Raw genomic sequence first — 55,158 nt, forward strand, 5'->3', positions numbered from 1 at the left:
ATCTGCCCGACGACGGGATCTACGCGGCGTGGGTGCGGATCGACGACGACCCGCTGTCGTGGGCGGCGAGTGTCAGTGTCGGGATGAACCCGACCTTCGACGGCGATCGCGAGCGACGCGTCGAGGTGCACCTGCATGATGCCGACATCGACCTCTACGGTCGGCGCCTGTGCGTGACCCTCGTCGCGCGCCTTCGCCCGACGCTGCGGTTCGACGGCGTCGAGGCGTTGATCGCCCAGACTGCCGATGACGTCACGCGGTGCCGGGCGGTGCTGGCTGCGGGAGCGCGCATCCACTCCTGACCCGCTCTTGGCCCGATGTTGGCCCGCTGCTCCGGTTGCAGTTCCTGCCGCTCAGACGTCGCGGGGGCGGCGCGAAGTGCGACCGGCGCGTTCTCGCCGCGCGGGGTGCGAGCAGGAAGCACGTGGATGATCGGGAGCGTGCAGCCGCCCCGGCTCAGTCGCGGGCGGTCTGCAGGATCGTCCAGAGCTCGGCGCGGGCGGGGAAGGTCGACAGGTCGACGTCGAGCAGCGCTCCCGCGTGGGCGATGCGGGAGCGCAGGGTGTGCCGATGCACTCCGAGCGCGACCGCGGCGGATTCCGCTTTCGCGTCATGCTCCAGCCAGGTGCGCAGCGAGCGTTCGAGCTCGGCGCCGGTACGGGCGTCGTGCTCGCGCACCGGGGCCAGGCGCGATTCGGCGACGAGGCGCGCCTCGTCGGTCGCGAGGGCCGTGAGGATGCTCGACCCGACGGTGTCGGAGTAGCGGGCGACCCCGTGGGTGCCCTGCTGACGCAGCGCCGTGAGCGCCTGCGCGTGTGCCCGGGCGAACGAGTCGTACCCTTCGGGATCGGAGACGCCGATGCGGATGCCGAAGCGGGCGGCGACCTCGTCGAGCAGGGCCTCGTCTCCGGCTGAGACGCACATCGTCACCCCGTCCTCGGATTCGGCGAGGAAGATCGAGGTCCCGTGCTCGGCGCGGTGCCGCTCCCACCAGTCGGCGAGCGGCCCTGCCGGCGCGTCGGCGGCGACGGCCACGAGCACGGGTGCGGTGGGCAGGCTGCCCAGCACCCTCCTGGCCAAGGTGGGGTCGTCGGCGAGGAGCGATCTGAGGAGCTGCGCGTGCAGGCGACGACGACTGCGGGCGAGCTGCTCGCTCTGCTCCATCGCGAGTCCTGCCATGGCGATCACCGAGGTCACGACCGACCGGGCTTCGGGATCGAGCGTATCGACGGCGAGGGCGATGACGCCCCGCAGATGCCCGCCGCGGCCGACCGTGAACAGCATGAACGAATGGTCTTCGATGCTGAGCGACTGCCCCGCCTCGAGTCCACGGGTCAGGATCTCCACCGCGCGATTCCCGAGCTCGTCGAGCACACGGGCCTCCACCGTTTCGCGAGGGTGGGAGAGGGTGAGCGCTCCGGCGGCGTCGAACATCCCGGCCCAGACGCCGATTCGCCGCCCGAGTTCGGCGATCGTCGCATCGAGGCCGTGCGGTCGGAGGGCGGCGAGAGCGAGGGCACGCTGCGTGTCGAGGGCCCAGGACCGTCGGGCATACGCCTGAGCCGCGATCGCCTCGGAGTGCGCGCGGGCGACGGCGATGAACGGGGTGCGGTACGGGACGGCGAACAGCGGCATCCCGTGCGCGGCGCACGCGTCGACGAGCTCTTCCGGGATGCCGGACCGGTGCACCTCGGTGCCGAATCCCAGACCGATCACCCCGCGGTCCGCGAGCCGCCCGACGTACGTGTCGATGCTGACGGCTTCGTCGAACTGGGTTCCGGTGGTCAGCAGCGCCAGGTCTTCGGACAGGAACGGGGTGGGGTCGGCGAGATCGGAGCTGTGCACCCAACGCAGCGGGCGGTCGAGTGCCCCATCGGGGATGTCGCCTTCGCGGGGGATCAGAGAGAGCCCGAGATCGCGACGCTGCAACAGGGCGCGCAGGGTCGGCTGGGCGGTGACGACCACGGTGACCTCCGGCGAGTTGTACGAGCGGGCGATTTGCTTCTCCAGATTGTACAGACCGGTGAGTGCAGCCGGCTCGGTGGCCGCCGTACGCTCGCGAACATGGCACTCCTCGACACCGCAGCCCCCGCAGTCCCTCTCGGCGGACCCGACCTCCCCCAGGAGCGTCGTCTGGTCACGGATCTTCCCGGCCCCCGTTCCGCCGAGATCCTCGCGCGCAAGGCGGATGCCGTGGCAGCGGGCGTCGGACACACCGTTCCGGTCGCCGCTGTCGCCGCCGGTGGTGGCGTCGTCGTGGACGCCGACGGGAACTCGCTCATCGACCTCGGCTCCGGCATCGCCGTGACCACCGTCGGCAACGCGCACCCCAAGGTCGCCGCGGCCGTCGCCGCTCAGGCCGCGCAGTTCACCCACACCTGTTTCATGATCTCGCCCTACGAGTCGTACGTCGGCGTCGCAGAGGCGCTCAACCGCGTGACCCCCGGTGACTTCGCCAAGAAGAGCGCCCTGTTCAACTCGGGCGCCGAGGCGGTCGAGAATGCGATCAAGATCGCCCGCAAGCACACCGGTCGCCAGGCGGTCGTCGCCTTCGACCACGGCTACCATGGCCGCACCAACCTGACCATGGCGCTCACCGCCAAGTCGATGCCCTACAAGAGCGGTTTCGGCCCCTTCGCGCCCGAGGTCTACCGGGCGCCGATGTCGTACCCGTTCCGCGACGGACTCGATGGACGTGAGGCCGCGGCCCGCGTCATCCTCCAGCTCGAGAAGCAGATCGGCGCCGACAACCTGGCCGCGGTCATCATCGAGCCCATCCAGGGCGAGGGCGGCTTCATCGTCCCCGCCGACGGGTTCCTCCCCGCGATCGTCGAGTGGTGCCGCGCGAACGGCGTCGTGTTCATCGCCGACGAGGTGCAGACCGGCTTCGCCCGCACCGGGCACATGTTCGCGAGCGAGATCTTCGGCATCGAGCCCGATCTGATCACCACGGCCAAGGGCATCGCCGGCGGCCTCCCGCTCGCTGCGGTCACCGGTCGCTCCGAGATCATGGACGCCTCGCACTCGGGCGGCCTCGGTGGCACCTACGGGGGCAACCCCATCGCCTGCGCCGCAGCCCTCGCCTCGATCGACGTGTTCGAGAACGACGGCGTGATCGAGCGGGCGCGCGAGATCGGCACGATCCTCATCGACCGCCTCACCGCGATCCAGCAGAACGACCCGCGCGTCGGCGACGTCCGCGGCCACGGTGCGATGATCGCCGCCGAGTTCGTCGACCCCGAGACCAAGGCGCCGAACGCCGCTCTCACGGCCGCCGTCGCCAAGGCGTGCATCGCGCAGGGCGTCATCGTCCTCACCTGCGGAACCTACGGCAACGTCATCCGCTTCCTCCCTCCGCTCTCGATCGGCGACGACCTGCTGAACGAGGGACTCGACATCGTCGCCGCCGCCCTGGCCGCCGCCGAATAGCATCCGGGCCGCACTCCCGTGCGGCCCGACCCCCTGTCCGGTCGCGACCCCAATCGGGGGATTTCGGGTCGCGACCGGCACTACTTCCCCCAACGAAGGAGTTGCAGATGTCTGAGATCACCCGCGACGTACTCATCATCGGCGCCGGAGCCGCAGGGCTCACCGCCGCGAACGACCTGCGCAAGGCCGGCCTGTCGGTCGCCGTGCTGGAGGCCCGCGACCGCGTGGGCGGACGCCTGTGGACCGACGTCATCGACGGCGCCATGCTCGAGATCGGCGGTCAGTGGGTCTCGCCCGATCAGGATGCGCTCAAGGACGCCATCGAAGAGCTGGGCCTCGAGACCTACAGCCGCTACCGCGAAGGCGACAGCGTCTACGTCGGCCCCGACGGGAAGACGCACCGTTTCACGGGGGAGATGTTCCCCGTGTCGCCGGAGACCGAGGCCGTGATCGCCCGGATCACGGGCATCCTCGACGCCCTGGTCGCCGAGATCGACCCCGATCAGCCGTGGGCGCACCCGAACGCCGAGGAGTGGGATTCGATCACCTGGGACGCCTGGCTGCGCTCGCAGACCGATGACGACGAGGCCGTGCGCAACCTGGCCTTCGCCACGGGATCGGCGATGCTCACCAAGCCCACGCACTCGTTCTCGCTGCTGCAGTCGCTGCTGATGGCCGCATCCGCCGGTTCGTACTCGAACCTCGTCGACGCCGACTTCATCCTCGACAAGCGCGTGGTCGGCGGTCTGCAGCAGGTGCCGCTGCGTCTCGCCGAGCGCCTGGGCGACGACGTGCTGCTGAACCAGCCGGTCCGCAGCCTCGAGTGGTCGGACGCGGGGGTCGTCGCCACCACCGACGAGCTCACGGTCCGCGCCCGCCACGCGATCCTCGCGCACGCGCCGGTGCTGTACAGCCGTATCTCCTTCGATCCGCCGCTGCCGCGTCGTCAGCACCAGCTGCACCAGCACCTCTCCATGGGCTTCGTCATCAAGGTGCACGCGGTCTACGATCGTCCGTTCTGGCGCGAGCAGGGTCTCAGCGGCACCGCGTTCAGCCCGTACGAGCTGTCGCACGAGGCGTACGACAACACGAACCACGGCGACGAGCGCGGCACCCTGGTGGGCTTCGTCTCCGACGCCAACGCCGACGGCGTGTTCGAGCTCTCTGCCGAGGAGCGCAAGGAGCGCATCCTCGAGTCGCTCTCGCACTATTACGGCCCAGAGGCCAAGAACCCGGTCGTCTACTACGAGAGCGACTGGGGCAGCGAGGAGTGGACGCGTGGTGCCTATGCCGCGAGCTTCGACATGGGCGGCCTGCACCGTTACGGCGCGGACCTGCGCACGGCGGTCGGCCCGATCCACTTCGCCTGCAGCGACATGGCCGGCGCCGGGTACCAGCACGTCGACGGTGCGATCCGGATGGGACACCTCGTCGCATCCAACATCGTCGATGCGAGCCGCGAGTCCGGCGCTGTCGAGAGCAGCAGCTGATGACCGGCTCGGTCGTCGTGGGGTACACGGCGACGGATGCGGGAGCGGATGCCGCGGCGCTGGGCGCGCGCATCGCCCGCAGCCTGGGCGCGACCCTGCACCTGGTGATCGTGCTGCCGAACGAAGGAACACGCAACGCCGCGGTGCCGCCGGAGCGCGCCTATGAGGAGCACATCCGGTCGCAGGCCAGGAAGTGGCTCGCCGACGCCGTCGTCCGGCTGCCGCAGGAGCTGACCCGCAGCGGTCACGTCCGCTTCTCCGAATCGTTCGCCGAGGGGCTCATCGCCGCCGGCGAGGAGTTCGGCGCCCGCGTGATCGTGATCGGTGCGGCGGGCGGGGGCATCTTCGGACGCCACCGGCTCGGGAGCGTCGCCTCCGAGCTGCTCCATTCGTCGACCATCCCGGTCGCACTGGCTCCGGTGGGCACCGCCCAGCAGGACGACCACGTCATCCCGCGCGTGACCGTCGCCGTCGGGTCTCGGCCGGGCGCCGATGCGCTGCTCGACGAGGCTGTCGCCCTCGCCGGCGACAGCGGCGTCGACCTGCGCCTCGTGTCCCTCGTACCGTTCGACGTGCCCCCGGGGCTCGATACGGGCGCGATCCGCACGGTCGGTGACGACCACGGGCAGGAGGTCCTCGCGATGGCGACAGAGCTGCTCCCCGACGGGCGCACCGCCGCCGTCGAGAAGGCTCCGGGCGACACCGTCGAAGATGCGGTCGCGAACCTCTCCTGGCTTCCCGGCGAGGTGGTCCTGGTCGGCTCCAGCAGGCTGGCGCAGCCCCGTCGTCTCTTCCTGGGCTCCACGGCGGCGAAGATGCTGCACGAGCTGCCCGTCCCCATGATCGTCGTCCCGCGCACCCGCAACGAAGCAGGAGAACGCTGATGAGCAGCACCAACCGGGCGACGGAGCCCGAATCCGGTGTCACGACCGGGATCTCCACCAAGGGCCTGAGCGCCGGAACGGTCGGCCTGATCGGCGCGGTCGTGATCGGCATCTCGTGCATCGCACCCGCCTACACCTTCACCGCCGCCGTCGGCCCTGTGGCCTCCACGGTGGGGTCGCAGATCCCCGCGATCATCCTGGTCGGTTTCATCCCGATGCTCCTGGTCGCCTTCGGGTACCGCGAGCTCAACAACCGGATGCCCGACTCCGGCACCTCGTTCACATGGGCGGCCCGCGCCTTCGGTCCGTGGGTGGGCTGGATGGCGGGCTGGGGTCTGGTCGTCGCCACGATCCTCGTGCTGTCCAACCTCGCGGGCATCGCCGTCGACTTCCTCTTCCTGCTGATCTCGCAGATCACGGGCAACCCCGACATCGCCTCCCTCGCGAGCGTCACCTGGATCAACATCGGCGTGTGCCTGCTGTTCATGCTCGGGGCGACCTGGATCTCGTACCGCGACATGCAGACGACGCAGAAGCTGCAGTACTGGCTCGTCAGCTTCCAGATCCTCGTCCTGCTCTTCTTCGCCGGTGCGGCGATCGTGCAGGCCGTCAACGGCAACGGGTTCGACTACCAGCCCTTCGACCTGAACTGGTTCAACCCGTTCGCGATCTCGTCGTTCAGCGCCGTCGCCGCCGGACTCTCGCTGTCGATCTTCATCTTCTGGGGCTGGGACGTCACCCTCACCATGAACGAGGAGACCAAGGACCCGGAGAAGACCCCGGGTCGCGCGGCCACCGTCACGGTGCTGATGATCGTCTCGCTCTACCTGCTGCTCGCGGTGGCGATGATCATGTTCGCCGGTGTCGGCACCGGTGCGCTGGGTCTCGGCAACGAGGACATCCAGGAGAACGTGTTCTTCCACCTTTCCGGCCCGATCCTCGGCCCGCTCGCCTTCCTGGTGTCGCTCGCGGTGCTGACCAGCTCGGCGTCGTCGCTGCAGTCCACGTTCGTGGGACCGGCGCGCACGCTGCTGGCGATGGGGCACTACGGCGCCCTGCCCAAGTCGTTCGCGAAGGTCAGCCCGCGCTTCTTCACCCCGGGGTACGCGACCATCATCTCCGCCATCGTCGCGTCGGCCTTCTACGCCGTGATGCGCGTCGTGAGCGAGGACACGCTGTGGGACACCATCCTCACGCTCGGCATGATGATCTGCTTCTACTACGGGATCACCGCCTTCGCGTGCGTCTGGTACTTCCGCAAGCAGTGGTTCGACTCGACGAGGAACTTCTTCTTCACGTTCCTCTTCCCGCTCGTGGGCGGTGCGATCCTCGCGGTGCTGTTCTTCACGACGCTGATCGACTCGATGGACCCGGCCTACGGCTCGGGTTCTCAGATCGGCGGCGTCGGCATCGTCTTCATCCTCGGAATGCTGATCATCGGCGTCGGCATCGTCGTCATGGTCTGGAACGCCATCAGACGGCCGGCGTTCTTCCGCGGTCAGACGCTGAGCATCGACGCACCTCCCAGCCGACGCACGCGCTCCTAGCCCTCCTCACAGAAAGAGAATCATGAGCACTCAGACCGAACAGGCGCTCCTGGACAGCATCCCCACCGGCCTCTTCATCGGCGGTGAGTGGATCGACGGCGAGACCGGCGGCACGTTCGACGTGCAGGATCCCGCGACCGGTGCCGTGATCCGCACCATCGCCGACGCGACGCCCGCAGACGGCATCCGCGCCCTCGATGCGGCCGTCGCCGCGCAGGACGCGTGGGCCGCGACGGCTCCGCGCGTGCGCAGTGAGATCCTCCGTCGGGCATTCGACCTCGTGCAGGAGCACAAGGAGGACCTGGCGCTGCTCATGACGCTCGAGATGGGCAAGCCGCTCGCCGAGGCGCGTGGCGAGGTCGGCTACGGCGGCGAGTTCCTGCGCTGGTTCAGCGAGGAGGCCGTGCGCATCAGCGGCCGCTACGGCATCAACCCCGAGGGCACCGGTCACATGGTCGTGTCGCAGCGCCCGGTCGGACCGTCGTTCTTCGTGACGCCGTGGAACTTCCCGTTCGCGATGGCGACGCGCAAGATCGCTCCCGCACTCGCGGCCGGCTGCACCGTGGTGATCAAGCCCCCGGCACTCACGCCGCTGACGACGATGTACTTCACGAAGCTGCTCGAAGAGGCCGGCCTTCCCGCCGGTGTCGTCAACGTCGTGCAGACCTCGAAGTCGAGCGCGCTGTCGGCGCCGATCATCGCCGACCCGCGTCTGCGCAAGCTCTCCTTCACGGGCTCGACCGAGGTCGGACGCAAGCTCATCGCCCAGGCGGCGGAGGGCGTGCTGCGCGTGTCGATGGAGCTCGGCGGCAACGCCCCGTTCGTGGTGTTCGACGACGCCGACCTCGACAAGGCCGTGGACGGTGCGCTGGCCGCGAAGTTCCGCAACATCGGACAGGCCTGCACGGCGGCGAACCGTTTCATCGTGCACAAGGACGTCGCGGGCGAATTCGCCAAGCGTGTCACCGAGCGCGTCAACGGCATGAAGATCGGCCGTGGCACCGAAGAGGGCGTGGCGATCGGACCGCTCATCGACGCGGATGCCGTCGCGAAGGCCGGCGAACTCGTCGACGATGCGGTCGGTCGCGGTGCGACGCTGCTCGCAGGTGGCAAGGCCGTGGAGGGCACGGGCACGTTCTACGAGCCGACCGTGCTGACCGATGTCGTCGCGGGAAGCGCGATCCTGCGCGAGGAGATCTTCGGACCGGTGCTCGCGATCGCGACCTTCGAGACCGAGGAAGAGGCCGTGCGCCTGGCGAACGACACCGAGTACGGACTCGTGTCGTACGTCTTCACCGAGAACCTGCAGCGCGGTCAGCGGATGATCGACGGGCTCGAGACCGGCATGATGGGTCTCAACGTGGGCGTTGTCTCGAACGCGGCCGCACCCTTCGGCGGCGTCAAGCAGTCCGGCGTCGGCCGCGAGGGCGGCTTCGAGGGCATCCACGAGTACCTGTCCACCAAGTACACGCTGATCCCGGTCTCCTGATTTCCGATGCGGGGCCCGCGCGTCGGGCCCCGCACCACCACACGAGAGGACATGTCATGACCGACTACGCCGTCACCAACCCCGCCACCGGAGAGACGCTGGCGTCCTTCGACACGTTCACGGATGCCCAGATCGATGAGGCGGTCGCCGCCGCCGACGAGGCCCACCGCGAGTGGTCGCGCTCGTCGACGGTCGCCGAGCGCGCGGCCCTCGTCCGGCGTGCCGCCGAGCTGCACCGCGAACGCCGCGAAGAGCTCGCCGACATCTTCGTGCGTGAGATGGGCAAGCCCCGCGAGGCCGCCCTGGGCGAGGTCGACTTCGCCGCCGACATCGCCGAGTACTACGCCGACCAGGCGGAGTCGATCATGGCCGACCAGCCGATCGCGATCCTGGGGGAGGGGTCGGCCATCATCCGCCGTTCCTCGCTCGGCCCGCTCGTCGGCATCATGCCGTGGAACTTCCCGGCGTACCAGATCGTGCGCTTCGCCGCTCCCAACCTGATCGTGGGCAACACGATCCTGCTCAAGCCCGCCCCGCAGTGCCCGGAGTCGTCGACCGCGATCGAGAAGATCTATCACGATGCCGGATTCCCGAAGGGCGCCTACCAGAACGTCCTCGCGACGAACGAGCAGATCGCGACGATGATCGCCGACCCGCGCGTGCAGGGCGTCTCGCTCACCGGATCCGAGCGCGCCGGTGCCGCGGTCGCCGAGATCGCCGGACGCAACCTCAAGAAGGTCGCACTCGAGCTCGGCGGCTCCGACCCGTTCATCGTGCTCTCCACCGACGACCTCGACGCCACGGTGCAGGCCGGCGTCGATGCGCGCCTCGACAACAACGGGCAGGCCTGCAACGGCGCGAAGCGCTTCATCATCGTCGACAGCCTGTACGACGCCTTCGTCGAGAAGTTCACGGCGGCGATGGCGGCCGTCGAGGCGACCGATCCCATGCTCGACGACACGGTCCTCGGTCCGGTGTCGTCCGAGACGGCTGCGGTCAACCTGCAGAAGCAGATCGACCAGGCGGTCGAGCAGGGAGCGACGCTCCTCACCGGCGGCACCCGTGACGGCGCGTTCTTCGCTCCGACCGTGCTGGCTGACGTGACGCCCGAGATGAACGTCTACCGCGAGGAGCTCTTCGGCCCCGCCGCCGTCGTCTACCGCGTGGCGGATGAGGACGCGGCGGTCGAGCTCGCGAACGACACCACCTTCGGTCTCGGCTCCTACGTCTTCACGACGGATGCCGCGCAGGCCGAGCGCGTCGCCGACAAGATCGAGGCGGGCATGGTCTACGTCAACCTCGTGCTCGCCGACAGCCCCGAGCTGCCGTTCGGCGGCGTCAAGCGCAGCGGCACGGCCCGCGAACTGGGTCACCTGGCCGCGGACGAGTTCGTCAACAAGAAGCTCATCCGCATCGGCTGAGCGCACGATGAACGGCCCCTCGCAGAACGCGGGGGGCCGTTGTCACATCCACCACCGAATGCGGGACGGATGCCCTGTCGGTGGGGACATCGAGTGGGAGACAATGGCGGCATGAGCGCGCACACCGACCCCATCGAGATGCTGACCACCGACCGGAGCCGGGAGCTGCTCGGCACGCAGGAACTGGGAAGACTCGTCACCCACGTCGGGGACACGATCGACATCTTCCCGGTGAACTACGTGGTCGACGGCGACGGCATCCTGTTCCGCACGGCGCCAGGCAGCAAGCTGTTCGAGCTGACGGTGAACACCGACGTGCTGTTCGAGGTCGACGATCATACCGACACGGACGCCTGGAGCGTCATCGTCCGCGGGCACGCGACCGCTCTGGAGGCGGATGCGGACGTGCACCGCGCGGATGCCGCGGGCCTTCGCCCCTGGATCCCCACCCTCAAGCGCGTCTACGTGCGCATCGACCCGACGTCGGTCTCCGGGCGGGCGTTCCGTCGCAGTGCAGAGCCGGACAGGGATGGTGCTCAGGCGTACTGAGCGCCACTCGTCGCCCTCAGGCGGAGAAGAGCTTCAACTCCTCGGGAGTGAAGTAGTTCTGGGTCACGTCCGTGATGCGCACGAGGTACTTTCCCCGCTTTCCGTCGATCGAGACGACGGTTCCGACATTGCCGGTCATCGTCGGTCCGGTGATCTGCACGGTGTCTCCGATGGCGAAGTCGCTCATTCTGCATCCTCTCGTCGTGCCGTGACCCCGGATGCGCCGGCGAGCGTCTCGGCTTCTTCTGATGCTTCGAGGCTAGATCGCGCGTCGAAGCGGCGACAGTGTCGGATGTCGGCAGTTCGAGTGACATCTGTCACGGTCGTCCGACGAGCCTCAGCCCCGTGCCTCGGGCGTAGGGTCGAAGCATGGCAAACGTCGCTGAGAACATCGTCAAGACTCTGCACGCCAACGGGATCGACCGTGTCTACGGCATTCCCGGGGACTCGCTGAACGGCTTCACGGATGCGCTGCGCAAAGACGGCACGATCCGATGGGTGCATGTGCGGCACGAGGAATCCGCCGCGTTCGCCGCCGCCGCCGATGCCGCAACCACCGGCGAGCTCGCCGTCGTCGCCGGATCCTGCGGGCCCGGGAACCTGCATCTGATCAACGGCCTCTACGACGCCAACCGCTCACGTGTTCCCGTGCTCGCGATCGCCGCCCACATCCCCACCACCGAGATCGGAACCGGATACTTCCAGGAGACGCATCCGCAGGAGCTCTTCCGCGAGTGCAGCGTCTACGTCGAGTACGTCGCCGATCCGAAGCAGATGCCGCGCCTGATGGAGATCGCCATGCGTGCTGCCATCGAAGAGCGCGGGGTCGCGGTGCTCGTGATCCCCGGTGACGTCGCCCTGGCAGACATCGCCGACGACCGTGCCGTCGTGATCGAGCGCACCCGCCCGGTGGTCGTGCCCAATCCGGCGGAGCTCGAGAAGGCGGCGACGCTGTTGAACGCCGCGAAGAAGGTCACGATCCTCGCGGGAGCCGGCGTCGAGGGCGCGCACGACGAGGTCATCGCGCTCGCCGACACACTGGGTGCTCCCATCGTGCATGCGCTCCGCGGCAAGGAGTTCATCGAGTACGACAACCCCTTCGACGTGGGGATGACGGGGCTTCTCGGCTTCGCTTCGGGCTTCCGGGCCATGGAGGCCGCCGACGCGCTGCTGGTGCTGGGCAGCGACTTCCCGTACGAGCAGTTCTACCCCGACAACGCGACGACGATCCAGGTCGACATCCGTGGTGCCCAGCTCGGCAAGCGGCATCCGCTCGATCTGGGGCTGGTCGGCGATGTGCGTGCCACGGCGGACGCACTGCTGCCTCGACTGGCGCGCAAGGACGACCGCACGCACCTCGACGATGCCACCGCGCACTACCGCAAGACTCGCAAGAAGCTCGACGAGCTGGCGGTGCCGGCCAAGGGCAAGCGTCCCATCCACCCGCAGTACCTCGCTCGCCTCCTGGACGAATACGCGGCCGACGATGCGATCTTCACGGCCGACGTGGGGTCGCCGACCGTGTGGGCGGCCCGATACCTCTCGATGACCGAGAACCGGCGACTGATCGGCTCGTTCACGCACGGCTCCATGGCCAATGCGCTGATGCACGGCATCGGGGCCCAGGTCGCACACCCCGACCGTCAGGTCGTGGCGCTCGCGGGTGACGGCGGCCTCTCGATGATGCTCGGCGAGCTGCTGACCCTGACGCAGAACAAGCTGCCCGTGAAGACCGTCGTGGTCAACAACTCGTCGCTGAACTTCGTCGAGCTCGAGATGAAGGCCGCCGGTTTCGTGACGTACGGGACGGGGCTGGACAACCCCAGCTTCGCTGCGATCGCCGAGGCGATGGGGATCTTCGCACGCCGGGTGGAGCGGAGCGAGGACCTCCCCGACGCCGTCCGCGAAGTGCTGGCCCATGACGGTCCCGCTCTGCTCGACGTGGTCACCGAACGGCAGGAGCTCTCCATGCCGCCCGCGATCGAGGCGGCGCAGGTCAAGGGCTTCGCGCTCTACGCGATCCGCACGGTCATGTCCGGGCGCGGCGACGAACTCCTCGATCTCGCGAAGGCCAACTGGCGCCAGCTCTTCTGAGACGGCGCCCCCAGCGACGGCGCCGTCTCGCCGGCCCTGCGCTCAGCTCTCCAGGTGCGCGCGGATCTCGGCGGCTTCGCCGTGACGGCCGAGTGCCTCGAGCACGTTGCCGAGTTCGAGGGCCGACACCTGCAACAGCGGCGGGTGTCCGGCCGCGTGCTCGATGGCGCTGCGGTAGACCGGGACCGCGTCGGCTGAGCGCTCGTTGCCGGCGAGCACCCGCGCCGCGAACAGCTCCGAGCCTCCGGCCGAGCCCAGGTCTCCGAGCGCTGCGAAGCCGTCGGCCGCGGTGAGAGCAGCCGAGACAGCCTCGTCGACACGGCCGAGTTCGGCCAGCGCCCGTGCGCGCGAGTCGGTCACATCCGCGAGCAGCCACTCGGCCTCGTGCTGCTGCGCGAGGGCGGCGACCTCGTCGAAGAGCCCGAACGCCCGCTCATCGCCGCGTCCGCCGTAGGCCTGGCCGAGACTGTGCAGAACCTCGGTGAGCGCGCCGACGGCTTCGGGCGCGCGCCGTACGATCTCGGCGGCGGACTCGAGCAGGGCGATCGCCTCGTCGTGCTCGTCGAAGCGCGCGAGGATCTTGGCCTGCTCCGTCATCGACATCGCCTGGTCCGCGTGCTCCTCGGCCTGCCCGAACAGTTCGGAGGCATAGCCGTGCGCACCGACCGACTGACCGAACTCGCCCGCGGCGCTCAGGGCGCGCGCGAGCATCGACACGGTCATGGCGCGCGACCCGGCGGGGACGTCGGCCTCCTCCTCGCGCTGCAGCACGTCGCCGAACAGCTCTGCGGCTTCTTCTGCATCGCCGACACGCAGCATCGCGCGCGCGAGACGGAAGTCGAGTCCGGTCGTGTCCGCTCCGGCTTCGCCTCCCAGGCGCGCGGCGAGGCGGTAGCGCGAGACGGCTTTCTCCGGCTCGTCCGCGTCCTCCCAGAGGGCTCCGGCGAGCAGGTGCGCGTCGCCGAGTGCGCGGGTCGCGCCCAGCTCGGCGAGCAGACGGCAGGCCTCGTCGGCGTCGGCCGCGCCCTCCAGGTAGGTGTTCCCGCCCCCGCGCACGCGTGCGCGGGTCTGCAGCGCCTGGGCCCGGTGGCCTGTGCTGAGGTCGTCCTGAGCGAGGAAGCGGTCGAGCAGTGCGCTCCCGGCCTCGAGGTCGCCCTTGCTCAGCACGGCCGAGATGGCCAGCAGCGTCGTGGTGTTCGTCAGACGGGTGTCCTCGGCCTCGGCGAACGACCGCGCCGCCACCTCGGCGTGATCGAGCGCGGCGTCGGGTTCGCCGGACTGCAGGTGCAGGGCGGCGCGGCTGATCGCGAGGTCGCCGCGCGTCCAGGCGGGGAGATGCTCGGAGGCGCCGATCTCCTCCTCGAGGGCGGCGGTCGTCTCCGGGGTGTTCAGCCCGAACGTCGCGAGGCCGATACGTTCTTCGAGATCGGCCTGCACATCGCGACCGGCCGCGCGCAGTGCGGCGACACGCTCCGGGAGGAGCTGCAGAGCCTCGTCGGCGCGATCGAGGGCGATCAGGATGCCCAGGCGCATCGAGAGCAACTGGGCGCGCTTCGCGGGGTCCTCGACCTCGAGAGCCCGGGGCAGGGCCTCGAGCGTCTCGTGCTCGGCGCCGAACTGGGCGAGCTGCATCGCCCGCTCGAACCATCCGTCCGCGTCGACCGGTGTGGTGGTGGGTGCCGCGGCGACGAACGCGTCGGAGCGGATCGGAACGTCGTACCGCTCGTCCGCCAGCGCCCGCATCCGTTCCAGGCTGCGGGCGTGCCCGTCCGTCCCGTCACGCTCGTCGAAGCCCGCTCCGATCCGCTCCGCAGCGGTCCACGCGGCTGCCGCGAGCTCGGCGGCGCTCCAGGTGCCGTCGTGCTCGCCGAAGAACGGGACGAGGGCGGCCGACTCCGCGCCGCGCACGGGAGTGTCGCCGTGCCCGACGGCCGTCACCCGGTCCAGCGCCACGGCGAGGGCCGCGAGAGCCGCGAAGTGGGCGTCGACGTTCAGGCCGTCGTGCGCGAGCCAGGAGATGTGCTTCTCGACCAGTGCGAGCGCGCGCGCCTCGTTGCCGGTGAGGGCTGCGAACACGATGTTGTTGGCGACGATGCGAAGGTTGTCGGGGTTGTCCTTGGCCAGTCGGTAGCTGCGCAGATGCGCGGTCTTCGCCTCGTCGAGGCGTCCGGCACGCAGGTACGGCAGGAGCACGCGCGAGAGGGCGTGCTCGGGCTCCTCTCCACAGGAGAATCCGCCCTCGATCATCTCCTCGACGAGCACGATCGCCTCGGCGTCGCGGTCGGTGTCGGCGAAGAAGCCCGCGATCTGACTGCGTCCGCAGGCGTCGCAGTGGCTGTGGTCGTCGCGCGGCGTCGCCTCCAGCTGCACGCGCAGCGCCTCGGCCTCGTCCATGCGACCGGCGTCCCAGGCGTCCTCGAAGCGCGCGGTGAGCACGCCGCTGACGCCGAGCCCCGCGGCGCGGTAGTGCGACTCCATGTCGTCGAGCACGGCGGCGATCTGCTCCTGCGAGAACGCGGGGGAGGACCGCAGCGACGAGGCCATCCACTTGAACTGCCACATCAGATCGGCGCCGCCGTTGTCGAGATCGGCCGGGAAGCGCTGCGGGTCGGCATCGTGATGGGCGAGGCACCACGCGAACGAGTTGAGCATCACGTCGGTGGCGCCGTTCATGTTCGCCGACGCGGTCTGACGCATCCGAGCCTCGTACTCGAGCCGCTCGTCGCCGATCTCGATCGCCAGGGCGACGGCCTCGGAGACCAGCGCCTGCTCTGCGGGCCCCCAGGGGGTGCGATCGATCTCCTCGATCAGCTGCTGGAAGCGCTTCTTCGGACGTGCCATGGAGGGGACCTTTCGGTGGAGAGTCAGCGGGCGTCGCCGAAGGGGATGGTGTCGCCCTCCAGACCGGCCGAGAGCGAGACGAGGTCGGCGAGGGCGCTGGTCATCAGCGTCCGGTCGGCGTCCGCGAGCGGATGGTGCCCGGCGAGAAGCGCCTGGATGTAGAGGAGCTGCACGGTGCGCGCGAAGACGGCGTCGTCCTGCACGCGCACCAGGGCGCGCACGACCCGATTGGACCAGTTCAGGCACAGGCGCGCGCGCAGATCGTCGTCGCGGGCGGATGACAGGGTCTGGTCGATGCGATCCAGCACACCGCCCCAGAGGGCCCCGGTGACGCCCTTGGTGCGTCCGCGGTCGATCGCCCGCAGCACCTCGGGGTCGGCCACGTAGAGCCCGGCGAGATCTGGGCGGTCGATCGACCGGACGACCACGGAGCAGTCGGATGCGGCGAGTACGGCACCGGCGCGCGCTTCGAGGGAGACGGCCGCATCGCGGTCGTCGAGGGGTGGCGGATCGAGACGATCGAGTTCGCCCGTGACATCCACTTTTTCGACGGAGACGTGCGGGTAGAGGTCGGGCAGCATCCGGATCAGATCGGCGTCGTAGAGGTAGCCGCCGTTGACGAGCACCTCATCGGAGGGGGAGATGCCGGCCACCTGGCGGAATTCGTCCACGCTCTGCGCGTAGCGGATGTGCGGGTATCTCTCGACGAGGTCGCCGATCCGCACCGTGCCGTGCGTCGTCTCGACCGTCAACCAGCGGGAGATGAAGTGGGCGAGCTCCTCGTCGTGGCGCACCAGGGATTTGAGGCCGACCTCGTGCACGGCGACGAACTGCGCGAGACGATGGGGTTCGCGCAGCCCCAGCTCGAGCACCCAGCGGCGGATGCCGGCGCCCAGCTGCTCGCGCACGCGTTCGAGCGCCGCGTCCTCGACGAGCGATTCCCTGCTCGCGGTGGGAGCGAGGCCGGTGGAATCGATCACGGCGCGCACGAAGAAGGCCCAGTCGGGGAGCACGTCGTCGACGCGCTCGGAGAGCAGCATCCGTCCCAGGTACATGCGCGTGGCCTGGCGTGCACCGGGAGGAGGGGCGAACGGCAGTACGTACGCGAGGCCGCGCGTGCCCGTCGCGGGCTCGCTCAGCTCGATGACGTCGAGCGGACTCGCGCCGAGGAGATCCCGACCGTACCCGACCGCCGCTTCGGGGTCCTGCGTGGCGTCGAGGAACGGAGCGTCTCGGGTGATGTCGATGTCGCCGGCGGCGGCGTCGATCGTGACGCGCACCGGCAGGAACTCCCCGAACGTCGTCGCCAGCTCGTGCACGGCGGCGGGGCGCAGCAGCTCGTCGGCGTCGAAGCGCGGGACGAGGTGCACACTGGTGCCGATCGGCAGCTCCTCGTCGATCTCGGCCACCTGGAACGTGCCGTCGGCACTGCCGGTCCACTCGACCGAGGCGCCGCCGCGGGCGCTGCGCGAGCGGATGACGATCGTGTCGGCGACCATGAAGCAGCTGAGCAGACCGATGCCGAACTGCCCGAGGTAGTCGCTGCGGGGGAGGTCGAAGATGTCCCGCTTGGAGCTGCGGCCGACCGTCGCCAGCAGATCGGCGACCTCCGTGGCGGTCAGCCCCACGCCGTCGTCGCGCAGCACGAACTCGCCGGTCTCGGCGGTCAGCGGAGTGATCCGGATGCGGCCGCCGCCACCGTCGACCTCGCGGCGGGCGGTGATCGCGTCGCGGGCGTTCTGCAAGAGCTCTCGCAGGTACACACGAGGACTGGAGTAGATGTGCCGGCTGAGCAGATCGACGACTCCGCGCAGATCCACCTGGAACTGCTGCACTTCAGCGCTCACCGGCGCTCCCTCCTCCTGCATACGCTCGCTGAGCCTAACAAGAACACGCCATCGCGATCCCGGTTCGGCGCGACCGGATCGATGCCGTATGCTTGTGGGGCAGTTGTTGTCTGCATTCTTTCGCCATGCCTGGGGTCTTTTGATCGCGGCTACGGTGGCAGAGTGGGGAGAACACCCCGAGACCTCCCGGTCTCTAGGGCGGTAGCTCAATTGGCAGAGCAGCGGTCTCCAAAACCGCAGGTTGCAGGTTCGATTCCTGTCCGCCCTGCGCGTCAGCGCAACGCTGACACACGAAAGGTACATTCAGGATGGATCAGGACGAACCGCGCGGCGAGGTCGTCGCGGCCGGCGCCACCCGCGAGAAGAAGGGCAACCCCTTCTCCCGGTTCTTCGGGAGCATCGCCCTGTTCATCCGCCAGGTCATCGCCGAGCTCCGCAAGGTCGTCACCCCGACTCGCAAGGAGCTGTTCAAGTTCACCGGGGTGGTGCTCGTCTTCGTGATCATCGTCATGGGCATCGTCTACGGCTTGGACTTCGCCTTCGGGCTCTTGGCGCACTGGGTGTTCGGAATCCCTGGCTGATGACCCCCGCGGCTCGCGCCGCAGCTATGGAGAAAACAACGTGTCTGAACGATATTCCGACGACGCCGACTGGGCGACCGCCGCAGAGCAGTCCAGCGAGGAAGACGAGGCCCAGGAGGGCAACGTCCTCGCTGAGGAAGAGCTCTCGGTCACCTCGGCCGAACACGTCGCGGTCCACGTCGAAGATGAGGACGGCGAAGAGGATGACACGGCTGACATCGACATCGACATCGACGACCCGGAGGCGGACGCGATCGTGAACGACGCTCTCAACCTGGACGAAGCGGCTGAGTCTGAGGCTGCCGCTGAGGTCCTCAACGAATCAGTGGCCGAAGAGGTCGCCGAGCAGGAGGCGGAGGCGGCCGACGAGGTCACTCCCTACGACGGTCCCGAGCTCGGCGCCGACGACGCGCAGGCCGACGAGGACTCCTCGACGGACGAAGACGACGAGGACGCCGAGGAAGACCCGTACGAGGCCTTCCGCATGGACCTCCGCATGCTCCCGGGCAAGTGGTACGTCATCCACTCCTACGCCGGTTTCGAGCGCAAGGTGAAGGCCAACATCGAGCAGCGCAAGTCGACGCTCGAGGTCGAGGACGAGATCTACCAGGTCGAGGTCCCGATGGAAGACGTGGTCGAGATCAAGAACGGCCAGCGCAAGATGGTCACCCGCGTGCGCATCCCCGGCTATGTGCTGGTGCGCATGGAGCTCACGGAAGACACCTGGTCGGTCGTGCGGCACACCCCGGGTGTCACCGGCTTCGTGGGCAACGCCCATAACCCGACGCCGCTGCGCTTCGAAGAGGCCTTCAACATGCTGAAGTCGCTCGTCGAGGTCAAGGACGTCCCCACGGCCAAGAACATCGCGTCGAAGGGCGGCGTCGCCGTCGCTCGTCCCCTGCCGGCCGAGGTCGACTTCGAGGTCGGCGAGACCATCACGATCAAGGAGGGCTCGTTCGCGGGTCTTCCCGGTTCGATCAGCGAGATCAAGCCCGAGAGCGGCAAGCTCACGGTCCTCGTCTCCCTCTTCGAGCGCGAGACCCCGGTGGAGCTGTCGTTCGACCAGGTCACCAAGATGGTCTGACACACATTCACACGAGAACGGCCGTCCCTCTCGGGGCGGCCGTTCTTGCGTCGGGCAGGCGCCTCTTGCGTCGGGCAGGCGCCTCTTGCGTCGGGCAGGCGTCCGTTGCGCCGCTGAGCGGCCGTGGCCGGCAGGACTCCTTCTGATCGGGTAGACTTGTGTGGTTTGTGCGACGCTTCGGCGTGCGCGGAGACGACCACGTTCCGGAACCGCCGGATCTGTGGGAGAAGCGGATGCTCCGGCATCCGATTCGATGAAAGGAAAGAGAATGGCACCGAAGAAGAAGGTGACCGGCCTGATCAAGCTTCAGATCAACGCCGGTGCAGCCAACCCGGCGCCGCCGATCGGCCCCGCGCTCGGTCAGCATGGCGTCAACATCATGGAGTTCTGCAAGGCGTACAACGCCGCGACCGAGTCGCAGCGCGGCAACGTCATCCCCGTCGAGATCACCGTCTACGAGGACCGCAGCTTCACCTTCGTCCTGAAGACCCCGCCTGCTGCGGAGCTCATCAAGAAGGCCGCCGGCGTCCCCAAGGGCTCCGCGACCCCGCACACCGTCAAGGTCGCGAAGATCACCAAGGACCAGGTCCGTCAGATCGCCGAGACCAAGCAGGCCGACCTGAACGCGAACGACATCGAGGCCGCGATCTCGATCATCGCCGGCACCGCCCGTTCCATGGGCATCACGGTCGAGGGCTGAGGAGAATAATCATGGCTACCAAGTCCAAGGCTTACAAGGCTGCCGCCGAGAAGATCGAGGCAGACCGTTTCTACACCCCCACCGAGGCCGTCGCCCTCGCGAAGGAGACCGGCTCGACGAAGTTCGACTCGACCGTCGAGGTCGCGCTGAAGCTCGCCGTCGACCCCCGCAAGGCGGACCAGATGGTGCGCGGCACCGTCATCCTGCCCCACGGCACCGGTAAGACCGCCCGCGTCATCGTCTTCGCCACCGGCCCCGCGGCCGAGGCTGCGATCGCCGCAGGCGCAGATGAGGTCGGCGGCGCCGAGCTCATCCAGAAGGTCGCCGATGGCTGGACCAACTTCGACGCCGCTGTCTCCACCCCGGAGCTCATGGGCCAGGTCGGTCGTCTCGGAAAGGTGCTCGGACCGCGTGGTCTGATGCCGAACCCGAAGACCGGTACCGTGACTCCGAACCCGGCCAAGGCCGTCGAGGAGATCAAGGGCGGAAAGATCGAGTTCCGCGTCGACAAGCACGCCAACGTGCACTTCGTCGTCGGCAAGGCATCCTTCACCGCAGAGCAGCTGAACGAGAACATCGGCGCAGCGCTCGAGGAGATCGTCCGCCTCAAGCCGTCGAGCTCGAAGGGCCGTTACATTCAGAAGGGTGCGGTGTCGACCACGTTCGGCCCCGGCATCCCGCTGGACGTCAACTCCATCTGAGTCTGACTCTCTGAAACGCCCCCGGGTTCGCCCGGGGGCGTTTCTGCGTCCTGCGCAGACCTCGTTCCGGTCGCACTTCCTGCCGCATCATCGACTCCTGAGCGGCAGTAAGTGCGACCGGAACAGGGCTGGCGCGAGAGCGGGGTGGGGCCGCGAGAGGGCAGGCCAGCCCCGCGAAACGCAACGTCATCGGATGCGGCGAACCGCCGAGCGCCACGTACTGTGGGGGAGTTCGCGCGTCGGTCGCGTAAACTCGCACCGCGCTTCACACCCCAGGAGGGTCCATGTCCCGTCGTCTCATCGCCGTCACCGCACTCGTCGTCGCCGCCGCAGCCCTGACCGCCTGCAGCGGGTCGAGCACGCCCGCGAGCACCTCGGGCAGTGGCGAGAGCTCCGCGAGTTCGGAGTACGGTCTCGCGAAGGACGGCACGCTCACTGTCGGAACCGAGGGCACGTATCGCCCGTTCAGCTTCCACGGCGACAACGGCGCCGGTGACCTGACCGGATACGACGTGGAGATCATCGAAGCCGTCGCCGACAAGCTCGGCCTCGAGGTGAAGTTCGAAGAGACCCAGTGGGATGCGATCTTCGCGGGCCTCGACGCCGGACGCTTCGACGTGATCGCCAACCAGGTCACGATCAATGACGAGCGTGAGGCGAAGTACCTCTTCAGCACGCCCTACACGGTCTCGCCTGGCGTCATCGTCGTGAACGAGGATGACGACTCGATCTCGTCGTTCGCCGACCTCGAGGGCAAGACCACCGCACAGTCGCTCACGAGCAACTGGAACGACCTCGCCACCGAATCGGGTGCCAAGGTCGAGGGCGTCGAGGGCTGGGCGCAGGCCGTCGAGCTCCTGCGTCAGGGCCGCGTCGATGCGACCATCAACGACAAGCTGACGTTCCTCGACTACGAGACGACCAACAGCCCGACCGGTCTGAAGATCGCCGCCGAGACCGACGATGCCGGCGAGCAGGCCTTCGCGTTCACCAAGGACAAGGAAGCGCTCGTCACGGCGGTCGACGGGGCGCTCGACGAGCTGCGTGCGGACGGAACTCTGGCCGAGATCAGCAAGAAGTACTTCGGCGAAGACGTCTCGCAGTAATCGATGGAGAACCCCTGGCAGCTGTTCCTCGACTCGCTCGGGCCGATCGCCTGGGCGGGGCTGACGGCGACGGTGCCGCTCGCACTGGCATCGTTCGCGCTGGGACTCGTCATCGCCATCGGCATCGCGCTGATGCGGATCTCCGTGAACCCGCTCCTCTCTGGCGTCGCGCGGTTCTACATCTCGGTGATCCGGGGGACGCCGCTGCTGGTGCAGCTGTTCGTGATCTTCTACGGCATGCCGTCGATCGGGATCACGATCGATCCATGGCCGAGCGCGATCATCGCGCTTTCGCTCAACGTCGGCGGCTACGGCGCCGAGGTGGTGCGTGCGGCCATCCTCTCCGTCCCGCAGGGGCAGTGGGAGGCCGCGTACACCGTGGGGATGAACCGCACGCGCACGCTCACGCGCATCATCCTGCCGCAGGCGGCGCGGGTGTCGGTGCCGCCGCTGTCGAACACGTTCATCTCCCTCGTGAAGGACACCTCGCTCGCGTCGCTGATCCTCGTGACCGAGCTGTTCAAGGTGGCCCAGCAGATCGCGTCGACGACCTACGAGTTCATGGTGCTCTACCTCGCCGCGGCGCTGGTCTACTGGGTGTTCTGCCTGGTGCTGTCGTTCGGACAGAGCGCCCTCGAGAGGAGGCTCGACAGTCGTGTCGCGCACTGACAACACTTCAGAGGCTCTGCTCACCGCCCGTGGCCTGCACAAGAGCTTCGGTGACAACGAGGTGCTCCGCGGCATCGATCTGACTCTGCACCGTGGCGAGGTCGTCGTGCTCATCGGCCCCAGCGGCTCGGGCAAGACGACGGTGCTCCGTGCGCTCAACGGGCTGGAGACGCCCGACGCCGGCACGATCGTCGTCGCGGGCGGCCCGGAGATCGACTTCTCGCCCGCCGTGCAGCCGAAGCCCCGCGTGCAGAAGCAGAAGCGACTCGCGCTGCGCGACCGCTCGGCGATGGTGTTCCAGCACCACAATCTCTTCCCGCACCTGACGGTGCTCGAGAATGTCATCGAGGGGCCGTGGCGGGTGCAGGGGCGGCCGAAGACCGAAGCGGTCGCCGACGCACTCGCGCTGCTCGACCGGGTCGGCCTGGCCGACAAGGCGGATGCCCGCCCGCACCAACTCTCCGGTGGGCAGCAGCAGCGCGTGGGAATCGTGCGCGCGCTCGCGCTCAAGCCCGACCTGCTGCTGTTCGACGAGCCGACCAGTGCGCTCGATCCGGAGCTCGTCGGCGAAGTGCTGCTCGTGATCAAGGAGCTCGCGGACGAGAACTGGACCATGGCGGTCGTCACCCACGAGCTGAGCTTCGCGCGCGAGGCCGCCGATCACGTGCTGTTCATGGACGGCGGCGTCGTCGTGGAGCAGGGGCCGCCGGCCGAGATCTTTAGCGCGCCGAAGCACGAGCGCACGCAGCGATTCCTCACCCGCATCATGCGGCCGCTCGACGGGGCCTGATCCGGCGATCTCCTCGCCCTGTGCGCCGATCGGTGGCAGGATGCCCTCGTGGGAACCATCGACGACTACCTCGCAGATCTCGCCGTTGCCGATCGTGATGCGATCGACCGCGTCTATGCGGTCGCCCGTCGGGAGGCTCCGGATGCGGAGCAGGGCACGGGCTACGGCATGCCCGCGCTCGTGCACGGCGGCAAGCCGCTGCTCTCGGTGATGCGCGCCAAGAAGCACATCGGCATCTACCCGTTCAGCCCGGATGCCGTCGCCGCCGTCGCCGACATGCTCGACGGGCATCCGGGAGTCAGCGTCGACAAGGGCACCATCCGGTTCCAGCCCGAGCATCCGATCCCGGGCGAGGTGCTCGAGACGCTCGTCCGCGCCCGGCTCGCGCAGATCGACAGCGTCTGACTCCGCTCAGATTCCTAGCACCGGCAGCACGAGGCTGATCGCGATCGCGATCATGACCACCGCGATCACGGCGTCGAGGATGCGCCACGACCGCGGGGTGCGCAACCAGCGCCCCAGATAGCGGGCGCCGAACCCCAGCGCCGTGAACCACAGGATGCTGGCGGCGATCGCCCCGCCCGCGAACAGCCAGCGCTCGTCGCCGTGGGTGGCCGCGATCGATCCGAGCATCAGCACGGTGTCGAGATAGACGTGAGGGTTGAGCCACGTCAGCGCGAGCGTCGTCAGGATCACGGGTGTCAACCGCGTGCGAGTGAGCGTCGCCGTCACGCCGCTCGATGCGAGCGATGCGGAGGGCGAGGAGTCGGAGGTCTCGACGACCAGCTCCTCACCTCCACGCCAGGCCCGGCGTGCGGCCAGGATGCCATAGGTCAGCAGGAACAGCGCCCCCGCCCATCGTGCGACGACCACCAGCCATGGCGCGGCAGAGATCACGAAGCCGAGCCCGGCGACGCCCGCCGCGATCAGCGCTGCGTCGGAGAGCGCGCAGATGGCCACGACGGCGAGGACGTGCTCGCGGCGGATCCCCTGACGCAGCACGAAGACGTTCTGCGCGCCGATGGCGACGATGAGGGAGAGACCGAGGCCGAGGCCGGCGAGAACCGTGAGCATGGATACAGCCTAGGAACGGCCGGACATCAAGAGAAGCGAAGATTTCTACCGAACCATTAGCATTGCTGATGTGCGAATCGATCCCGAACTCGCGGCCACCCTCGCCGCCATCGTCGACGAGGGGACACTGGATGCCGCCTCGAGGCGACTGCAGATCACTCCTTCCGCGGTGAGTCAGCGGTTGAAGACTCTCGAGCAGCAGCTGGGGCGCATCCTGGTCGTGCGCACCAAGCCCGCACGGCTGACGCAGGCGGGGGAGGCGGTCGTCCGTCTGGCGCGGCAGGTCGCTCTGCTGGAGCATGATGCGCTGGCCGGGGTGGGTATCGACGAGGCCGGCGCGGCGCGCAGGATCAGCATCCCCCTCGCGGTCAACGCCGACTCGATGGCGACCTGGTTCCTCGCTCCGCTCGCGCGCCTGTCCGCAGCGCACGACATCGACTTCGACCTGCATCGAGATGACCAGAACTTCACCGCCCGTCTGCTGGAGTCGGGGACGGTGATGGCGGCCGTCACGAGTGAGGAGACTCCGGTCTCCGGCTGCTCCGTGTCGCCGCTCGGAGTGCTCGAGTATCGGGCGATGGCAGAGCCGGGGTTCGCCGCCCGATGGTTCCCCAAGGGAGTGACATCGACCGCGTTGACGGCCGCGCCGTTCGTCGACTTCGACCGGAGGGACACCCTGCAGCACGAATGGCTCAGGGCGATGTCGGTCGCGCAGGAGGGCGTGCCGCGGCACTACGTCCCGGCATCCCACGATTACGCCCTCGCGGTCACCCTCGGACTCGGCTGGGGCATGGTGCCGCTGCTGCAGGAGTCGGCTGGGCTCGTGCCGTTGGGGGGACCGACCCTGCGCGTGCAGCTCTATTGGCAGCAGTGGAACCTGCGCTCGGAATTGCTCGACACGATCGCCGCGGAGGTCGCCACCGAGGCCCGGCGCGTCCTCGGCAGCGTCCCGGTCAATCGGCCGCGGTCGACCCCGGTGTCACTCCGGAAGCCAGGGCGTGCAGCAGCCGGGTGAGGTTGCCGATGTCGGTGAGGCTCCACTGCTCGAGCGTGCGCAGCAGCAGGCCCTCCTGCGGCAGTCGAGCCGCTGACAACCGCTCCGTGCCGAGGGGCGTGAGCTCCAGGAGGGACGAACGGCCGTCGGCGGGGTCGGCGGTGCGTTCGATCAGACCGAGTTCCTCCAGCTCGCGCACCGTGCGGCTGACCTGTCCCTTGTCCATGAGCATCCGCTCGGACAGCGTCGACACGGTCACCCGTTCGCATCGGGCGATCGTCGTGAAGATCTTGTAGCCGCCGGGCAGCAGACCGGGGCTCACCCGATGGGCGTTCTCAGTGATGACGCGGCGGAAGTGCGTGATCAGCTCACTGAACTCCGCCTCGAGGGCGCGGACCGCTTCGGCCCGCGCCTCCGGGGTGTCGATGTCTTTCTCAGCGTCGGACATCGGAGGCGCCGTCCCCACGGTCACCTGCGCGGTCGACGACCGTCACGGTACCGGTCGTCGGGGCACCGGAGAGCGCAGTCGCGTCGGCGATCGCCACGTCGACCGCGCCGTCGACGCTGCCGTCGACGGGCTTCTTCTTCGCGGCGTCCGCCTGGGCGCGCTCCGTCGTGGTCATCGTCGTCAGCGGTCGGTTCGGCAGGAACAGGATCGCGATGAGGCTGATCACCGCGAGCGGGATGCCGATCAGGAACGCGTGCGAGATGGCCTGGGCGTAGAAGTCCTCGATGATCGAGCGCACCGGTTCGGGGAGGAGGCGGACCTCCGGCAGCGTTCCGCTGGAGAGCTGTGCGGCGACTTCGGCGCCCTTGTCGCCGAGCTGGGCGATCGCTGCCCCGATGCGCTCCTTGCCGTCGCTGAACAGACCGGTGAGGCTGTTCGCGAGCACGGCGCCCATGACGGAGACGCCGATCGTGCCGCCGAGGCTGCGGAAGAAGGTCACGCCCGAGCTCGCGACGCCCATCTCGCTGGGCTTCGCGACGTTCTGCACGATGAGCACGAGATTCTGCATGGTCATGCCGACGCCCGCGCCCATCACGAACATGTAGATCGAGACGAGGACGAAGTTCGTGTCGTAGTGCAACGTGGACAGCATCACGGAGCCCGCGATCAGCAGCACGGACCCGAGGATCAGGTAGCCCTTCCACTTGCCGAAACGGGTGACGAGCTGGCCGATGACCATCGACGAGATCAGGAGGCCGGCCATCATCGGCAGGGTCATGAGCCCGGCCTCGGTCGGCGTCGCACCGCGGGAGAGCTGCATGTACTGCGCGAGGTACACCGAGGTGCCGAACATCGCGACGCCGATCGAGATCGACGCGAGCACCGAGAGGGTGAAGGTGCGGCCGCGGAACAGCGTGAGCGGGATGAGCGGCTCGCGCACCTTGAGCTCGACGATGATGAAGGCGATGGCCGAGACGATCGCGCCGCCGACCATGAGCACGGTCTCTGTGCTCCACCAGTCGAACGTCGAGCCGGCGTTGGTGATCCAGATGAGGATCAGCGAGACGGCGGCCGACAGCAGCACGATGCCGACGTAGTCGATCGACACCTTGCGGGTGCGCTCGGTGCTGATGTGCAGAGTCTTCTGCAGGATGATCAGTGCGGCCACGGCGAAGGGGAGGGCGACGAAGAAGTTCCAGCGCCAGTTGGCGACGTCGGTGATCCATCCGCCGAGCAGCGGGCCGCCCACGGTGGCGACAGCCATCACGGCACCGAACAGACCCATGTAGCGGCCGCGCTCGCGCGGGCTGATGATGTCGGCCATGATGACCTGGCTGAGGGCGGCGAGCCCACCGCCGCCGATGCCCTGGATGGCGCGGAAGGCGATGAGGGTGTTGGTGTCCTGCGCGAATCCGGCCGCAGCGGTCGCTCCGACGAAGACGATGATCGCGATCTGGATCAACAGCTTGCGATTGAACAGGTCGGCGAGCTTGCCCCAGATCGGGGTCGAGATCGCGGTGGTGAGGAGCGTCGCCGTGATGACCCAGGTGTAGGCGGCCTGGTCGCCGCCGAGGTCGTGCACGATGACCGGCATCGAGGTGGAGACCACCGTGGTCGCGATCATCGAGACGAACATGCCGAGGAGGAGGCCGGTGAGGGCTTCGAGCACCTGGCGATGCGTCATCTTGACGGGGGAATCCGTGGTCATGCGTGACCTTTCGCAGAAGGGTGGTGGAGATGCTGCGACAGCTCTGGCGCGCACGAGATGGTTGAACTGCGTCAACTATACGCCGATCGTTGATATACGTCAACGATCTTCGAGAGGGATTCGGATCTGCGCGGGATGAGCGAATGTCGTGCGCGAAATCGCCTTGTTCTGCGGATGAGGCGGGGAGAGGATGGCGCAAACGCGCGGATGCGGGGTCGTTGAGGGGCGACCGGACGACAGGCATTCGCGTGGTTCACGAATTCCTGAGGGGGAAGCGATGGCAACCAAGGCAACCCAGCGCAAGGTCCTGGCGGTACTGGCCGGTGGACTCGTGCTCGGCATCGGCACCGCAGTGACGCTCGCGGTCTGGAACGACTCCGAGTTCGCGAACGGCACGTTCACCGCGGGCGCATTCAATCTGCAGGGGTCCACCGACGGCACCGCGTACGCCGACCACAACTCCGCTGGCACCGCGGCGACTCTCGCCTTCACCCTGCCGGCGGGGCTCGTGGGCAACATGTCGCCGACGAGTTCGGTCTACGCCGGATTCTGGGTGCGCCTCGCAGCCGGCACCACGAGCGGAGCGAACCTCGTCGCCGACGGCACGACGGCCGACCCCGCCGCGAGTTCGAACACCGGTCATCTGTCGTACTCGATCTACCAGCTCGCACCGGGCGCCACGTGCAACGCGGCGAGTGCCACGGGCACGCCCATCGCGACCGGAGCGACGCTCGATGTGCAGACCGGCGCGACGCAGGTTCCGCTCACGGCCGGCGGCACATCGGCCGTGCCCGGCACAGCGGTGCAGCTGTGTTTCAAGGTGACGGCGGATGCGTCGCTCACGCCGAGCCTGGTGACCAACGCCACCTGGAAGTTCACGGCCACGTCGACGAACTGAGCATGTGATGGTCACCCGCAGAGATGTGCGGGAGAGGCGGCGGCTGCGCTCCCGTCGGCTGAGAGCCGTCCTCGCGGGCGGGCTCGTACTCGGCATCGGCGTCGCCGCCACCCTCGCCGCCTGGAATGACTCCGAGTACGGATCCGCCAGCTTCACGGCCGGGAGATTCGACATCGTCGGAGCGGTCGACGGTTCCACGTTCTCGAGTCACGCCACCACGGGCGCGGCGGCGACCCTGAACTTCCAGCTCGCGCCCACCGCGATGGCGCCGGGGAACGCGACGTATGCGCTGTTCAGCGTGAAGACGGCGAACCCCTCGGTGGCGGGAACCCTCCAGCTGACTGCGGGAACACCCGGCGGCACGGGGCTCGCGACGTATCTCACCTACGGTGTGCGCACCATCGCGGGCACCACCTGCAACGCGACCACGTACGCGGCGGGGACGGCCGTCGTCGCGGACGGGTCGGCGCTCACCGCCGGGGGGTCGGGGACGCAGGTGGTGACGGCGAACGGTGCGGCTCAGGTCAACTACTGCTTCGCGGTCACCCTCCCGACGACGGCCCCGAACGCCGCGCAGGGACTCACGATGACGCAGACCTGGCAGTTCCTCGGAACGTCGTCGTAGGCGCGGATGGCAGGGAGGAGGACGAGATGACGACCCCCATGACGCGAAGGAGCCTGCGCGAGAAAGAGACGTCCCTCGCCGCGGTCGAACCCCACGCGACCGCGGCGAGGGTACATACCGGCATGCGGCCGGGGCGTGTGATCGGCGACGCGCTGCTCTGGATGGCCGCGGTCGCCGGGGCGATCTGCATCCTGCTCGTCGTGCTCGCCTTCACGGCGCAGATCACGCTCATCATGTTCCGCACCGGGTCGATGTCCCCGACGATCCCCGCGGGCTCCGTCGCGGTGGTGCAGCGCGTCCCGGCGACCGAGATCGAGGTCGGCGACGTCGTGACCGTCGACCGCGAAGGGGAGCTGCCGGTGACCCACCGCGTCACCACGATCGTCCGGGGTGCGAGCGCGGATGAACAGGTGATCACGATGCGTGGCGACGCGAACGCCGCAGACGATCCCTTCCCCTACTCGGTGACATCGGTGCGGAAGGTGTTGTTCTCCGTTCCCGGTATCGCGCTCGTCGTCGCGGGTATGGGGAACCCGATCGTGCTGGGAGCTCTGACCGTGGCGGCGACGTCGTTGGTCGTCTGGGCGTTCTGGCCGCGCGGGCAGCGCCGGTCCGGGCGCGATCCCGACGGGAACGGGCCATGAGGCGCGCGCTCGCCGTCGTCCTGCTCTCCGTCCTCGCGGTCACGATGCCGGTGGTCACGATGCCGACGGCCGCATGGGGTGCGCCGACGACGCAGATCATCCAGGGGTCGGTCCTGCGCCTCGTCTCCGTCGCGGACTGGGCGGCAGCCGGCAGTCTGCTGCCGGGACAGCCGGTGGAATGGGACATCGCGGTGAGTGCCGATGCCCCGGATCCGGGGGTCGTGCGGATCGCGGTCAGCGCGACGGGTGATGCACAGCTGCTCCTCGACGTCGCCCTGTGCCTGCAGGAATGGACCGACGCCGGGTGTCCCCATGGCGCCGCCACGCTTCGCACGGCGTGGAGCATCCCGCGCGACGGGGTCGAGATCCCGCTCGCACAGGTCGCCGACACCGAGACGGCGCATCTTCGCCTCGCGATCTTCCTGGATCCCTCCGGGGGTGCGGGTGCGGGCAGTACCGATGTGCGCGTGCACGCGCAGGGGGCGGGCGAGACGGTGATCGTGGGGTCGGACGGCGGCCTCGCGACGACGGGGCTGCCACCGGGCATGCCGTGGGCGGTCATGGCCGGCTCGGCGCTGGTGGCGTCGGGCATCGCACTCGCGGGTCGGCGTCGACGCGCGACGTCAGAGACGCGGAGTCGACGATGAGGCGGCCGACGCGCGCACGCATCCTGGCAGGAGCCCTCGGCCTCGTCGTGCTCGTCGGCGTCGCCTCGACGCCCGCTGTGCAGGTCACCGACGCCGCATTCACCGACAGCGAGTATGCGACGCGCACGTTCACCGCGGCGACCCTGGCCACCCCCGTGGTCACCTCGTGCACGGTGACGAGCTTCCTCGGCACGTTCACCGGCTTCACGATCACGTGGACATCGCCCTACCTGACCGTGCAGCAGCGGCTGTCGATCAACAACGTCGTCGTCGACAACAGCAACGTCACGCAGAGCGGATCCGGCCCCTACACCTACTCGTCCACGATCAGCTCCGGATTGCTGAACACGCTGCTGGGGAGTCTTCTCGGATCGTCCAACGCGGTGAAGGTCGAGACGATCTACGCGGGAACGTCGTGGGTCTCACCGGCCGCGACACGCACGCTCTCGGTCGGTGGTCTGCTCGGTCTCGGTGGCAACAACACCTGCACGTGAGGCCCGGCTCGGCCCCGGCGGGGGGCGGATCAGTCGGCGAGGGCCAGCGCGCGGAACGCGTCGCGTTCACGGAGCTGTTCGCGCCGGCTCGCGGCGGCATCCATCACCCGGCTCGGAACCTGCTGGCCGGTGGTGCGTCGGTAGAGCTCATCGATGAGATCCGTGGCGAGGCCGACGAGCTTCGCGATCTCGCGGTCGTCGCGGTCGATCCACACGCAGCGCGGCTCATCGTGGATCGGGGCGAAGTCGACGTGCTCTTCCCAGACGAACAGGGTCCGCTCGGCGCCGAGCACGTGCTGCTGCCACCACACCTGACGGAGGTAGGTGCGCGGGATACCCCGGAACGCCTTGTTCGTGGTCTTGATCTCGGCGAGCTTCACGCGTCCGTCGGCGTCGACCGCGATGCCGTCGGGGGTGGCCAGGTGCCGGTGCTCGACCTCGGCGCGGAACAGTGCGGAGGAGGGAAGGATGCCATGGGTGGCCGCGACCCATGCCGCGATCTCGGGCTCGCGTCGTCGACCATGATCGGTGTAGGCGTTGCCGCCGAAGCGGGGTCCGCCGCCGAGCTTGGAGTCGGCCGCGCGGGCGATCGACTTCTCCGAGGTGAGACCTGCCACGTCGGTGGCCGTGATGCCCCGCGAGCGCGCACGCAACCATGCCACGCGGTCGCGGGAGTCCGCGACGATGCGTGCAGAGAGTTCCGGGGTCACCCTTCGACCCTAACCCCGCGCGCCGACCCTCCCTCCCGTACACGCCGCCCTCCCGCCCCCTGCCCCGCCCTCCCGCCCCTCCCGCTCCCGCCCGCTCCCGCCCCTCCCCGTCGCCGAGACCCATTGGCGTCGCCGACACCCACGTGTGCAGTTGCTTCGGCGCGTGGGTTTCGACGACAAGCGTGGGTTTCGCTGGGAGGAAGGCGCGAGGTCTCGCCGGGATGCGGGAGGGAGAGGCAGGGAAGCGAACTGCACGGCGATGGTTCTGAGCGAGTTGCTATCGGTTCCCGGTGAAATGCGCGGATCCTGGGTCGCGGGCCGGCTGCAAGCATGAAGATCGAGCGCATGCGGAAGGCTGTCACGATCGAGGAAGCGCGTCAGCTCCTCCTCTCCAGACGGGATGTTCTCGCCCGAGGAATCACCGAGCGGGAACTCAAGGGCATGGTCGACGGTGGCGTGCTCATCCGGGTGCGTCGGGGCTGGTACGCGGAGGGGGAGGCGTGGGCACAGCTCTGGGCGGAAGGCCGGCATCTCCTGAAGGTGCTCGCCGTGCACCGGGAGTCCTCGGGCGGAGGCGCCGCATTCTGCTTCGACTCGGCAGCTGTGCTCCACGGTCTGCCGCTCTATCGGACGTTCCCGGCGCACGTGCACGTGTTGCTCGGCCGGACGAGTCACAGCAGGGTGAAGGGCTGCGTGGCACGGCACGACATACAGGTCGGTGAGGGGGACCTCGAAGAGATCGAGGGCATAAGATGCACGTCGCTCGAGAGAACCGTGCTCGACCTGACCAGCCGGCTCGGGCCGGAAGCGGCTATCTCCGTGGCCGATGCTGCTCTCCGGCGAGTTGCCATGCGCGGGAATGAGCAGGATTCCGAGGTGGCCGCCACGTGGCGAGGAGAACTTGCTCGGCGTGCCCGGGCTATGTCGGGCCGTGGGATCCGTCAGGCCCGCGCGATGATCGCGCTGTCGGACGGTCGTGCCCAGCTTCCCGGGGAGAGCGTCAGTCGTCTGCACCTCCACAGGCTCGGCTTCACGGGCATCGAGCTGCAGTCGCACGTCACCGGGCCAGGCGGTGAGGACTATTGGCTCGATTTCGCCTTCCGCGGTTTGCAGGCCTTCGGCGAGTTCGACGGCAGAGGCAAGTATCTCGATCCGGATCTGCGCGGTGAGAGGTCGGCGGAGGACATCGTGATCGCTGAGAAGTGCCGTGAGGACGCTGTCCGTGGCGTCACGGGATGGCGCGTCGTCCGATGGGGATACGAGCACATCGTGACGCCTGAGGCTCTCGGCGCACGCCTGGGTGCCTTCGGCCTCCGCCCCTAACATCGTGCCTCGCTTTTCTGCCAGCTATTGCCGCCGACACCCATGCCCCTCGTCCAGACCCATGCCAGGAGACGAGTCCCGCCATGGGTCTGGGTGCGGAGCGTGGGTCTCGGCGAGGGGGTGGGTGGACGGAGGGCGGAGGGGCGGAGGAGAGGCGGGATTTGGGGGAGCGGGGCGGGTGGGGTACAGTTATCTCGAACCGAAGACCGCTGGTCATCGTCGTGTGCGCAAGCATGCAGCGATCGAAGCTCTGCATAGCAGGGGCCCGCGCAGGCCACGAACTCTCAAAGCTCCGTGCGCTTGCGCCGGAGCTTTTTCTCTTGCAGGTGGTCCAGGTCGGCGCCTCACCACCGTGCGGCGCCTCGTACACACCAAGGAGTGACCATGGCGCAGAAGGATGCATCGGTCGCCGAGCTCACGAAGTCATTCGAGAACTCGACTGCCGTTCTGCTGACCGAGTACCGCGGTCTGACGGTTGCCCAGCTCAAGGAGCTGCGCAACAGCATCCGTCAGGACGCTGAGTACGCCGTGGTGAAGAACACGCTGACCAAGATCGCCGCCAACAAGGCTGGCATCTCCGCGCTGGACGACGACCTCAAGGGTCCGTCGGCTGTCGCGTTCGTGCACGGTGACTTCGTCGCCACCGCCAAGGCTCTGCGTGACTTCGCCAAGGCCAACCCGCTTCTCGTGATCAAGTCCGGCATCTTCGAGGGCAACGCCCTCACCGCGGACGAGGTCAACAAGTACGCCGCGCTCGAGAGCCGTGAGGTTCTGCTGGCGAAGGCTGCGGGCATGATGAAGGCGACGATGGGCAAGGCTGCCGCCACCATCGATGCTCTTCGCGAAAAGCTGGAGACCGCAGAGGCCGCGTAAGCGACCTGCGATCTCGTCTACAAACCCCATCTATCTAGGAGATACATCATGGCGAAGCTTTCCACCGAGGAACTGCTCGAGCAGTTCGCCGGCCTGACCCTCATCGAGCTCAACGAGTTCGTGAAGGCGTTCGAGGAGAAGTTCGAGGTCACCGCTGCTGCTCCCGTCGCCGTCGCCGGTGCCGCGGGTGGCGCAGGCGCTGCTGAGGCTGAGGAAGAGAAGGACTCCTTCGACGTCATCCTCGAGGCTGCTGGCGACAAGAAGATCCAGGTCATCAAGACCGTCCGCGAGCTCACCTCGCTGGGTCTCGGCGAGGCCAAGGCTGTCGTCGACGGTGCCCCGAAGGCCGTCCTTGAGGGCGCCAACAAGGAGACCGCCGAGAAGGCCAAGGCTGCTCTCGAAGAGGCAGGCGCCACGGTTACCCTCAAGTAATCGCGACGCTCACGCGTTTCTCGTCGAAGGCCCCGGGTTCGCCCCGGGGCCTTCGTGCGTTCCGGGTGGTTTCCGCCGTTGCCGACGCTTCCCCTGCTGTCCTCCCGGCGCACCAGGAGCCCGGGCCGCGGTCGCGTGGCACCACGAGCCCGGCCTGCATCCCGGCATGCTGCGAAGTCAGCGCGGAGGAGCCGTCGAGCTGCGCACGACGAGGGCCGACGCCGCGTAGATGCGCTCCAGCGGTGCGTCGGGGTGCTCCATCCGCTGCGTCAGAAGGCGCACCGCCTCATGGCCCTGGTCGCGCGGTGACTGTCCGATCGTGGTCAGCGCGAACATGTCGGCGTGTTCGTGATCGTCGATGCCGACGACGCTGAGCTCGGTCGGCACGGCGATGCCGAGTCGCCGCGCGGCGATGATCGCCCCGATCGCGGCTTCATCGCACACTCCCACGATCGCCGTCGGCCTCCGCCGTCGGTCTCCCAGCAGTCCCGCTGCCGCGGTGTACCCGCCGGGCATCGTCGGAGCCCCGCCGGCGACGCGCGCATGAGCCGCGATTCCGGCCGCCTGCAATGCGCCGCGATAACCCTCCAGCCGCTGCGCGTCACCGTAGCTCAGCGTGGCCGCGTCCGTCGATCCGCCGACGAAGGCGATGTCGGTGTGCCCGAGCTCGATGAGGTGCTCGGTCGCGATGCGCGCGGCGGCCGTGTCGTCGATCGACACCGCGCTGGAACCCTCGCTGTACGGGCCGACGCTCACGAGCGGCCGCCCGGTCTGCTGCAGGCGCTCGAGCTCCCGGGCGCTCGGCTGGATGCCGACCGCGATGATCCCGTCGAACCGCCGGCCGGGAAGCACGCTCTCGAACAACCGCTCCCTGGTCTGCGACCCTTCCGGCACGCCGTAGAGCGACAGGTCGTAGTCGAGGGCGAAGAGCGATTCCTGCACGCCGGCGAGCAGCTCGGCGAAGAACCATCGGTCCACGGGCGGCATCACGACGCCCACTGTCTGCGTGCGCCCGGTGGCCAGGCTCGTCGCGGAGGAGTGGGCGACATAGGAGAGATCGCGAGCGGCGTCCTCGACGCGCTGCCGGGTGGTCTCCGACACGTACCCACGGCCGCTCAGGGCGCGACTGGCGGTGGCCTTCGATACGCCGGCACGCGACGCGACGTCCGCGATCGTGCTCATCGGTCCTCCTCGACCTGATCACGCAGCTGCGTGGCCCCGACGCGGGGGTGCGCGCCGCGTCAAATCGTAGTCGCCGGCATCCGAAAAAGGAACCGGTTCCAGAGCGGAAGCGAGGGAGCGCTCCCACGTCGGGGGTGCGAGCACGTCGAATGGTTGCGAGCTTGTGACCCTAGCGTGTTGTGCGGGGGTGCGCATGGCCAGTAGGTTGGCCTGGAATCGGTTCCCTAACGATGCCCCGGGGTGGCGTCGCACCAGCCGGGAACCTGTACTCGAAGAGGAGAATTCACATGGCTCTGTCACAGCGTTCCCGGCGTTACGCGCCGCTCGCCCTGCTGGGGGTCGCGGGCATCGCGCTCGCCGGATGCGGGGCTCCCGGAGGGGCACCGGGCACCGACGGCGGCGATGGGGGCGATGCCACCGTCACCATCTACGGAACGATCGTCGATGACGAGGCGAAGCTCCTCCAGGAGTCCTGGAAGGACTGGGCCGACGAGAACGGCATCACGATCAAGTACGAGGGCAGCCAGGACTTCGAGACCCAGCTCGGCACGCGCGCCCAGGGCGGCAACCCGCCGGACATCGCGATCTTCCCGCAGCCGGGACTGTTCAAGGACTTCGCGGACCGCGACTACCTGAAGCCCGCACCCGAAGAGGTCGAGAAGAACGCCAACGAGTACTGGACCGAAGACTGGGTGAACTACGGCACCGTCGACGGCACCTTCTACGGCGCCCCGCTGATGGCGAACGTCAAGGGCTGGATCTGGTACTCGCCGGCGAAGTTCAAGGAGTGGGGCGTCGAGGTTCCCAAGACGCTCGACGAGATGACCGCCCTCACCGAGAAGATCCAGGCGACCACCGGAACCCCCGCATGGTGCGCCGGCTTCGAATCGGGCACCGCGACCGGCTGGCCGGGAACGGACTGGATCGAGGACTACGTGCTGCGTCAGTCCGGACCGGACGTCTACGACCAGTGGGTCACGAACGAGGTCAAGTTCACCGACCCGCAGATCAAGCAGGCGTTCGACTCGGTCGGCGGCATCCTGCTCAACCCGGCCAACGTCAACGCCGGCTTCGGTGACGTGCGCTCCATCAACTCCACCGCGTTCGGAGATGTCGCTCCGAAGCTCGCCGGCGGCGAGTGCGCGCTGACCCACCAGGCCTCGTTCCTGTCGGGCTTCTTCCCCGACGGCACGAAGGTCGCGGAGGACGGCGACGTCTGGGCATTCATGCTGCCGGGCGAGACCGAGGGCGACACGGCCGTGACGGGTGCCGGTGAGATCGTCGGCGGGTTCAGCGACTCCGAGGCGACGCAGAAGGTGCTCGCGTACCTGTCCAGCCCTGAGTGGGCGAACAGCCGCGTCAGCCTCGGCGGCGTGACCTCCGCGAACAACGGCCTCGACCCCGCGAACGCGAAGGACCCGATCCTCCAGGAGACCATCAAGATCCTGCAGGACCCGGACACCACCTTCCGATTCGACGCGTCCGACCTGATGCCCGGTGCCGTCGGTGCCGGAACGTTCTGGAAGGGCATGGTCGCATGGGTCAACGGCACCTCGACCGATGAGGTGCTCACGCAGATCGAGACCGGCTGGCCGAGCAGCTGATCCAGCAGAGGGGCCGCCCCGCACCGGGGCGGCCCCTCTGACCCCACGGCGCGCACTCCGACGTGTGCGTCGATGATCCGGTCCGCGTGATGAAGGGGAATCCGTGAACGCGACTAATTTCTTCAAATGGATCGGCTCGCTCCCGCCGGTCCTGCAGGCCGTCGCCGTGGTCATCGCCTTCGCGGTGGTCGTGGCGATCATCCTGCTCCTGGTGGACATCGCTCCCCGTAGGGGGAAGGTCTACACGTTCGTCCGATTGGCGATGTGCCTGCTCATCCCGCTCGCGGTGATGTTCTTCTTCAACTCCTATTACTGGGCGATGGGAGTCGCCGTCGCCGTCGGCGCCTTGTTCTTCTGGCTCGACTACCGTTCCCGCGATGGCGCGGGATATCTGATCCAGCTCGTGGCCTTCATGGCTCCGGCGCTGCTGTTGCTGATCGTCGGTCTCGTCCTGCCGTCGATCCAGACGATGTTCTCGTCGTTCATGAACTCCTCGGGGAAGGAGTTCGTCGGCCTGTCGAACTACCTCTGGATCTTCACGCAATCCGACGGCATCACCGCCGTCATCAACACGATCATCTGGGTGCTCCTGGTTCCGACGGTCTCCACGATCGTCGGCCTCGCGTACGCCGTGTTCATCGATCGCACCCGGGGCGAGAAGATCTACAAGGTGCTGGTCTTCATGCCGATGGCCATCTCCTTCGTCGGGGCGAGCATCATCTGGCGATTCATCTACGAGTACCGTGGCCCGCAGTACGAGCAGATCGGTCTGCTCAACCAGCTCCTCGTGTGGTTCGGTGGCACGCCGCAGCAGTGGCTGCTCAATGAGCCGTGGAACAACCTGTTCCTGATCGTCGTGCTGATCTGGGTGCAGACCGGTTTCGCGATGGTGGTGCTGTCCGCATCGATCAAGGGCGTACCGGCGGAGCTGCTGGAAGCGGCCGAGCTGGACGGCGCGAACGCGTGGCAGCGGTTCATCTCGGTGACGGTCCCTGCGATCCGCCCGGCGCTCATCGTGGTGCTCACGACCATCTCGATCGCCTCGCTGAAGGTGTTCGACATCGTGCGCACGATGACCGCCGGCAACTACGGCACGTCGACCCTCGCGAACGAGATGTACACGCAGTTCTCGAAGTTCGAGGCGGGACGCAGTGCCGCGCTCTCCGTCATCCTGTTCATCCTGGTGTTGCCGATCGTCATCTACAACGCGCGCCAGATCAAGAAGCAGCGGGAGATCCGATGACCGACACCGTGAAGTCAGACGCCGCCGTCAGCACGCGCGCGATCACCACCGGCGGCGGGTTCGACGGCGCCGCCGGTCGCACCCGCAAGCGCCTGTCCCGTCCGTGGGCGTCGGTGGCGTCCATCGTCATCGCGTTTTTGTGGACGATTCCGACGCTCGGGCTGTTCATCTCGTCGTTCCGGCCGAGGGACCAGATCCAGACGACCGGCTGGTGGACCTTCTTCGCCGACCCGCAGGTGACGCTCGAGAACTACGTCGACGTGCTCCAGTCCGGCACGACGCAGCTCACGATCCTGGAGTCGTTCGTCAACTCGATCGCGATCACGATCCCCGCCACCATCGTGCCGCTGATGATCGCGTCCATGGCGGCCTATGCGTTCGCGTGGATCGACTTCAAGGGGCGCAACGCGCTGTTCATCTTCGTGTTCGCGCTGCAGATCGTGCCGATCCAGATGGCGCTGGTGCCACTGCTGAGCTCGTTCTCCCGAGGGATCAACCTCTTCGGGCTGCAGGTCACGACCCCGCTCGGTGCCTCCTCGGGCTACGCCCAGGTGTGGATCGCTCACTCGATGTTCGCTCTCCCCCTGGCGATCTACCTGCTGCACAACTTCATGTCGGAGATCCCCGGAGAGATCATCGAGGCCGCGCGCGTCGACGGTGCGTCCCGTGGGCAGATCTTCTTCCGCGTGGTGCTGCCTCTCACGATGCCGGCGATCGCTTCTGTCGCGATCTTCCAGTTCTTGTGGGTGTGGAACGATCTGCTCGTGGCGCTGGTGTTCGCCGACGGCGCCGCGGCGCCCATCACGAAGCTGTTGGCCGAGATCACGGGCACGAGAGGAAACGACTGGTACCTGCTCACGGCGGGCGCCTTCGTGTCGATCATCGTGCCGCTGATCGTCTTCTTCGCACTGCAGCGCTACTTCGTCCGCGGCCTGCTGGCGGGATCGACGAAGGGCTAGCGGTACGGATCCGCTTCATCGACGACGCCGCGCCGACCTGAGGAGGTCGACGCGGCGTCGTCGATGTCAGCGGGAGTGGCCGTACTTCCAGCTCACGGCATCGCGGGGCGAGTCCACGAGGACCGCATCGACGCCGACGCGGGCGAGGTCTCGATACCGTTCGGCGTCCGCGACTCCGATCGCCATGAGATTCACACGGTCGGTGGGATCGATGCACCGCACGGCCTCGCGATCCCAGGGGGTGACTTCCACCTCGCTCTTCGCGGTACCCGAGGTGAAGGTCTCACTGACGGTGATCTTGCGGCGATCCTCGAAGGCCATCCAGGTTCCGGCCGCGGGCGGCGGCTCGCACTCGTGTGCGAGAGCGATGTCGAGGAGTCGCTTGCGGGTGACATCGCGGTCTTCTGCGACCTGGACGTCGCCGGCGTCACGGGCTCGACCGGTCGCGGCCGCATCCGTGGAGTAGATGACGGTGTTCTCCGTGCGCTCCGTATCGCGGAGAACGGCGACGACCGCGTCCGCCAGAGGAACCGGATCCGCCTGCTTGAGATCGAGGAACACCAGGCGGTCGGCGGGGATGTCCGCCAGAGCCTGTCGGAGTGTCGGGAGAAGGGCCGGGTCGTCGCGATACGGCGTCTCTTCCGATCCACGAGGGCGGAAGTTCCATCCGGCGTTGAGCGCGGTCAGTTCTGCGACGGTCTTCTCCGCCACGGTCCCCGTCCCGTTCGTCTTCTCGTCGAGGCCGATGGGCCGGTACAGCACGGGCACGCCGTCGCGAGAGAGCTGGACGGTGATCCAGAGCGCGTCAGCGCCATCCTCCAGCGAACCTCGGATGCCCTCCCTGGTGTTCTCCGGATAGTCGGCGGTCCCCGCCCGATGAGCCACGATCAGCGGTGCCTCTTGCCCGTAGCCGGTTTCGGGGCCGGAGCCGGCATCGGTGCCGGTTTCGGTGCCTGTCCCGGCTCCGACTTTCGGGGGCCGATCTGCCGCGATCATCGGCGCGATGCCGAGCACGAGACCGAGGGTCGTGATACCCGCCGCGCGCGCCCAGAATGGATGCTGTTTCGAGAACATGGTGATCTGCTCCTTCGTGAGCCCGCCGCTGGGATCTTTCCCGCCATCAGGCAAATGTAACATTTTAGACTTTCGGCCCTCGGTTCGATCGGCGTCGAAACACATCCCCGTCCGCGGCATCCGCGCGTCTACCCTGAAGGCATGAAGTACGCAGACTCGATCGTCGATCTCGTCGGCGACACGCCCCTCGTGAAGCTGCAGCACGTCACCGAGGGCGTCGCGTGCACGGTGCTCGTGAAGCTCGAGTACCTGAACCCCGGCGGTTCCTCGAAGGATCGCATCGCCGCGCGGATCATCGACGCGGCCGAGGCGACGGGTGCGCTGAAACCCGGCGGCACGATCGTCGAGCCCACCAGTGGCAACACCGGGGTCGGCCTGGCGCTCGTCGCCCAGCAACGGGGCTACAAGTGCGTGTTCGTGCTGCCGGACAAGGTCGGCGAAGACAAGATCGACGTGCTCCGTGCCTACGGCGCGGAGGTCGTGGTGACCCCCACTTCGGTCGCCCCCGACAGCCCGGAGTCGTACTACAGCGTGAGCGACCGGTTGACACGCGAGATCCCTGGAGCGTTCAAGCCGAACCAGTACGAGAACCCGAACGGTCCGCGCAGTCACTACGAGACCACGGGTCCCGAGATCTGGCGCGACACCGACGGCGAGGTCACGCATTTCGTGGCGGGCGTGGGCACGGGTGGCACGATCACGGGGACGGGGCGGTACCTGCGGGAGGTCTCGGATGGTCGAGTACGGATCGTCGGCGTCGACCCCGAGGGCAGCGTATACAGCGGCGGCACCGGCCGTCCGTACCTCGTCGAGGGCGTGGGCGAGGACATCTGGCCCGGTGCATACGATCCCACGGTGCCGCACGAGATCGTCGCTGTCGGCGATGCGGAGGCGTTCGCGATGACCCGGCGCCTCGCCCGCGAGGAGGGCATCCTCGTCGGGGGATCGAGTGGCATGGCCGTCGTCGGTGCGCTGCGCGTCGCGCGTGACCTGCCGGCGGACGCCGTGATGGTCGTGCTGCTGCCCGACGGCGGACGCGGCTACCTGGGCAAGATCTTCAACGACGGATGGATGCGCTCCTACGGGTTCAGCGAGCTGGAGGACGGGGAGACCGTCGCCGACGTGCTCGCGGCTCGTCCGTCGCGGCAGGGCACCGGCATCCCCGACCTGGTGCACGCCCACCCGACCGACACCGTGCTCGAGGCCATCGGCATGATGACCGAGTACGACGTCTCGCAGCTGGTCGTGCTCAGCGCCGAACCGCCGGTCATGATGGGCGAGGTGGTCGGCACGGTCGATGAGAAGGGGCTGCTCGACCTGCTGTTCCGCGGTGAGGCGAACGCGACCGATGCCGTGGGCGCGCACGTGGGGGAGAGGCTCCCGCTCGTCGGCATCCACACCTCCGTCGCACAGGCCAAGGCCGCGCTCGCCGATGCCGACGCGCTGCTGGTGACCGAAGACGGCAAGCCGCACACCGTGCTCACCCGTCAGGACCTGCTGGCGTATCTGTCGCGCTGAGGGGCGCCGGGAGGTCGGCCGACCCGGGGTGTAACCGGGAGGCCCTCCCCGCAGGGGCGGACGTAGGCTGAGAGGCATGTCCGATCACGCCTTCGCCACCCGAGCCATCCACGCAGGACAAGCGCCCGACCCCGTCACGGGAGCGATCATCCCGCCGATCTACCAGTCCTCGACGCATGTGCAGGACAGCGTCGGCGGCCTGCGTGCGGGCTACGAGTACAACCGTGCGGGCAACCCCACGCGGTCCTCGCTCGAGACCCAGCTCGCGGCCCTCGAAGGGGGCGCGAGCGCGCTCTCGTTCGCGTCGGGACTCGCCGCGGAGGATGCGCTGCTGCGTGGCATCCTCAAGCCCGGCGACCACATCCTGCTCGGCAACGACGTGTACGGCGGCACCTACCGGCTGCTCACCCGGGTCCTCGCACCGTGGGGGATCGAGACCACGACGGTCGAGCTCTCCGACGTGGATGCGCTCCGCGCGGCGATCCGTCCCGAGACGAAGATCGTGTGGCTGGAGACGCCCAGCAATCCGCTCCTGAAGATCGTCGACATCGCTCTGATCGCCGAGATCGCGCACGCGGCCGGCCTGATCGTGGTCGTGGACAACACCTTCGCCTCGCCGGCGCTGCAGCAGCCGCTCGCGCTCGGCGCCGACCTGGTGGTGCACTCCACGACCAAGTACCTGGGTGGGCACTCGGATGTGCTCGGCGGCGCGGTCGTGTTCGGCGATGATCGGTTCTTCGATCAGGTCAAGTTCCAGCAGTTCGCGGTCGGAGCGGTCTCCGCTCCGCTGGACGCCTGGCTGACGACCCGCGGCATCAAGACCCTGGCGCTGCGGATGCGGCAGCACTCCGAGAACGCGCAGGCCATCGCCGAGTGGGCGCAGGATCGGCCGGAGTTCGCGCAGGTCTACTTCCCGGGACTGGCCTCGCATCCCGGCCACGAGATCGCCGCGAAGCAGATGAGCGGTTTCGGCGGGATGCTGTCGCTCGGTCTCGCCGCCGGCGCCGACGCGGCACGGGCCTTCGTCGAGAGCACCTCGGTGTTCCAGCTCGCCGAGTCGCTCGGTGGCGTCGAGTCGCTCATCGGATACCCGCCGGACATGACGCACGCCTCCGTGCGCGGCACCGAGCTCGCGGTCCCGGAGAACATCGTGCGCCTCTCCGTCGGGATCGAAGACGCGGGCGACCTGATCGCCGACCTCGAGCAGGGACTCGACCGCATCTCGCGCTGACGTCGCACCGGGCCGTGAGAGACGCACCTTCGCATCCGCGGGGGTGCGTCTCTGCTCTGCGCGTGGGCGGGCGGACGAGGCCGTGGCGGCGGTAACATGGGGGCTTCCCCGGTCGAATCGATTCGACCCTTGCACCCCCTGAACTCTGGAAGGACGTCGTGTCCGACGCTCCCCGCACTGATTCCCTCCCCGTCGTGAAGGCGGGGGATTCCGCCGCCGACGAATCGCAGATCCCGCAGCCCGAGCGCACCGCGACGGGGAGCATCCGCATCCCCACCGCGACCGGCGCGATCCGCACCCTCGGCGCGAACCCTGCCACCGCGCCGATCATGCTGCACCCGGGCGATGCCATCTCCCTGGGCCGCCGCACGCTGTACATCATCCTGCTCGGCGCGCTCACCGCCCTCGGCCCCTTCACGATCGACCTTTACCTCCCGGCGTTCCCGGTGCTGGAGCAGGACTTCCAGACCACGGCCGCCGCGATTCAGCTGACCCTGACCGGAACCATGATCGGGTTCGCGCTCGGCCAGCTCGTGGTCGGACCGCTCAGTGACAAGGTCGGTCGTCGCGTGCCGCTGATCGCCGTCACCGCGCTGCACGTGCTCGCGAGCGTCGGGGCGGCCTTCGCACCGGACCTCGGGCTGCTCAGCGTCGCCCGCGTGCTGATGGGAGTGGGTGCCGCGGCCGGCGGCGTGGTGGCCATGGCGATCGTGCGCGACCTGTTCGGCGGGCGTCGACTGGTCGTCATGCTCTCCCGCCTCGCTCTGGTCTCGGGCGTGGCACCGGTCATCGCGCCCCTGATCGGCTCGTGGCTGCTCACGCTCATGCCGTGGCGCGGGATCTTCGGCGTGCTCGCGGCCTACGGCGTGGTCATGCTGCTGTCGACGATCCTGTTCATCCCGGAGACGCTGCCCGTCGCCCGGCGCCAGGGTCACGGTGGCGCCACCATGCTGCAGCGATATCGCTCCGTGCTCTCGGACCGGGTGTTCCTCGGCGTGCTCGTCATCGGCGGGATGACCTTCTCCGGTCTGTTCTCGTACCTGTCGGCATCGCCGTTCCTGTTCCAGGTGACCCACGGGCTCGACGCGCAGCAGTACGGTCTGCTCTTCGCCGTGAACTCGCTCGGCGTGGTCGTCGGCGTGCAGACCGCCTCCCGCTTGGCCGCACGCTTCGGACCGCAGTGGGTCATGGCCTACTCGACCGCAGTGTTGCTGCTCGCCGGCGTGGCGATCATCGTCACCGACCAGCTCGGCCTCGGCCTGTGGGGCACGGTGATCCCGCTGTTCGTCTTCATGACTGCTTGTGGCTTCACGTTCCCGAACGTGCAGGTGCTGGCGCTCGACCGCCACGGGAAGGCCGCGGGAACCGCGGCATCCATCATCGGCGCGACGAACTTCGGCGTCGCCGGGCTCATCTCGCCCGTCGTCGGCTGGCTCTCGCACGACGCCGGGATCACCGCGACCACCATGGCGTCCGTCATGGTCGGCTGTGCCGCGATCGGCATCCTGTCGCTGTGGTTCGTCGTGCGCCCGCGCACCGTCGGGATGCTCGCTCCCTGAGTCTTCAGGTGTCGTCCGACAGAATAGGACGATGAACAGGCGCATGCTGCTGTGGTGGGGAGTGGGCCTCCTCGCGCTCGCAACGGTCCTGGGCGCCGTGGTCGTGTTCGCCTACCCGCAGACTCCGGGATTCGACCACTGGTGGAACGAGACGATCGCCGGGGTCCGCGCGGACTGGATGGTCGACTTCGCCCTCGTTCTGAACTGGATCGGCGGCGGCTGGGTAGCGATCCTCGGGGTGCCGCTGCTGGCGATCCTGGCGCTCGTGCTCGCACGGCGCTGGCGTGGCGCGCTGTTCGCGGCACTCTGCTTCGCCGCCAGTGCCGCCGGCGTGCAACTGCTCAAGCAGCTCTTCGGGCGGGCGCGGCCCGACGACATGCTCGTGGTGAGCGACTACGGCTCGTTCCCCTCCGGGCACACGGCGAACGCCGCGACGATCGCCCTCGTGCTCTGGGTGCTGTTCCCGCGCGTCTGGGTCGCGATCGTCGGCGCGGCGTGGGTGCTCGCGATGGCGCTCTCGCGCACCTTCCTCTCGGTGCACTGGGCCAGCGACACCCTCGGCGGCGCCCTGGTCGGCGCCGGCGTGGTGCTGGTGCTCGCCGCCTGGTTGCTCCCGTGGGTGCAGCAGAAGAAGTCGGCGGTCGAGGCGCCGATAGGCTGAGAAGACCCGTCCCCAGAGGAGTCGTCGTGTCTCACATCCGTCCGTACCGCCCCACCGATCGTGCCGCACTGTATGAGATCTGCGTGAAGACGGCCGACGCCGGGGCGGATGCGACCGGCGTCCTCTCCGACGACTCGCTGTGGGGCGACCTCTTCGCCGTCCCCTATGCCGAGCGTCATCCCGACCTCGCCTGGGTGGTCGAGAGCGATGACGAGCGCACGATCGGCTACATCGTCGCGACCGACGACACCGACGCCTTCTACGCCTGGTTCCGCGAGGAGTGGTGGCCGACGCTCGAGGGTCGCCACCCCCGGCCGGCGGAGGTGGTCACGCGGGAGGATCGGATGATCGACTACGGCTACAGCCGCGCCGCCGGCATCGAGCCGAACGTCGCGGATCACCCGGCCCATCTGCACATCGACCTGCTTCCCGAGACCCAGGGTCAGGGGCTCGGTCGCCAGCTCATCGAAACGCTGTTCGCCGAGCTGACCCGACGCGGAGTGCGCGGGCTGCACCTGGGCATCGATCCGAACAACACCGGAGCCGCCGCCTTCTACGAACGGCTCGGGATGACGCGTCTCCCGGCCGAGCCCGGCGGACAGATCTACGGCGTGCGCTTCGACGACTGAACGCCGAACGATCGCGTGGGCGAAGCGAAAGAGCCCCCGCTGACGCGGAGGCTCTTTCACTTTTGGCGGTGACGGCGGGACTCCGGTGCTCGCTGCGCTCGCTCCTCCCCGAATCCCCGGTGCTCGATAAAAAGTGAAAGAGCCCCCGCTGGCGCGGAGGCTCTTTCACTTTTGGCGGTGACGGCGGGATTCGAACCCGCGGTTGCTTGCACAACACACGCTTTCCAAGCGTGCTCCTTCGGCCGCTCGGACACGTCACCAGGGAACAACCTGTCCATCCTATCCGATGCGAGGACGACGACGTGACAGGCCTCTGGGGTCCGCGACCTGAACGTCCACCGATGTGAAATATTGCACGTCACACGTCACCTGTATAGCCTCATGTGAGGACGTATCGCATTCGCTGGGGGTGCGGCGTCCAGAGGGGGAGCATGGACGCGAGCTCGATCATGACGGCGAGAGACCGCCACCGCACCACGACGGCTTTCGAACAGTGCGTCAGCGGAAGACGGAACCTCGTCACGGGCGCCGTGTTCTTCGTCGAGGCGGGTGACCACGTCGGTGCGGTGCTGAGCCAGACCCGCCTCGACGACATCGTGTTCGCTCCCGCGGGCGGTGTCGTCATGAGCAGCGGCTCCCGGGTGATCCCCTACGACGGTGCTCTGCGCGAGCCCGGCGATCGGATCATGTTCGACGGCGGGCAGACGTTCGAACTCCGCGAGTACGTGGCGGCTCCCTTCCTTCCGATCGTCGGGCCCACTCTCTTCCGGCAGTGCAACGCCGCGGGCGTGGCCGCGTTCCTGAGCGATGCCGATACGGCGAAGGACTCCGGGATCTTCATCGATCCGCTGCTCAGCAGCACGGTTCTGCTCGACTCCCTGCCGTCATTCCTCGGCTCCGGCCGCGAGGGAGAGGCCCTGCCCCGCGTGCACGTCACCGCGGAAGGCGAGTACAGGGACGGGCCCGACGGGCTCCTGCTCGGCGAGGTGGGCGACGGGCGGGCAGACATCGAGGCCCGCGCAGGAGAAGGCGCCGGCCGAGGGCGGGCGTTCGCGCGCGTCGTCGACCGCGGGATGCTGGAGGCCGATCTCGACGACCGGCCGTGGTTCGCACGGTACATCGGCGCGATCGACCTGCTGCGTCGATGGGAGGGAGTTCCGAATCGCCCCGCCATCTCCGGCTTCGGCGGACACCTCGTGCGGGCTCTCGACGAACTCGCCGCGCTTCCGGGAGTCGTCTCACCACGCGTCCCGTACCTGCTGACGGGCGACGGCGAGGAGTGGATGCTGATCGATCCCGTGAGCCGGCGCGGGATCCGGCTCGGCATCGACAGCGCACGCGCGGCGGAATGCCTGATCGCGACGGCGGACGAGTCCGCGGCGGTCGGATTGCTGGCGGCCGAGCTCGGCAGGGGGACGAGCAGCGTCGCCTCCCTGGTGCAGGAGGTCCGATGCCGATTGGCGGTGGTCGGCCTCGATCCCGCCGCGGGCGGGCAGGCGGGACTGTGATGCACGACGGTGAGCGGATGGAAACAGGGGAAGTCAGCGGAGCGCGGGCACTCCGCGCATGGATCACCGGGCAGGGGGAGGAACACTCGCGAGTGTTCCTCCTCGAGAGCGGGGCTCCGGCAGCCGATGTCGCGAAGGTGGCGCGCGGCGACGACGTGGTCCTCCTGCCGGTGGAGAGTGGGATGTACGACGGTCTCGGCAGCGTGGTGCGCTACCGAGGCGCACTGCGAGAAGCGGGTGACGAGCTGTTCCTCGGCGAACACGGCGTCGAACTCCAGGACTATGTCGCTGCTGCGTTCGTCCAGATCGTCGGTCCCACCGTGGTGCGCTTCTTCGACGCATCCAGCGGGCAGGCCTTCCTCGAGGATGCCGAGCTCGCTCGCCGAACCGGGGTCTTTCCCTCGGCGTTGATCGACCCACGGGTGCTGCTCGCGGACCGCGACGCCCTGGACTGCCCGAGGGAGATGAAGACTCCGAAGGCGCTGCGGGTGGGTGCGGACGGCAGCGTCGGCATCGGCGTGCAGGGGCGGATCATCGGCACCGTCGACGACCTGCCGTCCGTTCTTGCGATCCCGCTGCCCCGGGCCGCGGCACTGGGAGAGGTCGCGGCGGGCGATGGGTTCGCCGCCGACCTCGCGAGCCGGGAGTGGATCGGACGCTACCTCAAGGCGACGGACCTCATGAAGATGCTCCGCGCAGAGAACGGCGCCGCCCGGGTCTCGGGATTCGGCTGGTTCCCGATCGACGACGACCTCTCGGATGCCGAACCGTTGACTGCGGATCCGTTTCTGCTCGAGACCGCCGCCGGTTTCATGCTCGCAGACACCGGGACCCTGCGCCGCCAGCTGCTCACGCCATCGACGGCCCGGGTCATCGCGGTGATACAGACGTCGAGCACGATCGAGATCGCCACCGAGCGCGTGGCCCGGCTGCGGGGCACATCGTCACCGGACGCGCGTGACCTGTGCCTGCAAGCCCGCACCGCTCTCAACGTCCACACGGGCCGGCGTACCGGATCCGCTGACGGGACGAACGGGGCCGAAGGATGACATCGCCGCACGCGCTGTGGACCTCGATGCTCCCCGCGGACTCGACCTTCGCACCGGAGCGCGTCGCCGTCGGCGCTGCCGGGAACCGGATCGAGTTCGCTGACGGATCCACACGTCTCTGCGCGACGAGCGGTCTCTGGAACGTCCCTCTCGGGTTCGGCAACCCGACGGTCGTCGAGGCCGTCAACAGGGCGAATCACGATGCCTCCTATCTCTCGCTGTTCCGCGCGCCCCATGAGTACGCGCAGCGCGCGGCCGAAGCGCTGATCGAGCTCGCGGACCCCGTCCGCTACCGCCGCGTCATCTTCTCGACCTCGGGAGGGGCGGCGAACGACGCGGCGATGAAGCTGGGCAGGCAGTACTGGGCGCAGAAGGGGCTCGCGTCCCGCTCGTTGATCGTGGGCCTGAAAGGCAGCTATCACGGCACGGCATACGGCAGTCACGCCCTGAGTGGGGACGACCTCCTCCAATCCGTCTACGCCGTCGACCGCCGGTCGGTGCGGCATGTATCCCACAGCGACGACGGCGAGGAGCTCGAACGGCTGCTGCAGCGGGAGGGGGCGCGCGTGGCATCGGTCGTCGTCGAACCCGTGCTGGGCAGCGGTGCCTACGCGCTGTCTGAGGCGTTCGTCCAGCGTCTGCTCGCACTGCGCGAGGAGTACGGCTTCCTGATCGTCGCCGATGAGGTCGCGACGGGCTTCGGCCGCACCGGGACGATGTTCGCCACCGACAGGTGGGCTGCGGCACCGGACATCCTCATCCTCTCGAAGGCGCTGACCAACGGGGCGATGGGTGCGGCGGCGCTCCTGGTGGGGGAACGGGTCGCCTCGGAGTTCGTGCGGGGCGGGTGGACGTTCGTACATGGCGAGACCCAGGCGGGGACGCCGGCTTGTGCGGCGGCGATCCTCGCCGTGATCGAGGAACTGCGCCGCATCGATGTGGAGTCGACCGCTCAGGCACTGGGCATCGACCTGCTTCGCCTCGCGGCCGAGTGGGAGGCGGACGGTGTGGTCGCGGAGATCACCGGACGCGGGTGCTTCATGGGACTCGGGCTCCGCCACGCGGACGAGAGCCCGCTCTCTGGGCCCGACATCCTTCGCGTCGTCTCCGCGATCGCGGACAACGGCGTCCTGGTGCAACCGGGCCCCAGCTCCATCGAGTTGATCCCGGCCTACGGATTCACTGCGGAGGAGCTTCTCGCCGTGGACGTGGCCATACGTGCAGGCCTGGCTCGGGGAGTGCAGGGATGACCGCGGAGTTCGGTCGACTTCCCACCCTGTGGCAGGGGGAAGGGGCCACCGGCCGGTTGACGAAGCACCTCACGGCCGACCGAGAGAGCCTCATGATCGTGGATTCGGCGGTACCGGTTGCCCTCCCGTCCGGGCGCCGGACCACGACGATCCAGATCGATGCGTCGTCGGTCGACGTCGCTGCAGTCGTCGAACTGGCCCGACAGATCGTGCGTCGATCGCCGAGCGTCATCGTCGCGGTCGGCGGCGGAACCGTTCTCGACGCCAGCAAGATCGCCGCGCTCGCTCTCGCTCGGGGGCGGGTGTTCGACTTCGCCATCGGGCATGCGTCGAGGTCGGCGCTGACTCTCCTTCCCCACGCATTGCCACCCGTCGACATCATCGCCGTGCCGACGACGCTCGGCACCTCGTCGGAGACCAACAGCGTCGGAGTGCTCAGGAACGACAGCGGATACCGGCTCATCGTCGGTCTTGCCCTGAGGCCTCGCCACGCGATCATCGATCCGGGCAATCTGGCTTCGCTGACGCACGCCGCCGTCCGGGAGGGAGCATTGGAAGCCTTCCTCCGGGTAGCGGGCGCCTCGACGAGCTCGCGGAGGAGCGCGCGGCAGAACCGAGACGCCGTCGCGCTCGGGAGAGCCGTCCTCGATTCCGCCACCCGTGACCCGGACTCACGCGGGGGAAGGATGCGTCTCGCTCGACTGAGCGCGGCGACCCAGCGCAGCGCGGCGCTGCGGGGGCCGGACCCCTACAGTGCGCGCCACTGGTATGCGGCGAACGAGATCGCTTTCATGCTGAGGATCCGCAAGATCGTCGCCACGGCGGCGGTCATCGCGGCGGTCTGGCGGCGGGTCTGTGCAGGGGACGTGCGCTGGGGAGACCGGGAGAGTCTCCAGGACTTCTGGGTGAACGTCGTGGGCGGGATGGCGTTACCGCTGGACCCGCCGACGGGCATCGAGGCCCTGATCGAACGGTGGGGAATCGAGCGTGCTCCGAGACCGAGCTCGGATGACATCGATCGCATCTCCGTCGCCACAGAGAGGGCGTGGGGAAGACGCCACCCGATGCTGCCGGGCCTCCTCGCAGACGACTTCCGTGACGTGCTCCACGACTCCCGGTGGAGTTCTGAGCTGGTCGGCCCTGATCGCCGACCTCCGATGTCTGTTGCGAAGGAGGTGAATTAGATGGGCGAGAAAGTCGAGAGCAGTATCCGGTTCCAGGAGCTGGAAACGATGGAGGCCCCCAGTTGGGAGAGCTTCTATCAGGGCGCGATAGGGGCGTTGGTCCTCATCGGGATCGGCGCAGCCGCGGCGACCTGATCCCTGGCACGCGCAGCGACACGGAAGGGAGGTGAAGATGCACACCGCAACGCCGACGCTCGAGTTCACGGAACTCGAGGCCATGGAAGCCCTGAACGACACCGACGACTACATCCGAGGATTCGCCGTGGGAGTCATCATCGGAATTCTCGCCCTGACATAGGGCGGCGACCGACAGCTCGAGAAGGAGGTGCAGATTGCAGATGACGTCTCTGGAGTTCACGGAACTCGAACAGATCGACGCACCGTTGGAATGGTGGGAGCACGCCAGCTACATCATTGCCATCATCGGCGGCGCGGCAGCGATCGCAACCTAATCCCCGGGGTGCGGGTGGAGCATGCCCGTCCGCACCCCACCGCTCCCGTTGAGAGGCGATGTGTGAATGTCCGGTTTGATCACCGAAGCAGTATCGGCGCGGCTCGAGACCGCGGGCGCGGTTCCCCGGGAGCTGGATCTGTACTCCGGGGAGGGCACCGACTTCTATGAGCGATTGGTCGGTACCGACCGTGCAGAGATTCGAGAGGTGCTGGCGCTCGCGAGGAAGACCGACGACCCCATCCTCGACATCGCCGCGGGCGGCGGGAGGTTGACGGTTCCGCTGGTGAGAACGGGAAGAGAGGTCACCGCGATCGATCTCTCCGACGACATGCTCTCCCACCTGCGTCGAGCGCTTCCTGCGCGATCGACGGTGGAGTGCGTCGTGGCGGACATGCGCGACTTCTCCCTGGGGCGGCGATACGGTCTCGTGATCATCGGTGCCACATCCATCACGTTGCTCGATCGTGTGGGCCGCTCGCTCCTGTACGGAAGTGTGCGTCGTCACCTCGCCACCGGAGGCGTGTTCGCCTTCACCGTCGCGGGAGGCGCGGCGGCGCAGAGCCTGGCGGTGTCGAGAACGCAGGAGATCGGCGTCCCCGGTCCGCAGGGCGAAGAGACCTACCTCTTCGCGCAGCAGATGGAAGACGGCGGAGCGGCGCGAGTGGTCAACTGGGTGCGCGTCGCCGACATCGCGGCCGGCCTCGAAGCGACGGTGCTCACGAGCCGCCTACAGGTGCTCGGCCATGACGTCCTCGCCGGGGAGCTCGTCGACGCGGGCTTCGCGGCACCTGCCGTGTCGCCCGTCCGCACCGACCGCGGGGTGGAGATCCTCCTGCTCACGACGTCGTGGGCGGGATCCTCGGGAACGGTGGACGACGATGCCACCGGCTGACTCCCCGCGTCGACGCGGCTCCCGCGCGAGGGTTCGGCTCTCTGCCGATGCATGCCCGAGCCTCGCCTCCGGTGTCGCTTTCGAGGAAGGGGCCGACGACAGGGCATGGATAGCGACGATCCACGGAGTGCCGTCGTCGAGGGTGTCCCGGTCGGTCGCCGACCTGCTCTCGGCGATGAACGGCGAGACCGCGCTCCGCGACCTGCACCTGCGCTTCGCCGCATCCGAATCGCTGGAGGACTTCCTCGACCTCGCCGAGCGCTTCCGCGCCAGTGGACTCCTGAGAGGCGACGCGATCCTCCCGCCCGGGCGGCTGACCTACCGCCCGCCATTCACCCTGCAGATCGCGACGCTCCGTGCTCCCGCCCTCTTCCGGCGCGTGGACCATGTGATCGTCCGACTGCCGGCTCGGGTGGTCCTGGCATCGGTGGTGGTGCTGCTCGGCGGAGGGCTCGTGGCCGCCATCGTTCAGGCGCGGGACCTGCTGAGCGTCCTGACCACGCCGATGCCCTTGACCGGCCTGCTGATCCTGATCGCGGTGCTCTCGCTCGCGACGCTGCTCCATGAGGCCGCCCATGGACTCACCCTCGCCCGCTTCGGCGGGAGCCCCCGTCGTGCCGGCTTCATGCTCTTCTACCTCACCCCCGCGTTCTTCGTGGACGTGACCGACGGCTGGCGCCTCCCGAAGAGATCGCAACGCGTGGCGATCGCGTTGGCCGGCCCCGCAGTGCATGCGGTCATCGCCGCCGTCGCGCTCCTCGCCGCTCTCGCGCTTCCGCAGCCGGAGACCGACAGGGCGATGCTGCTGCTCGCTCTCTCCTGCATCGCCGTCGTCATTGTCAACCTGATCCCGTTCGTGCGGTTCGACGGGTACATCGCACTCATGAGCGCGCTCGACGAGCCGAACCTCCGGGGACGCGCCATCCGCGACGCCTCGAACTTCCTCACCCGATTCCTGTTCGGCGGTCGGCGGATCGGCAGAGCCCTGGACACCGCGTGGAGCGTTCCGTTCGGCCTCGCCAGTCTTGCCGCCCCGGTCGTGATGGTCGTGTTCGCCGTCGCACGCACCGCTCAAGCGCTCGCCGGAGGAGGACCGGTCCTCGGCCTGCTGGTGGTCGCGTTGGAAGCCGTCGTCGTCCTCGTCGGTGTGGCTCTGCTGGCGAAAGCCCTGCGGCGAGTCCTCCGCTCGGGTGTCTCCCGGCTCCGGTTCGTGTGCGTCGGGGCGGTGGTGGTCGCGAGCATCGTGACCGCCGGAGCCCTCATCCGCGTACCCGTCACCGACACGCTCGGCTTCTCCGTAGACGGGGGCCGGGTGATGCTCCTTCGCGCAGGAGCAGGAGCAGGAGCAGGAGCAGGCGCAGGCGCCGACACCGAGGCGGAGGTGCCGGCGGGCGCCCCGGTCGTGTTGATGAGCAGTGGCATCGTCGCGAACGTGCCGGTGGGAGAGGGCACAGTCAGGCCGCTGCCTCCGACGCCGACGACGGTGCCACTCGACGCGCTGTTTCCCGTGACCGCGGATGGGGTGGCGATACCTGCGGTGGTCGTCGCCGAGGTGCTCGTCGCCGGGAAGAGCGACGGCCTGCCCCCGACGGGGCAGGCGCGGGTCGAGCTCGGTGAGACGGACCTGTGGCAGGCGCTCTGGGCGAGAGGCGTGATGCTGCCGCTGACAGCGCTTCAGGGCGAGAGAGAAGAAGAGGAAGAGAATGAGCGACCACGCGATTGAAGTCCGAGGACTCACGAAGAGGTACGGGCGCCGAACGGCCGTCGAGGAACTGTCGTTCGACGTGCCGCGGGGGACGGTCGTCGGACTCCTCGGCCCGAACGGGGCGGGAAAGTCGACGACGCTGCGGGCACTGGTGGGGTTGATCACTCCGACCAGTGGCGACAGCGTCATCGACGGTGCGCCGTTCTCCGCGCTCGACAACCCTGCATCGCACGTGGGCGTTCATATGGACGGGTTCGGCTTCGAGCTGGGCATCACAGCGAGAAGGCACCTGGAGATCTCCCGCCTCGCGGCCGGCGCACCCCGGGGCCGTGTCGACGAGGTGCTCCAGGAGGTGGGGCTCGCAGCGGATGCCGACCGTCGCGTGAAGACGTTCTCGACGGGGATGGCACAGAGGCTCGGGTTGGCGACCGCTCTTGTGGGGTCACCCCGGACGCTCATCCTCGACGAGCCGGCGAACGGGCTCGACCCCGACGGCATCCGGTGGCTACGCCGGTTCCTGCGGAGCTTCGCCGAGCGCGGCGGCACCGTGCTGGTCGCCAGCCATCAGCTGGCGGAACTCGAGCAATTCGTGGACGAGGTCGTCGTGATCAAGCGCCGTGCACTCTTCGCGGGGCGGTTGCACGACCTCGTCACGGACGACGGCGACTCCCTCGAGAGCAAGTACTTCGATCTCGTGGGAGAAGCGGCAGCATGAGGAACGCGATCCGCAGCGAAGCGCTGCGTGCAGTGAGCGGACTCTCCGTCCTGCCGGTCTATCTCGTGGCCCTGCTCATGCCGGTATTCGTGCTCGTCTCCGACGGTTCCCGCTTCGAGTTCGCCGGTGTCGATCCCGGCACGGCCACCGCGCGCCTGCTGGAGCCGCTCGCGTGGTCGGTCGTCTCCGCGGCGTTCGTCGGTGCGTACTCCGTCACGCGGGAGTACTACTACGGCTCGATGGACAGAACGCTCACCGGGGTCGGCTTCCGTCGCGCCTTCGGGGGAAAGCTCGTCGCGGCGGTGTTGGCCGCCGTCGTGCTGTCGGTGTGCATCTTCGTCCTCTGGACAGGGGGCATCTCCGTGATCCTGATCCGGAACGGACTGGCGCTCGCTCTCACACCGGAGTCGTGGCAGCTGTATGCCGGCGCGCTGGCCGGCACGGTCCTCGGTGCACTGATCGGAGTGTCCGTCGGCTGGATCACCCGCAACTACTACCTGACGGCAGGTATCGTCCTCATCTTTCCGATGGTCGTGGAGCTCGCACTCGTGCGCACGGCGCCGGAGGTGGCGAAGTTCTCGCCCGGATTGGCACTCGCCGCGCTGGGTGTTCCCGGCTACCAGGGGCGACTGCTCGAGTTCGCGCCCGC

55 protein-coding genes and 2 tRNA genes (2 of these 57 running past the window's edge) are annotated in these 55,158 nt (G+C 68.4%); 46 read left to right on the plus strand and 11 right to left on the minus strand.

What is annotated here, in order from left to right:
* Positions 1-302 carry the 3' portion of a riboflavin kinase gene (locus ACLFA2_RS13060; RefSeq protein ID WP_315069528.1) on the plus strand. 106 nt of this gene lie to the left of the window's left edge, so the window shows 302 of its 408 coding nt (coding positions 107-408); its start codon lies beyond the left edge, outside the window; the stop codon is at positions 300-302.
* A 154-nt stretch (positions 303-456) separates the two neighbouring features.
* Here ACLFA2_RS13060 and ACLFA2_RS13065 read toward each other — a convergent pair whose 3' ends face one another.
* The gene (locus ACLFA2_RS13065; RefSeq protein WP_029258917.1) at positions 457-1,965 is read right to left on the minus strand and encodes a PucR family transcriptional regulator; all 1,509 of its coding nucleotides are present in this window, start codon (positions 1,963-1,965) and stop codon (positions 457-459) included.
* A gap of 99 nt (positions 1,966-2,064) precedes the next feature.
* On the opposite strand from ACLFA2_RS13065, the gene gabT reads away from it, so the two are divergent.
* The 7 genes from gabT to ACLFA2_RS13100 all read left to right on the plus strand — a co-directional run bounded on the left by gabT (position 2,065) and on the right by ACLFA2_RS13100 (position 10,809).
* Positions 2,065-3,429 carry a 4-aminobutyrate--2-oxoglutarate transaminase gene (gene gabT / locus ACLFA2_RS13070; protein ID WP_029258916.1) on the plus strand — a complete coding sequence of 455 codons (1,365 nt, stop codon included), beginning with the start codon at positions 2,065-2,067 and terminating at the stop codon, positions 3,427-3,429.
* A 107-nt stretch (positions 3,430-3,536) separates the two neighbouring features.
* The gene (locus ACLFA2_RS13075) at positions 3,537-4,919 is read left to right on the plus strand and encodes a flavin monoamine oxidase family protein (RefSeq protein ID WP_021201075.1); all 1,383 of its coding nucleotides are present in this window, start codon (positions 3,537-3,539) and stop codon (positions 4,917-4,919) included.
* Positions 4,919-5,803 (plus strand): universal stress protein, encoded by an 885-nt coding sequence (locus tag ACLFA2_RS13080; protein ID WP_021201074.1) that lies wholly within the window; start codon positions 4,919-4,921, stop codon positions 5,801-5,803. Before ACLFA2_RS13075 ends, ACLFA2_RS13080 begins: the two co-directional genes overlap by 1 nt.
* Positions 5,803-7,350, plus strand: coding sequence for an APC family permease (locus ACLFA2_RS13085; protein ID WP_029258915.1), 1,548 nt, complete (start codon positions 5,803-5,805; stop codon positions 7,348-7,350). The genes ACLFA2_RS13080 and ACLFA2_RS13085 overlap by 1 nt, the downstream gene beginning before the upstream one ends.
* Positions 7,351-7,372: 22 nt before the next feature.
* Positions 7,373-8,839 carry an NAD-dependent succinate-semialdehyde dehydrogenase gene (locus ACLFA2_RS13090; protein ID WP_029258914.1) on the plus strand — a complete coding sequence of 489 codons (1,467 nt, stop codon included), beginning with the start codon at positions 7,373-7,375 and terminating at the stop codon, positions 8,837-8,839.
* A gap of 56 nt (positions 8,840-8,895) precedes the next feature.
* The gene (locus ACLFA2_RS13095) at positions 8,896-10,260 is read left to right on the plus strand and encodes an NAD-dependent succinate-semialdehyde dehydrogenase (RefSeq protein ID WP_029258913.1); all 1,365 of its coding nucleotides are present in this window, start codon (positions 8,896-8,898) and stop codon (positions 10,258-10,260) included.
* 111 nt (positions 10,261-10,371) lie between these two features.
* Positions 10,372-10,809, plus strand: a complete 438-nt coding sequence (locus ACLFA2_RS13100) for a pyridoxamine 5'-phosphate oxidase family protein (protein WP_426621431.1) — start codon at positions 10,372-10,374, stop codon at positions 10,807-10,809.
* 16 nt (positions 10,810-10,825) lie between these two features.
* On the opposite strand, the gene ACLFA2_RS13105 is transcribed toward ACLFA2_RS13100, so the two are convergent.
* Positions 10,826-10,996, minus strand: coding sequence for a hypothetical protein (locus ACLFA2_RS13105; RefSeq protein WP_167255625.1), 171 nt, complete (start codon positions 10,994-10,996; stop codon positions 10,826-10,828).
* Positions 10,997-11,178: 182 nt separating this feature from the next.
* Here ACLFA2_RS13105 and poxB point away from each other — a divergent pair, with 182 nt between their 5' ends.
* Positions 11,179-12,903 (plus strand): ubiquinone-dependent pyruvate dehydrogenase, encoded by a 1,725-nt coding sequence (poxB, locus tag ACLFA2_RS13110; protein ID WP_021201068.1) that lies wholly within the window; start codon positions 11,179-11,181, stop codon positions 12,901-12,903.
* A 42-nt stretch (positions 12,904-12,945) separates the two neighbouring features.
* Here the strand turns inward: poxB and ACLFA2_RS13115 are convergent, their stop codons facing one another.
* A complete protein-coding gene (locus ACLFA2_RS13115) occupies positions 12,946-15,744 on the minus strand; it encodes a hypothetical protein (protein ID WP_426621432.1) in 2,799 nt (932 codons plus the stop codon).
* Positions 15,745-15,767: 23 nt separating this feature from the next.
* Positions 15,768-17,591 (minus strand): HSP90 family protein, encoded by a 1,824-nt coding sequence (locus ACLFA2_RS13120; RefSeq protein ID WP_426621433.1) that lies wholly within the window; start codon positions 17,589-17,591, stop codon positions 15,768-15,770.
* Between the two features lie 195 nt (positions 17,592-17,786).
* On the opposite strand from ACLFA2_RS13120, the gene ACLFA2_RS13125 reads away from it, so the two are divergent.
* From ACLFA2_RS13125 to ACLFA2_RS13165, 9 genes are all read left to right on the plus strand, one after another.
* Positions 17,787-17,859, plus strand: a tRNA-Trp gene (locus tag ACLFA2_RS13125).
* A 40-nt stretch (positions 17,860-17,899) separates the two neighbouring features.
* On the plus strand, positions 17,900-18,172 hold the full coding sequence (gene secE / locus ACLFA2_RS13130; protein ID WP_021201065.1) for a preprotein translocase subunit SecE: 273 nt from the start codon (positions 17,900-17,902) through the stop codon (positions 18,170-18,172).
* Positions 18,173-18,212: 40 nt separating this feature from the next.
* Positions 18,213-19,256 (plus strand): transcription termination/antitermination protein NusG, encoded by a 1,044-nt coding sequence (nusG, locus tag ACLFA2_RS13135; protein WP_021201064.1) that lies wholly within the window; start codon positions 18,213-18,215, stop codon positions 19,254-19,256.
* A 268-nt stretch (positions 19,257-19,524) separates the two neighbouring features.
* The gene (rplK, locus tag ACLFA2_RS13140) at positions 19,525-19,956 is read left to right on the plus strand and encodes a 50S ribosomal protein L11 (RefSeq protein ID WP_017829145.1); all 432 of its coding nucleotides are present in this window, start codon (positions 19,525-19,527) and stop codon (positions 19,954-19,956) included.
* 11 nt (positions 19,957-19,967) lie between these two features.
* Entirely contained in the window at positions 19,968-20,657 is a 690-nt protein-coding gene (gene rplA / locus ACLFA2_RS13145) for a 50S ribosomal protein L1 (protein ID WP_021201063.1), read from the plus strand.
* 284 nt (positions 20,658-20,941) lie between these two features.
* Positions 20,942-21,763, plus strand: coding sequence for an amino acid ABC transporter substrate-binding protein (locus ACLFA2_RS13150; protein WP_021201062.1), 822 nt, complete (start codon positions 20,942-20,944; stop codon positions 21,761-21,763).
* Positions 21,764-21,766: 3 nt separating this feature from the next.
* A complete protein-coding gene (locus tag ACLFA2_RS13155) occupies positions 21,767-22,432 on the plus strand; it encodes an amino acid ABC transporter permease (RefSeq protein ID WP_021201061.1) in 666 nt (221 codons plus the stop codon).
* On the plus strand, positions 22,419-23,222 hold the full coding sequence (locus ACLFA2_RS13160; RefSeq protein ID WP_021201060.1) for an amino acid ABC transporter ATP-binding protein: 804 nt from the start codon (positions 22,419-22,421) through the stop codon (positions 23,220-23,222). The genes ACLFA2_RS13155 and ACLFA2_RS13160 overlap by 14 nt, the downstream gene beginning before the upstream one ends.
* Before the next feature lie 48 nt (positions 23,223-23,270).
* Positions 23,271-23,627 (plus strand): iron chaperone, encoded by a 357-nt coding sequence (locus ACLFA2_RS13165; RefSeq protein ID WP_021201059.1) that lies wholly within the window; start codon positions 23,271-23,273, stop codon positions 23,625-23,627.
* Positions 23,628-23,633: 6 nt separating this feature from the next.
* Here ACLFA2_RS13165 and ACLFA2_RS13170 read toward each other — a convergent pair whose 3' ends face one another.
* Positions 23,634-24,296 carry a LysE/ArgO family amino acid transporter gene (locus ACLFA2_RS13170; protein ID WP_021201058.1) on the minus strand — a complete coding sequence of 221 codons (663 nt, stop codon included), beginning with the start codon at positions 24,294-24,296 and terminating at the stop codon, positions 23,634-23,636.
* A 70-nt stretch (positions 24,297-24,366) separates the two neighbouring features.
* Between ACLFA2_RS13170 and ACLFA2_RS13175 the strand changes: the two genes are divergently transcribed.
* Complete coding sequence (locus tag ACLFA2_RS13175; RefSeq protein WP_021201057.1) at positions 24,367-25,311, plus strand: LysR family transcriptional regulator ArgP; 945 nt, start codon at positions 24,367-24,369, stop codon at positions 25,309-25,311.
* On the opposite strand, the gene ACLFA2_RS13180 is transcribed toward ACLFA2_RS13175, so the two are convergent.
* Together ACLFA2_RS13180 and ACLFA2_RS13185 are read right to left on the minus strand one after the other, a co-directional pair.
* Positions 25,250-25,738, minus strand: a complete 489-nt coding sequence (locus ACLFA2_RS13180; protein WP_031207956.1) for a MarR family winged helix-turn-helix transcriptional regulator — start codon at positions 25,736-25,738, stop codon at positions 25,250-25,252. The two genes, ACLFA2_RS13175 and ACLFA2_RS13180, sit on opposite strands and share 62 nt — an antisense overlap.
* The gene (locus ACLFA2_RS13185; protein ID WP_426621434.1) at positions 25,725-27,446 is read right to left on the minus strand and encodes an MDR family MFS transporter; all 1,722 of its coding nucleotides are present in this window, start codon (positions 27,444-27,446) and stop codon (positions 25,725-25,727) included. Before ACLFA2_RS13185 ends, ACLFA2_RS13180 begins: the two co-directional genes overlap by 14 nt.
* A gap of 277 nt (positions 27,447-27,723) precedes the next feature.
* On the opposite strand from ACLFA2_RS13185, the gene ACLFA2_RS13190 reads away from it, so the two are divergent.
* The 5 genes from ACLFA2_RS13190 to ACLFA2_RS13210 are packed head-to-tail and all read left to right on the plus strand — an operon-like array spanning position 27,724 to position 30,754.
* Entirely contained in the window at positions 27,724-28,344 is a 621-nt protein-coding gene (locus tag ACLFA2_RS13190) for a SipW-dependent-type signal peptide-containing protein (protein ID WP_426621435.1), read from the plus strand.
* A gap of 7 nt (positions 28,345-28,351) precedes the next feature.
* Complete coding sequence (locus ACLFA2_RS13195) at positions 28,352-28,969, plus strand: SipW-dependent-type signal peptide-containing protein (protein ID WP_426621436.1); 618 nt, start codon at positions 28,352-28,354, stop codon at positions 28,967-28,969.
* A gap of 26 nt (positions 28,970-28,995) precedes the next feature.
* Positions 28,996-29,613 (plus strand): signal peptidase I, encoded by a 618-nt coding sequence (locus ACLFA2_RS13200; RefSeq protein WP_426621437.1) that lies wholly within the window; start codon positions 28,996-28,998, stop codon positions 29,611-29,613.
* Positions 29,610-30,260, plus strand: coding sequence for a hypothetical protein (locus ACLFA2_RS13205; RefSeq protein WP_426621438.1), 651 nt, complete (start codon positions 29,610-29,612; stop codon positions 30,258-30,260). Before ACLFA2_RS13200 ends, ACLFA2_RS13205 begins: the two co-directional genes overlap by 4 nt.
* Positions 30,257-30,754: a hypothetical protein gene (locus ACLFA2_RS13210; protein WP_167255645.1), complete on the plus strand. Its 498-nt coding sequence runs from the start codon at positions 30,257-30,259 to the stop codon at positions 30,752-30,754. Before ACLFA2_RS13205 ends, ACLFA2_RS13210 begins: the two co-directional genes overlap by 4 nt.
* Positions 30,755-30,783: 29 nt before the next feature.
* On the opposite strand, the gene ACLFA2_RS13215 is transcribed toward ACLFA2_RS13210, so the two are convergent.
* Positions 30,784-31,464, minus strand: coding sequence for a YqaJ viral recombinase family protein (locus ACLFA2_RS13215; RefSeq protein ID WP_029267314.1), 681 nt, complete (start codon positions 31,462-31,464; stop codon positions 30,784-30,786).
* Positions 31,465-31,794: 330 nt separating this feature from the next.
* Between ACLFA2_RS13215 and ACLFA2_RS13220 the strand changes: the two genes are divergently transcribed.
* From ACLFA2_RS13220 to rplL, 3 genes are all read left to right on the plus strand, one after another.
* On the plus strand, positions 31,795-32,787 hold the full coding sequence (locus tag ACLFA2_RS13220) for a type IV toxin-antitoxin system AbiEi family antitoxin domain-containing protein (RefSeq protein WP_426621439.1): 993 nt from the start codon (positions 31,795-31,797) through the stop codon (positions 32,785-32,787).
* Positions 32,788-33,171: 384 nt separating this feature from the next.
* Positions 33,172-33,660: a 50S ribosomal protein L10 gene (gene rplJ, locus ACLFA2_RS13225; RefSeq protein WP_017829129.1), complete on the plus strand. Its 489-nt coding sequence runs from the start codon at positions 33,172-33,174 to the stop codon at positions 33,658-33,660.
* 48 nt (positions 33,661-33,708) lie between these two features.
* Positions 33,709-34,092 (plus strand): 50S ribosomal protein L7/L12, encoded by a 384-nt coding sequence (gene rplL / locus ACLFA2_RS13230; protein ID WP_017829128.1) that lies wholly within the window; start codon positions 33,709-33,711, stop codon positions 34,090-34,092.
* Positions 34,093-34,269: 177 nt separating this feature from the next.
* Here rplL and ACLFA2_RS13235 read toward each other — a convergent pair whose 3' ends face one another.
* Entirely contained in the window at positions 34,270-35,274 is a 1,005-nt protein-coding gene (locus ACLFA2_RS13235; protein ID WP_021199173.1) for a LacI family DNA-binding transcriptional regulator, read from the minus strand.
* A gap of 287 nt (positions 35,275-35,561) precedes the next feature.
* Between ACLFA2_RS13235 and ACLFA2_RS13240 the strand changes: the two genes are divergently transcribed.
* The 3 genes from ACLFA2_RS13240 to ACLFA2_RS13250 all read left to right on the plus strand — a co-directional run bounded on the left by ACLFA2_RS13240 (position 35,562) and on the right by ACLFA2_RS13250 (position 39,080).
* On the plus strand, positions 35,562-36,878 hold the full coding sequence (locus ACLFA2_RS13240; RefSeq protein ID WP_021199172.1) for an ABC transporter substrate-binding protein: 1,317 nt from the start codon (positions 35,562-35,564) through the stop codon (positions 36,876-36,878).
* A gap of 103 nt (positions 36,879-36,981) precedes the next feature.
* Positions 36,982-38,121, plus strand: a complete 1,140-nt coding sequence (locus ACLFA2_RS13245; RefSeq protein WP_029258742.1) for a carbohydrate ABC transporter permease — start codon at positions 36,982-36,984, stop codon at positions 38,119-38,121.
* Positions 38,118-39,080, plus strand: coding sequence for a carbohydrate ABC transporter permease (locus ACLFA2_RS13250; RefSeq protein WP_021199170.1), 963 nt, complete (start codon positions 38,118-38,120; stop codon positions 39,078-39,080). The genes ACLFA2_RS13245 and ACLFA2_RS13250 overlap by 4 nt, the downstream gene beginning before the upstream one ends.
* 66 nt (positions 39,081-39,146) lie before the next feature.
* On the opposite strand, the gene ACLFA2_RS13255 is transcribed toward ACLFA2_RS13250, so the two are convergent.
* The gene (locus tag ACLFA2_RS13255; protein ID WP_426621440.1) at positions 39,147-40,154 is read right to left on the minus strand and encodes a glycerophosphodiester phosphodiesterase family protein; all 1,008 of its coding nucleotides are present in this window, start codon (positions 40,152-40,154) and stop codon (positions 39,147-39,149) included.
* 141 nt (positions 40,155-40,295) lie between these two features.
* Here ACLFA2_RS13255 and ACLFA2_RS13260 point away from each other — a divergent pair, with 141 nt between their 5' ends.
* From ACLFA2_RS13260 to ACLFA2_RS13280, 5 genes are all read left to right on the plus strand, one after another.
* On the plus strand, positions 40,296-41,672 hold the full coding sequence (locus ACLFA2_RS13260; protein WP_426621441.1) for a cystathionine beta-synthase: 1,377 nt from the start codon (positions 40,296-40,298) through the stop codon (positions 41,670-41,672).
* A gap of 76 nt (positions 41,673-41,748) precedes the next feature.
* Positions 41,749-42,903, plus strand: coding sequence for a cystathionine gamma-synthase (locus ACLFA2_RS13265; protein ID WP_029267308.1), 1,155 nt, complete (start codon positions 41,749-41,751; stop codon positions 42,901-42,903).
* Between the two features lie 158 nt (positions 42,904-43,061).
* Positions 43,062-44,462 (plus strand): multidrug effflux MFS transporter, encoded by a 1,401-nt coding sequence (locus tag ACLFA2_RS13270; protein WP_021199166.1) that lies wholly within the window; start codon positions 43,062-43,064, stop codon positions 44,460-44,462.
* Positions 44,463-44,493: 31 nt separating this feature from the next.
* Positions 44,494-45,123, plus strand: coding sequence for a phosphatase PAP2 family protein (locus ACLFA2_RS13275; RefSeq protein ID WP_029258737.1), 630 nt, complete (start codon positions 44,494-44,496; stop codon positions 45,121-45,123).
* 26 nt (positions 45,124-45,149) lie between these two features.
* Positions 45,150-45,752, plus strand: coding sequence for an N-acetyltransferase family protein (locus ACLFA2_RS13280; RefSeq protein ID WP_426621442.1), 603 nt, complete (start codon positions 45,150-45,152; stop codon positions 45,750-45,752).
* Positions 45,753-45,924: 172 nt separating this feature from the next.
* Here ACLFA2_RS13280 and ACLFA2_RS13285 read toward each other — a convergent pair.
* A tRNA-Ser gene (locus ACLFA2_RS13285) sits at positions 45,925-46,012 on the minus strand.
* A 171-nt stretch (positions 46,013-46,183) separates the two neighbouring features.
* Here ACLFA2_RS13285 and mpaB (ACLFA2_RS13290) point away from each other — a divergent pair.
* From mpaB (ACLFA2_RS13290) to ACLFA2_RS13340, 11 genes are all read left to right on the plus strand, one after another.
* On the plus strand, positions 46,184-47,260 hold the full coding sequence (mpaB, locus tag ACLFA2_RS13290) for a daptide biosynthesis RiPP recognition protein (protein ID WP_036271504.1): 1,077 nt from the start codon (positions 46,184-46,186) through the stop codon (positions 47,258-47,260).
* The gene (gene mpaB, locus ACLFA2_RS13295; protein WP_426622474.1) at positions 47,260-48,309 is read left to right on the plus strand and encodes a daptide biosynthesis RiPP recognition protein; all 1,050 of its coding nucleotides are present in this window, start codon (positions 47,260-47,262) and stop codon (positions 48,307-48,309) included. The genes mpaB (ACLFA2_RS13290) and mpaB (ACLFA2_RS13295) overlap by 1 nt, the downstream gene beginning before the upstream one ends.
* Positions 48,306-49,559: a daptide-type RiPP biosynthesis aminotransferase gene (gene mpaD / locus ACLFA2_RS13300; RefSeq protein WP_426621443.1), complete on the plus strand. Its 1,254-nt coding sequence runs from the start codon at positions 48,306-48,308 to the stop codon at positions 49,557-49,559. Before mpaB (ACLFA2_RS13295) ends, mpaD begins: the two co-directional genes overlap by 4 nt.
* Positions 49,556-50,743, plus strand: coding sequence for a daptide-type RiPP biosynthesis dehydogenase (gene mpaC / locus ACLFA2_RS13305; protein WP_426621444.1), 1,188 nt, complete (start codon positions 49,556-49,558; stop codon positions 50,741-50,743). The genes mpaD and mpaC overlap by 4 nt, the downstream gene beginning before the upstream one ends.
* Positions 50,744-50,878: an MpaA1 family daptide-type RiPP gene (gene mpaA1 / locus ACLFA2_RS13310; RefSeq protein ID WP_021199159.1), complete on the plus strand. Its 135-nt coding sequence runs from the start codon at positions 50,744-50,746 to the stop codon at positions 50,876-50,878.
* A 37-nt stretch (positions 50,879-50,915) separates the two neighbouring features.
* Positions 50,916-51,041: an MpaA2 family daptide-type RiPP gene (gene mpaA2 / locus ACLFA2_RS13315; protein ID WP_269320225.1), complete on the plus strand. Its 126-nt coding sequence runs from the start codon at positions 50,916-50,918 to the stop codon at positions 51,039-51,041.
* A gap of 40 nt (positions 51,042-51,081) precedes the next feature.
* The gene (gene mpaA3 / locus ACLFA2_RS13320) at positions 51,082-51,195 is read left to right on the plus strand and encodes an MpaA3 family daptide-type RiPP (RefSeq protein ID WP_021199157.1); all 114 of its coding nucleotides are present in this window, start codon (positions 51,082-51,084) and stop codon (positions 51,193-51,195) included.
* A 66-nt stretch (positions 51,196-51,261) separates the two neighbouring features.
* Positions 51,262-52,089 carry a daptide-type RiPP biosynthesis methyltransferase gene (gene mpaM / locus ACLFA2_RS13325; protein WP_426621445.1) on the plus strand — a complete coding sequence of 276 codons (828 nt, stop codon included), beginning with the start codon at positions 51,262-51,264 and terminating at the stop codon, positions 52,087-52,089.
* The gene (gene mpaP / locus ACLFA2_RS13330) at positions 52,076-53,812 is read left to right on the plus strand and encodes a daptide biosynthesis intramembrane metalloprotease (protein WP_426621446.1); all 1,737 of its coding nucleotides are present in this window, start codon (positions 52,076-52,078) and stop codon (positions 53,810-53,812) included. The genes mpaM and mpaP overlap by 14 nt, the downstream gene beginning before the upstream one ends.
* On the plus strand, positions 53,793-54,509 hold the full coding sequence (locus tag ACLFA2_RS13335; RefSeq protein ID WP_021199154.1) for an ATP-binding cassette domain-containing protein: 717 nt from the start codon (positions 53,793-53,795) through the stop codon (positions 54,507-54,509). The genes mpaP and ACLFA2_RS13335 overlap by 20 nt, the downstream gene beginning before the upstream one ends.
* Positions 54,506-55,158, plus strand: the 5' portion of a protein-coding gene (locus ACLFA2_RS13340) for an ABC transporter permease (RefSeq protein ID WP_426621447.1). 76 nt of this gene lie beyond the right edge of the window; only the first 653 of its 729 coding nucleotides appear in the window; the start codon lies at positions 54,506-54,508; the stop codon falls past the right edge of the window. The genes ACLFA2_RS13335 and ACLFA2_RS13340 overlap by 4 nt, the downstream gene beginning before the upstream one ends.

The organism is Microbacterium sp. As-52 (genome assembly GCF_049949185.1).
Lineage (GTDB): Bacteria > Actinomycetota > Actinomycetes > Actinomycetales > Microbacteriaceae > Microbacterium > Microbacterium maritypicum_A.

What these genes read in the sequence shown, in the direction of transcription:
- mpaM (WP_426621445.1), top strand. Translation starts at nt 51,262, where the DNA reads ATGTCCGGTTTGATCACCGAAGCAGTATCGGCGCGGCTCGAGACCGCG.
- gabT (WP_029258916.1), top strand. Translation starts at nt 2,065, where the DNA reads ATGGCACTCCTCGACACCGCAGCCCCCGCAGTCCCTCTCGGCGGACCC.
- ACLFA2_RS13180 (WP_031207956.1), bottom strand. Translation starts at nt 25,738, where the DNA reads ATGTCCGACGCTGAGAAAGACATCGACACCCCGGAGGCGCGGGCCGAA.
- ACLFA2_RS13075 (WP_021201075.1), top strand. Translation starts at nt 3,537, where the DNA reads ATGTCTGAGATCACCCGCGACGTACTCATCATCGGCGCCGGAGCCGCA.
- ACLFA2_RS13250 (WP_021199170.1), top strand. Translation starts at nt 38,118, where the DNA reads ATGACCGACACCGTGAAGTCAGACGCCGCCGTCAGCACGCGCGCGATC.
- ACLFA2_RS13105 (WP_167255625.1), bottom strand. Translation starts at nt 10,996, where the DNA reads ATGAGCGACTTCGCCATCGGAGACACCGTGCAGATCACCGGACCGACG.
- mpaA3 (WP_021199157.1), top strand. Translation starts at nt 51,082, where the DNA reads ATGACGTCTCTGGAGTTCACGGAACTCGAACAGATCGACGCACCGTTG.
- ACLFA2_RS13220 (WP_426621439.1), top strand. Translation starts at nt 31,795, where the DNA reads ATGAAGATCGAGCGCATGCGGAAGGCTGTCACGATCGAGGAAGCGCGT.
- ACLFA2_RS13080 (WP_021201074.1), top strand. Translation starts at nt 4,919, where the DNA reads ATGACCGGCTCGGTCGTCGTGGGGTACACGGCGACGGATGCGGGAGCG.
- ACLFA2_RS13335 (WP_021199154.1), top strand. Translation starts at nt 53,793, where the DNA reads ATGAGCGACCACGCGATTGAAGTCCGAGGACTCACGAAGAGGTACGGG.
- poxB (WP_021201068.1), top strand. Translation starts at nt 11,179, where the DNA reads ATGGCAAACGTCGCTGAGAACATCGTCAAGACTCTGCACGCCAACGGG.
- ACLFA2_RS13100 (WP_426621431.1), top strand. Translation starts at nt 10,372, where the DNA reads ATGAGCGCGCACACCGACCCCATCGAGATGCTGACCACCGACCGGAGC.
- rplJ (WP_017829129.1), top strand. Translation starts at nt 33,172, where the DNA reads ATGGCGCAGAAGGATGCATCGGTCGCCGAGCTCACGAAGTCATTCGAG.
- ACLFA2_RS13260 (WP_426621441.1), top strand. Translation starts at nt 40,296, where the DNA reads ATGAAGTACGCAGACTCGATCGTCGATCTCGTCGGCGACACGCCCCTC.
- rplL (WP_017829128.1), top strand. Translation starts at nt 33,709, where the DNA reads ATGGCGAAGCTTTCCACCGAGGAACTGCTCGAGCAGTTCGCCGGCCTG.
- ACLFA2_RS13275 (WP_029258737.1), top strand. Translation starts at nt 44,494, where the DNA reads ATGAACAGGCGCATGCTGCTGTGGTGGGGAGTGGGCCTCCTCGCGCTC.
- mpaB (WP_426622474.1), top strand. Translation starts at nt 47,260, where the DNA reads ATGCACGACGGTGAGCGGATGGAAACAGGGGAAGTCAGCGGAGCGCGG.
- ACLFA2_RS13190 (WP_426621435.1), top strand. Translation starts at nt 27,724, where the DNA reads ATGGCAACCAAGGCAACCCAGCGCAAGGTCCTGGCGGTACTGGCCGGT.
- mpaD (WP_426621443.1), top strand. Translation starts at nt 48,306, where the DNA reads ATGACATCGCCGCACGCGCTGTGGACCTCGATGCTCCCCGCGGACTCG.
- ACLFA2_RS13115 (WP_426621432.1), bottom strand. Translation starts at nt 15,744, where the DNA reads ATGGCACGTCCGAAGAAGCGCTTCCAGCAGCTGATCGAGGAGATCGAT.
- secE (WP_021201065.1), top strand. Translation starts at nt 17,900, where the DNA reads ATGGATCAGGACGAACCGCGCGGCGAGGTCGTCGCGGCCGGCGCCACC.
- ACLFA2_RS13150 (WP_021201062.1), top strand. Translation starts at nt 20,942, where the DNA reads ATGTCCCGTCGTCTCATCGCCGTCACCGCACTCGTCGTCGCCGCCGCA.
- ACLFA2_RS13235 (WP_021199173.1), bottom strand. Translation starts at nt 35,274, where the DNA reads ATGAGCACGATCGCGGACGTCGCGTCGCGTGCCGGCGTATCGAAGGCC.
- mpaP (WP_426621446.1), top strand. Translation starts at nt 52,076, where the DNA reads ATGCCACCGGCTGACTCCCCGCGTCGACGCGGCTCCCGCGCGAGGGTT.
- ACLFA2_RS13200 (WP_426621437.1), top strand. Translation starts at nt 28,996, where the DNA reads ATGACGACCCCCATGACGCGAAGGAGCCTGCGCGAGAAAGAGACGTCC.
- ACLFA2_RS13090 (WP_029258914.1), top strand. Translation starts at nt 7,373, where the DNA reads ATGAGCACTCAGACCGAACAGGCGCTCCTGGACAGCATCCCCACCGGC.
- rplK (WP_017829145.1), top strand. Translation starts at nt 19,525, where the DNA reads ATGGCACCGAAGAAGAAGGTGACCGGCCTGATCAAGCTTCAGATCAAC.
- ACLFA2_RS13170 (WP_021201058.1), bottom strand. Translation starts at nt 24,296, where the DNA reads ATGCTCACGGTTCTCGCCGGCCTCGGCCTCGGTCTCTCCCTCATCGTC.
- ACLFA2_RS13085 (WP_029258915.1), top strand. Translation starts at nt 5,803, where the DNA reads ATGAGCAGCACCAACCGGGCGACGGAGCCCGAATCCGGTGTCACGACC.
- ACLFA2_RS13095 (WP_029258913.1), top strand. Translation starts at nt 8,896, where the DNA reads ATGACCGACTACGCCGTCACCAACCCCGCCACCGGAGAGACGCTGGCG.
- mpaB (WP_036271504.1), top strand. Translation starts at nt 46,184, where the DNA reads ATGGACGCGAGCTCGATCATGACGGCGAGAGACCGCCACCGCACCACG.
- ACLFA2_RS13265 (WP_029267308.1), top strand. Translation starts at nt 41,749, where the DNA reads ATGTCCGATCACGCCTTCGCCACCCGAGCCATCCACGCAGGACAAGCG.
- ACLFA2_RS13205 (WP_426621438.1), top strand. Translation starts at nt 29,610, where the DNA reads ATGAGGCGCGCGCTCGCCGTCGTCCTGCTCTCCGTCCTCGCGGTCACG.
- ACLFA2_RS13195 (WP_426621436.1), top strand. Translation starts at nt 28,352, where the DNA reads ATGGTCACCCGCAGAGATGTGCGGGAGAGGCGGCGGCTGCGCTCCCGT.
- ACLFA2_RS13255 (WP_426621440.1), bottom strand. Translation starts at nt 40,154, where the DNA reads ATGTTCTCGAAACAGCATCCATTCTGGGCGCGCGCGGCGGGTATCACG.
- ACLFA2_RS13185 (WP_426621434.1), bottom strand. Translation starts at nt 27,446, where the DNA reads ATGACCACGGATTCCCCCGTCAAGATGACGCATCGCCAGGTGCTCGAA.
- ACLFA2_RS13155 (WP_021201061.1), top strand. Translation starts at nt 21,767, where the DNA reads ATGGAGAACCCCTGGCAGCTGTTCCTCGACTCGCTCGGGCCGATCGCC.
- mpaA1 (WP_021199159.1), top strand. Translation starts at nt 50,744, where the DNA reads ATGGGCGAGAAAGTCGAGAGCAGTATCCGGTTCCAGGAGCTGGAAACG.
- mpaC (WP_426621444.1), top strand. Translation starts at nt 49,556, where the DNA reads ATGACCGCGGAGTTCGGTCGACTTCCCACCCTGTGGCAGGGGGAAGGG.
- mpaA2 (WP_269320225.1), top strand. Translation starts at nt 50,916, where the DNA reads ATGCACACCGCAACGCCGACGCTCGAGTTCACGGAACTCGAGGCCATG.
- ACLFA2_RS13240 (WP_021199172.1), top strand. Translation starts at nt 35,562, where the DNA reads ATGGCTCTGTCACAGCGTTCCCGGCGTTACGCGCCGCTCGCCCTGCTG.
- ACLFA2_RS13210 (WP_167255645.1), top strand. Translation starts at nt 30,257, where the DNA reads ATGAGGCGGCCGACGCGCGCACGCATCCTGGCAGGAGCCCTCGGCCTC.
- rplA (WP_021201063.1), top strand. Translation starts at nt 19,968, where the DNA reads ATGGCTACCAAGTCCAAGGCTTACAAGGCTGCCGCCGAGAAGATCGAG.